49 protein-coding genes, 4 tRNA genes and 4 pseudogenes (1 of these 57 running past the window's edge) are annotated in these 57,671 nt (G+C 46.5%); 26 read left to right on the top strand and 31 right to left on the bottom strand.

Annotated elements, in window-relative coordinates:
- From HMPREF1222_RS11975 to glgX, 6 genes are all read right to left on the bottom strand, one after another.
- Nucleotides 1-355, bottom strand: the start of a protein-coding gene (locus HMPREF1222_RS11975; RefSeq protein ID WP_016519602.1) for a ComFC family protein. 425 nt of this gene lie to the left of the window's left edge; only the first 355 of its 780 coding nucleotides appear in the window; it begins with the start codon at nucleotides 353-355; its stop codon lies off the left edge, out of view.
- A gap of 147 nt (nucleotides 356-502) precedes the next feature.
- On the bottom strand, nucleotides 503-1,246 hold the full coding sequence (locus tag HMPREF1222_RS11970; RefSeq protein ID WP_016519601.1) for a hypothetical protein: 744 nt from the start codon (nucleotides 1,244-1,246) through the stop codon (nucleotides 503-505).
- Nucleotides 1,247-1,283: 37 nt separating this feature from the next.
- The gene (ffh, locus tag HMPREF1222_RS11965) at nucleotides 1,284-2,612 is read right to left on the bottom strand and encodes a signal recognition particle protein (RefSeq protein WP_016519600.1); all 1,329 of its coding nucleotides are present in this window, start codon (nucleotides 2,610-2,612) and stop codon (nucleotides 1,284-1,286) included.
- 152 nt (nucleotides 2,613-2,764) lie between these two features.
- Nucleotides 2,765-3,208, bottom strand: a complete 444-nt coding sequence (gene ndk, locus HMPREF1222_RS11960; protein ID WP_016519599.1) for a nucleoside-diphosphate kinase — start codon at nucleotides 3,206-3,208, stop codon at nucleotides 2,765-2,767.
- A gap of 59 nt (nucleotides 3,209-3,267) precedes the next feature.
- A complete protein-coding gene (locus HMPREF1222_RS11955) occupies nucleotides 3,268-5,721 on the bottom strand; it encodes a glycogen/starch/alpha-glucan phosphorylase (protein ID WP_016519598.1) in 2,454 nt (817 codons plus the stop codon).
- 11 nt (nucleotides 5,722-5,732) lie between these two features.
- Nucleotides 5,733-7,877: a glycogen debranching protein GlgX gene (glgX, locus tag HMPREF1222_RS11950; RefSeq protein ID WP_016519597.1), complete on the bottom strand. Its 2,145-nt coding sequence runs from the start codon at nucleotides 7,875-7,877 to the stop codon at nucleotides 5,733-5,735.
- A gap of 310 nt (nucleotides 7,878-8,187) precedes the next feature.
- Here glgX and HMPREF1222_RS11945 point away from each other — a divergent pair, with 310 nt between their 5' ends.
- From HMPREF1222_RS11945 to holA, 4 genes are read left to right on the top strand one after another with little or no spacing between them, the layout of a single operon-like run.
- The gene (locus HMPREF1222_RS11945) at nucleotides 8,188-9,486 is read left to right on the top strand and encodes a cyclic nucleotide-binding domain-containing protein (RefSeq protein ID WP_038077301.1); all 1,299 of its coding nucleotides are present in this window, start codon (nucleotides 8,188-8,190) and stop codon (nucleotides 9,484-9,486) included.
- Between the two features lie 49 nt (nucleotides 9,487-9,535).
- Complete coding sequence (gene hprK / locus HMPREF1222_RS11940) at nucleotides 9,536-10,525, top strand: HPr(Ser) kinase/phosphatase (protein WP_006188962.1); 990 nt, start codon at nucleotides 9,536-9,538, stop codon at nucleotides 10,523-10,525.
- A gap of 23 nt (nucleotides 10,526-10,548) precedes the next feature.
- Nucleotides 10,549-10,815: an HPr family phosphocarrier protein gene (locus HMPREF1222_RS11935; RefSeq protein WP_038077298.1), complete on the top strand. Its 267-nt coding sequence runs from the start codon at nucleotides 10,549-10,551 to the stop codon at nucleotides 10,813-10,815.
- A gap of 8 nt (nucleotides 10,816-10,823) precedes the next feature.
- Nucleotides 10,824-11,822: a DNA polymerase III subunit delta gene (gene holA / locus HMPREF1222_RS11930; RefSeq protein WP_016519594.1), complete on the top strand. Its 999-nt coding sequence runs from the start codon at nucleotides 10,824-10,826 to the stop codon at nucleotides 11,820-11,822.
- Between the two features lie 173 nt (nucleotides 11,823-11,995).
- On the opposite strand, the gene pgsW is transcribed toward holA, so the two are convergent.
- The 15 genes and pseudogenes from pgsW to ltaE form a co-directional block, all read right to left on the bottom strand.
- Nucleotides 11,996-13,102: a poly-gamma-glutamate system protein gene (gene pgsW / locus HMPREF1222_RS11925; protein WP_016519593.1), complete on the bottom strand. Its 1,107-nt coding sequence runs from the start codon at nucleotides 13,100-13,102 to the stop codon at nucleotides 11,996-11,998.
- Nucleotides 13,099-13,557, bottom strand: coding sequence for a poly-gamma-glutamate biosynthesis protein PgsC (gene pgsC, locus HMPREF1222_RS11920; protein ID WP_016519592.1), 459 nt, complete (start codon nucleotides 13,555-13,557; stop codon nucleotides 13,099-13,101). The genes pgsW and pgsC overlap by 4 nt, the downstream gene beginning before the upstream one ends.
- Entirely contained in the window at nucleotides 13,554-14,690 is a 1,137-nt protein-coding gene (gene pgsB, locus HMPREF1222_RS11915; RefSeq protein WP_016519591.1) for a poly-gamma-glutamate synthase PgsB, read from the bottom strand. Before pgsB ends, pgsC begins: the two co-directional genes overlap by 4 nt.
- Nucleotides 14,691-14,721: 31 nt before the next feature.
- Nucleotides 14,722-15,864 (bottom strand): M14 family metallopeptidase, encoded by a 1,143-nt coding sequence (locus HMPREF1222_RS11910; RefSeq protein WP_016519590.1) that lies wholly within the window; start codon nucleotides 15,862-15,864, stop codon nucleotides 14,722-14,724.
- 170 nt (nucleotides 15,865-16,034) lie between these two features.
- Nucleotides 16,035-17,306 (bottom strand): TRAP transporter large permease subunit, encoded by a 1,272-nt coding sequence (locus HMPREF1222_RS11905; protein WP_016519589.1) that lies wholly within the window; start codon nucleotides 17,304-17,306, stop codon nucleotides 16,035-16,037.
- A 253-nt stretch (nucleotides 17,307-17,559) separates the two neighbouring features.
- The gene (locus HMPREF1222_RS11900) at nucleotides 17,560-18,093 is read right to left on the bottom strand and encodes a DUF6305 family protein (protein ID WP_016519588.1); all 534 of its coding nucleotides are present in this window, start codon (nucleotides 18,091-18,093) and stop codon (nucleotides 17,560-17,562) included.
- 120 nt (nucleotides 18,094-18,213) lie between these two features.
- A pseudogene (gene ggt, locus HMPREF1222_RS13215) lies at nucleotides 18,214-19,821 on the bottom strand (gamma-glutamyltransferase).
- A 271-nt stretch (nucleotides 19,822-20,092) separates the two neighbouring features.
- Complete coding sequence (locus HMPREF1222_RS11890; protein ID WP_006188977.1) at nucleotides 20,093-20,854, bottom strand: alpha/beta hydrolase; 762 nt, start codon at nucleotides 20,852-20,854, stop codon at nucleotides 20,093-20,095.
- Nucleotides 20,855-21,016: 162 nt separating this feature from the next.
- Nucleotides 21,017-21,089, bottom strand: a tRNA-Met gene (locus tag HMPREF1222_RS11885).
- A 65-nt stretch (nucleotides 21,090-21,154) separates the two neighbouring features.
- Nucleotides 21,155-23,383: a PP2C family protein-serine/threonine phosphatase gene (locus tag HMPREF1222_RS11880; protein WP_016519585.1), complete on the bottom strand. Its 2,229-nt coding sequence runs from the start codon at nucleotides 23,381-23,383 to the stop codon at nucleotides 21,155-21,157.
- A gap of 152 nt (nucleotides 23,384-23,535) precedes the next feature.
- Nucleotides 23,536-24,201 carry a CAP domain-containing protein gene (locus HMPREF1222_RS11875; protein WP_006188979.1) on the bottom strand — a complete coding sequence of 222 codons (666 nt, stop codon included), beginning with the start codon at nucleotides 24,199-24,201 and terminating at the stop codon, nucleotides 23,536-23,538.
- 66 nt (nucleotides 24,202-24,267) lie between these two features.
- Nucleotides 24,268-25,104: a hypothetical protein gene (locus HMPREF1222_RS11870; protein ID WP_016519584.1), complete on the bottom strand. Its 837-nt coding sequence runs from the start codon at nucleotides 25,102-25,104 to the stop codon at nucleotides 24,268-24,270.
- Nucleotides 25,079-25,789, bottom strand: coding sequence for a hypothetical protein (locus HMPREF1222_RS11865; protein WP_016519583.1), 711 nt, complete (start codon nucleotides 25,787-25,789; stop codon nucleotides 25,079-25,081). Before HMPREF1222_RS11865 ends, HMPREF1222_RS11870 begins: the two co-directional genes overlap by 26 nt.
- Nucleotides 25,789-26,760 (bottom strand): cation diffusion facilitator family transporter, encoded by a 972-nt coding sequence (locus HMPREF1222_RS11860; protein WP_016519582.1) that lies wholly within the window; start codon nucleotides 26,758-26,760, stop codon nucleotides 25,789-25,791. The genes HMPREF1222_RS11865 and HMPREF1222_RS11860 overlap by 1 nt, the downstream gene beginning before the upstream one ends.
- Entirely contained in the window at nucleotides 26,761-27,795 is a 1,035-nt protein-coding gene (gene ltaE / locus HMPREF1222_RS11855) for a low-specificity L-threonine aldolase (RefSeq protein WP_016519581.1), read from the bottom strand.
- 201 nt (nucleotides 27,796-27,996) lie between these two features.
- On the opposite strand from ltaE, the gene sdaAB reads away from it, so the two are divergent.
- The 7 genes and pseudogenes from sdaAB to csrA all read left to right on the top strand — a co-directional run bounded on the left by sdaAB (nucleotide 27,997) and on the right by csrA (nucleotide 35,053).
- Entirely contained in the window at nucleotides 27,997-28,659 is a 663-nt protein-coding gene (sdaAB, locus tag HMPREF1222_RS11850) for an L-serine ammonia-lyase, iron-sulfur-dependent subunit beta (protein ID WP_006188985.1), read from the top strand.
- Nucleotides 28,660-28,931: 272 nt separating this feature from the next.
- Nucleotides 28,932-29,868: pseudogene (sdaAA, locus tag HMPREF1222_RS11845) on the top strand (L-serine ammonia-lyase, iron-sulfur-dependent, subunit alpha).
- A gap of 636 nt (nucleotides 29,869-30,504) precedes the next feature.
- Complete coding sequence (locus HMPREF1222_RS11835; protein ID WP_006188988.1) at nucleotides 30,505-30,999, top strand: hypothetical protein; 495 nt, start codon at nucleotides 30,505-30,507, stop codon at nucleotides 30,997-30,999.
- Between the two features lie 32 nt (nucleotides 31,000-31,031).
- Nucleotides 31,032-32,909 (top strand): flagellar hook-associated protein FlgK, encoded by a 1,878-nt coding sequence (gene flgK / locus HMPREF1222_RS11830; protein WP_016519579.1) that lies wholly within the window; start codon nucleotides 31,032-31,034, stop codon nucleotides 32,907-32,909.
- A 212-nt stretch (nucleotides 32,910-33,121) separates the two neighbouring features.
- Complete coding sequence (locus tag HMPREF1222_RS11825; RefSeq protein ID WP_006188990.1) at nucleotides 33,122-34,366, top strand: flagellar hook-associated protein 3; 1,245 nt, start codon at nucleotides 33,122-33,124, stop codon at nucleotides 34,364-34,366.
- Between the two features lie 25 nt (nucleotides 34,367-34,391).
- On the top strand, nucleotides 34,392-34,838 hold the full coding sequence (gene fliW, locus HMPREF1222_RS11820; protein WP_006188991.1) for a flagellar assembly protein FliW: 447 nt from the start codon (nucleotides 34,392-34,394) through the stop codon (nucleotides 34,836-34,838).
- On the top strand, nucleotides 34,832-35,053 hold the full coding sequence (gene csrA, locus HMPREF1222_RS11815; RefSeq protein WP_006188992.1) for a carbon storage regulator CsrA: 222 nt from the start codon (nucleotides 34,832-34,834) through the stop codon (nucleotides 35,051-35,053). Before fliW ends, csrA begins: the two co-directional genes overlap by 7 nt.
- 119 nt (nucleotides 35,054-35,172) lie before the next feature.
- Here csrA and HMPREF1222_RS13210 read toward each other — a convergent pair whose 3' ends face one another.
- From HMPREF1222_RS13210 to tsaE, 4 genes are all read right to left on the bottom strand, one after another.
- Nucleotides 35,173-35,811, bottom strand: a complete 639-nt coding sequence (locus HMPREF1222_RS13210; protein WP_244870178.1) for an HD-GYP domain-containing protein — start codon at nucleotides 35,809-35,811, stop codon at nucleotides 35,173-35,175.
- Nucleotides 35,812-35,918: 107 nt separating this feature from the next.
- Nucleotides 35,919-36,203 carry a hypothetical protein gene (locus HMPREF1222_RS13205; protein WP_016519577.1) on the bottom strand — a complete coding sequence of 95 codons (285 nt, stop codon included), beginning with the start codon at nucleotides 36,201-36,203 and terminating at the stop codon, nucleotides 35,919-35,921.
- Between the two features lie 3 nt (nucleotides 36,204-36,206).
- Nucleotides 36,207-36,872, bottom strand: a complete 666-nt coding sequence (gene tsaB / locus HMPREF1222_RS11800; protein ID WP_016519576.1) for a tRNA (adenosine(37)-N6)-threonylcarbamoyltransferase complex dimerization subunit type 1 TsaB — start codon at nucleotides 36,870-36,872, stop codon at nucleotides 36,207-36,209.
- A complete protein-coding gene (gene tsaE, locus HMPREF1222_RS11795; RefSeq protein ID WP_016519575.1) occupies nucleotides 36,869-37,324 on the bottom strand; it encodes a tRNA (adenosine(37)-N6)-threonylcarbamoyltransferase complex ATPase subunit type 1 TsaE in 456 nt (151 codons plus the stop codon). Before tsaE ends, tsaB begins: the two co-directional genes overlap by 4 nt.
- A 318-nt stretch (nucleotides 37,325-37,642) precedes the next feature.
- Between tsaE and HMPREF1222_RS11790 the strand changes: the two genes are divergently transcribed.
- The 9 genes from HMPREF1222_RS11790 (at nucleotide 37,643) to HMPREF1222_RS11750 (ending at nucleotide 44,346) form a co-directional block, all read left to right on the top strand.
- Nucleotides 37,643-38,371: an RluA family pseudouridine synthase gene (locus HMPREF1222_RS11790; protein ID WP_016519574.1), complete on the top strand. Its 729-nt coding sequence runs from the start codon at nucleotides 37,643-37,645 to the stop codon at nucleotides 38,369-38,371.
- Nucleotides 38,368-39,252 (top strand): RsmB/NOP family class I SAM-dependent RNA methyltransferase, encoded by an 885-nt coding sequence (locus HMPREF1222_RS11785; RefSeq protein WP_016519573.1) that lies wholly within the window; start codon nucleotides 38,368-38,370, stop codon nucleotides 39,250-39,252. The genes HMPREF1222_RS11790 and HMPREF1222_RS11785 overlap by 4 nt, the downstream gene beginning before the upstream one ends.
- Nucleotides 39,253-39,369: 117 nt before the next feature.
- On the top strand, nucleotides 39,370-40,029 hold the full coding sequence (gene trmB / locus HMPREF1222_RS11780) for a tRNA (guanosine(46)-N7)-methyltransferase TrmB (RefSeq protein ID WP_051122548.1): 660 nt from the start codon (nucleotides 39,370-39,372) through the stop codon (nucleotides 40,027-40,029).
- Nucleotides 40,030-40,279: 250 nt separating this feature from the next.
- The gene (locus tag HMPREF1222_RS11775; RefSeq protein WP_016519571.1) at nucleotides 40,280-40,633 is read left to right on the top strand and encodes a hypothetical protein; all 354 of its coding nucleotides are present in this window, start codon (nucleotides 40,280-40,282) and stop codon (nucleotides 40,631-40,633) included.
- Between the two features lie 9 nt (nucleotides 40,634-40,642).
- The gene (locus HMPREF1222_RS11770; RefSeq protein WP_006189000.1) at nucleotides 40,643-41,017 is read left to right on the top strand and encodes a chorismate mutase; all 375 of its coding nucleotides are present in this window, start codon (nucleotides 40,643-40,645) and stop codon (nucleotides 41,015-41,017) included.
- A gap of 71 nt (nucleotides 41,018-41,088) precedes the next feature.
- On the top strand, nucleotides 41,089-42,717 hold the full coding sequence (locus tag HMPREF1222_RS11765) for a glycogen synthase (protein ID WP_016519570.1): 1,629 nt from the start codon (nucleotides 41,089-41,091) through the stop codon (nucleotides 42,715-42,717).
- A 91-nt stretch (nucleotides 42,718-42,808) separates the two neighbouring features.
- A complete protein-coding gene (locus tag HMPREF1222_RS11760) occupies nucleotides 42,809-43,192 on the top strand; it encodes a hypothetical protein (RefSeq protein ID WP_016519569.1) in 384 nt (127 codons plus the stop codon).
- Between the two features lie 51 nt (nucleotides 43,193-43,243).
- Entirely contained in the window at nucleotides 43,244-44,173 is a 930-nt protein-coding gene (locus tag HMPREF1222_RS11755) for a 2-oxo acid dehydrogenase subunit E2 (protein WP_006189005.1), read from the top strand.
- 100 nt (nucleotides 44,174-44,273) lie between these two features.
- A tRNA-Phe gene (locus tag HMPREF1222_RS11750) sits at nucleotides 44,274-44,346 on the top strand.
- 391 nt (nucleotides 44,347-44,737) lie between these two features.
- On the opposite strand, the gene HMPREF1222_RS11745 is transcribed toward HMPREF1222_RS11750, so the two are convergent.
- From HMPREF1222_RS11745 to HMPREF1222_RS11735, 3 genes and pseudogenes are all read right to left on the bottom strand, one after another.
- A tRNA-Tyr gene (locus HMPREF1222_RS11745) sits at nucleotides 44,738-44,819 on the bottom strand.
- Nucleotides 44,820-44,828: 9 nt separating this feature from the next.
- Nucleotides 44,829-44,902 (bottom strand) — tRNA-Thr (locus HMPREF1222_RS11740).
- A 225-nt stretch (nucleotides 44,903-45,127) separates the two neighbouring features.
- Nucleotides 45,128-45,603, bottom strand: a pseudogene (locus HMPREF1222_RS11735) (flavodoxin).
- Nucleotides 45,604-46,281: 678 nt separating this feature from the next.
- Here HMPREF1222_RS11735 and HMPREF1222_RS11730 point away from each other — a divergent pair.
- On the top strand, nucleotides 46,282-46,464 hold the full coding sequence (locus HMPREF1222_RS11730; RefSeq protein ID WP_038077291.1) for a hypothetical protein: 183 nt from the start codon (nucleotides 46,282-46,284) through the stop codon (nucleotides 46,462-46,464).
- 85 nt (nucleotides 46,465-46,549) lie between these two features.
- A complete protein-coding gene (locus tag HMPREF1222_RS11725; RefSeq protein ID WP_016519567.1) occupies nucleotides 46,550-49,027 on the top strand; it encodes an ATP-dependent helicase in 2,478 nt (825 codons plus the stop codon).
- Nucleotides 49,028-49,920: 893 nt separating this feature from the next.
- Here the strand turns inward: HMPREF1222_RS11725 and HMPREF1222_RS13365 are convergent.
- From HMPREF1222_RS13365 to HMPREF1222_RS11715, 3 genes and pseudogenes are all read right to left on the bottom strand, one after another.
- Nucleotides 49,921-50,418 carry a methyltransferase family protein gene (locus tag HMPREF1222_RS13365; RefSeq protein WP_342302614.1) on the bottom strand — a complete coding sequence of 166 codons (498 nt, stop codon included), beginning with the start codon at nucleotides 50,416-50,418 and terminating at the stop codon, nucleotides 49,921-49,923.
- A gap of 18 nt (nucleotides 50,419-50,436) precedes the next feature.
- A pseudogene (locus tag HMPREF1222_RS13360) lies at nucleotides 50,437-50,766 on the bottom strand (nitrous oxide-stimulated promoter family protein); the annotation flags it as partial.
- 42 nt (nucleotides 50,767-50,808) lie between these two features.
- Entirely contained in the window at nucleotides 50,809-51,756 is a 948-nt protein-coding gene (locus HMPREF1222_RS11715; protein ID WP_016519564.1) for a mechanosensitive ion channel family protein, read from the bottom strand.
- 168 nt (nucleotides 51,757-51,924) lie between these two features.
- Here HMPREF1222_RS11715 and HMPREF1222_RS11710 point away from each other — a divergent pair, with 168 nt between their 5' ends.
- From HMPREF1222_RS11710 to HMPREF1222_RS12410, 4 genes are all read left to right on the top strand, one after another.
- Nucleotides 51,925-52,632, top strand: a complete 708-nt coding sequence (locus HMPREF1222_RS11710; RefSeq protein ID WP_016519562.1) for an HAD family hydrolase — start codon at nucleotides 51,925-51,927, stop codon at nucleotides 52,630-52,632.
- A gap of 114 nt (nucleotides 52,633-52,746) precedes the next feature.
- The gene (locus tag HMPREF1222_RS11705; protein WP_016519561.1) at nucleotides 52,747-54,459 is read left to right on the top strand and encodes a M3 family oligoendopeptidase; all 1,713 of its coding nucleotides are present in this window, start codon (nucleotides 52,747-52,749) and stop codon (nucleotides 54,457-54,459) included.
- Nucleotides 54,460-54,482: 23 nt separating this feature from the next.
- Nucleotides 54,483-54,776 carry a hypothetical protein gene (locus HMPREF1222_RS11700; RefSeq protein WP_016519560.1) on the top strand — a complete coding sequence of 98 codons (294 nt, stop codon included), beginning with the start codon at nucleotides 54,483-54,485 and terminating at the stop codon, nucleotides 54,774-54,776.
- A gap of 777 nt (nucleotides 54,777-55,553) precedes the next feature.
- The coding region (locus HMPREF1222_RS12410; protein WP_016519558.1) for an InlB B-repeat-containing protein at nucleotides 55,554-57,671 on the top strand (2,118 nt) is incomplete at its 3' end.

Raw genomic sequence — 57,671 nt, 5'->3', positions numbered from 1 at the left:
CCGGCAGCAGTTTTTGACCGAGCCCGATATACGGGAAAAGCGTAAAAATACGATCACACGCCGGTGCTTGCTTTTCTGCCGGTTCATCGCCGGCCGGCCTACAGCGGGTGCAATACCCATGTTCGGAAATAAGGATTTTTCCGCAATGCCTGCAGCGTTTTTGCGCTTCTTCTGCATCTGCCAAAGTTATGGAGCCGATGTACGGCGTAAATTCGGTTCGGATACAATCGGTACACAGTGGCAATCCCGTCTCACTTACACTTCCGCAGAGGAGACAAGTTTGGGGACACAAAAGGCCGCTGTAGAGCCTTCGTGCTATCCGCTTTGCGTGATATAAAGGCCGGATAAGCTTCATATAACCTCCCGGGTCTCTTCTAAAGATTATGATAGATTTTTAGAAGTTACCCTATAACAAGGGATTGGGGACGGCGACAAAATATTCATTTTTGAGACATCCCCTTGTTATAGTCTTATATAGCACGCAAAGAAAAATGGCTTGCTTTTATTGGTTTTCAGCAGAAGATTCTTCGGAATTTACGGTAACACTGTCCGTGTTCTCTGAAATTTGTTCAGTCTCCACGATAGCTTCCTTTTCTTTTCCGGCTTGCTCTGCCGCACGGGCTATGTGTAACTGCTTTTGCCGCGTTGCTTCAAGATCTTCCGTATCATGAAAGAAATCATAAGCTTTTTTTACGTCGTCGTAGCGGAACGGGATGCTGTCGATAAAGTCATCAACAGCCAATTTCCCATCGAGCGTCTCTACGTGGAAGCCTTCAAGCAAGAGGTATTTTTTTCCGTCTTTCAGCAAAAAACTGAAACGCACGTGGTTTGGTTTTTTCCCGTTGACAATTAGCCTGCTTATGGAACCTTCGGATGATGCATAGGCATAGAGGGTTGTTTCGCCGAGGTAACGGATACCGTTATTTCTATCTTGAGAATCGGCCAAATTACTGATAGTGAAGAATTGGTCGAGTATGCCTTTCATTCCATAATTTATGGAAAAATCAAACCGATAGGTATACAGCATCGTATCTACCTTAAAGCTGACAAAGTCGTCTTTCGCTTTAGGCATCACACAGCAATCAATCGCGTACACAACGTCAAAATGACTATTTTCCGTGTTGACCGTGACGTCCGTAACTTTCGATTCCGTATATAGCGCTTTAGCCGGCAGCGTTGTACAGGCTGTAATACAAAATGCGCAAACAACTGCCGGAAGCAAAGCGGTTTTTAATATATTGTTCATAGATATCTCCTTTTAGAAAAATCTATATAAAGGTGCATTACGAGCCCATCAAGCCCATAAGCCGCGCTTGAAGTCCTTTGCTTTTTGCAACCTTCCGCATCGTTTGACGAGTCTTTTCAAACTGTTTTAACAATTTGTTCACTTCGGCGACGGAGGTGCCCGAACCTTTTGCAATGCGTTTGCGGCGGGGCGGCCCGATGATGTGATGGTTTTCCCGCTCTTTGAGCGTCATAGACTGGATAATCGCCTTTTGCCGCTTAAAGCCCGCCTTATCGATATCCTCGGCGGAGATTTGACCGGCAAGCCCCGGCATCATATCAAGCATAGATTCAATCGAACCCATCTTTTCGACATTTTCAAGCTGATCGAGCATATCGGAAAGGGTGAAAGTTTCCGTCGCCATTTTTTTCTGCAAGCGGGCGGCTTCTTCCGCATCGATATTCTCCTGCGCTTTTTCCACGAGCGAAACGATATCGCCCATACCGAGGATCCGCCCGGCAATGCGGTCGGGGTAGAACGGTTCAAAGTCTTCGATTTTTTCACCGACACCGACGTAAAGAATAGGCTTGCCGGTTACGGTTTTTAACGACAGCGCCGCACCGCCTCGCGCATCGGAGTCGAATTTCGTGAGGATAACACCGGTCAGCCCAGCCTGCTCATCAAAGGCTTTTGCGACCTCGGCGGCATTTTGTCCCGTCATTGCATCGGCGACAAGCAGGGTTTCTACCGGATTAACCGCTTTTTTAACCGCGGCAATTTCCTTCATCATCACTTCGTCGATTTGCAGCCGCCCCGCCGTATCGACGATAACGGTATCAAACCCGTTTTTCCGTGCGAATGTAACCGCATTTTGTGCAACCCGTACCGCATCCTTGGTGTCTTCTTTATACACCGGCACGTCGATACGCTCTCCTAAAGAGGAGAGCTGTTCCACAGCGGCGGGACGGACGAGGTCGCAGGCAACGAGCAGCGGCTTACGGCCTTCTTTCTTTAAACGCGCAGCCAGTTTTGCGGCGGAAGTCGTCTTACCGGAGCCTTGTAAACCGAGGAAGAGGATGACCGACTGGGTATCAGGGCCTTTTAATTGAAGGCTTTTCTTTTCATCGCCGAGAAACGAAAGGATTTTATCGTGAACAATCTTAACAAACTGCTGACCGGGATTCACCGATTTTAATACGGTTTCTCCCTTTGCTTCTTCGATTGTTGCGTTGATAAAGCGGCGTACAACACGCAGGTTGACATCCGCTTCGAGCAGCGCAATTTTTATTTCCTCTACCGCTTCTTCAATATTTTTTTCGGTAATGGTAGCCTTGCCGCTTATCTTGCGGACAATACCGCTGAACGTATTGGTAATTTTTTCAAGCATTTTTTAATCCTTAATCGAACATTTAAAGGTAAAAACCTCAGTTTTTTAAAGATGTTCTAAAGATGTTCAAAGTTAATGAGAAAGCTTCTAAAAAATGCAGCGTTTAGAAGCTTTCATTAAGTAACGCTATGGAGTGAACGGGTATCCTCTCGTTAAAACCAGTCCTTATTCCCGTCATTCCAGCTGAAAAATTCTTCCGGCTGAAAGAATAAACCGAGTTCCCGTGCGGCGCTTTCGGCAGAATCCGAAGAATGCACAACGTTGATGTTCGTATGCAGCGCGTAGTCGCCGCGGATGGTGCCCGGTTCCGCATTCAAAACCTTGGTAGCGCCGCAGAGTTTCCGCACAAGCGCAACGGCTTCTTCTCCCTCAAAGGCCATCGCAATTACAGGGCCTGAGGTGATATACTGTACCAGCTCACCAAAAAACGGCTTGTCGGCATGTTCGGCGTAATGTTTTTTCGCAAGCTCCGGACTGATGCGCATCAGCTTCAACGCAGCCAGCTTGAGTCCTTTTTTTTCAAAGCGGCTCAGCACCTCTCCGGCAATCCGCCGCTGCACCACGCCCGGCTTCATCATCACAAATGTTCTTTCCATAATCTATTTTCTCCCGAAAAATAATTGATAAATAATTAAGAATTATGAATTATGCATTCTTAATTATGAATTGGTATTTTTTCCAATTTCCATATATCCCGCACATAATCTTCGATGGTACGGTCTGAACTGAACTTACCCGATCGGGCGATGTTTAGAAGGCACATTTTAGCCCATTTCATCGGGTCGCGGTAACATTCGACAATCCGCTCCTGAGCCGCTGCATAAGCGTCGAAGTCTGCCAGCACGTAATAGACATCAGGCCGCTGGCCTTCTACACCGTAGACCAGCGAATCATACAATTCTCTAAAGCTGTTGTCAAAGGGCGGCGTATAGGTGCCATCGATAAGCTGCGTAAGCGCGCGTGCCAATGCAGGATTGCGGTTTAGATATTCCTGCGGATTATAGCTGTGCTCATGCTCGATCTTTTGAATTTCATCGGCGGTGATACCGAAAATCACGGCATTTTCCGCTCCGACTTCTTCGACAATTTCGATATTGGCACCGTCCAGCGTACCGAGCGTGATAGCTCCGTTCAGCATAAACTTCATATTGCCGGTTCCCGACGCTTCCTTACCCGCAGTGGAAATCTGTTCGGAGATATCCGAGGCGGGGAAAATCTTTTCGGCGGTGGAAACGCAGTAATTAGCCGCAAACACAACCTTTAGTTTTCCTCTAACGCGGTGATCGTTGTTGATGCGGTCAGCGACGGTGTTGATCAGCTTAATGATGAGCTTTGCCCGCCGATAGCCCGACGCCGCTTTTGCGCCGAAGATAAAGGTATGCGGAATAGGATCATACGTCGGGTCTTCGATAATCCGGTTATAGAGCGTCATAACGTGCAGAATGTTTAACAGCTGCCGTTTGTATTCGTGGAGCCGTTTTATCTGTACGTCAAAAATCGAGTTAGGATCGATAACAACTCCCTGCGTCCGCTTGAGGAATTCAGCAAGCCGCTCTTTATTGTGTTTTTTTATCGCGATTAATTCGTTTAATGCTTCCTGATTATCCGCCAGTTTTTCAAGCTGCCGCAGCTGGGTAAGGTCTTTAATCCAGCCGTCGCCGATATGCTTGGTGATAAAGGCTGCAAGCGAAGGGTTCGCGGTTAAAAGCCAGCGGCGCTGCGTAACGCCGTTTGTCTTGTTGTTGAATTTCTGCGGATACAGGTTATACCAGTCGGCGAGTTCTTTGGTTTTAAGGATTTCGGTGTGCAGCGCCGCAACCCCGTTGACGGAGAATGAACCGGCAATAGCGAGCCATGCCATACGGACTTTCCCTTCGCCGATGATGGACATCTTGTTGTGTTTTTTCCAGTCATTGGGATATTTTTCCCGCAGCTCCAGCAGGAAACGGCGGTTTATCTCTTCTACAATTTGATACACGCGCGGCAGCAGCCCTTGGAATATCTCGATCGGCCATTTTTCCAACGCTTCCGCTAAAATCGTATGGTTTGTGTAGGCAAACGTATGGGTAACAATTGCCCACGATTCATCCCAGCCGAGGTGATGCTCGTCCATCAAAAGGCGCATCAGTTCGGGGATCGCTACGACGGGGTGCGTATCGTTCAGCTGAATAACATTGTAACGCGGGAAGTCGGCGAAATTCGTACCGTGTTTATGAATAAACGAACGCATCAAATCCTGTAAACTTGCAGAAGTGAAAAAATACTGCTGCTTGAGGCGCAGCGCCTTTCCCGACGGGCCGGTATCGTTCGGGTACAATACCCGGGAAATATTTTCCGCAGAGTTCTGCTTTGCAACCGCAGCGGTGTATTCCATATTGTTAAAGAGCTGGAGGTCGAATCCATTGGGAGAGGAGGCTTCCCACAGGCGCAGGCGGTTGACGGTTTTGGTGCCGTATCCGATGATCGCCATATCGTAGGGGGTTGCGATAACCTCCTCGGCATTTTCCAACCGATAGCACAGGGTGCCGTCTTCTTGCTGCGTGCATATCGGGGCGCCGCCGAAGCGCACCGTTACCGCTAAATCGTCTCGGCGTATTTCCCACGGATCGCGATAACGCCGCCAATTGTCGGGGTATTCCACTTGATAGCCGTTTTCAATTCGCTGTTCAAACATACCGTACTGGTAGCGGATACCGTAGCCGTGCCCGGGGTAGTCGAGCGTTGCAAGCGAGTCCAAAAAACAGGCGGCGAGCCTACCGAGACCGCCGTTTCCAAGCCCTGCATCGGGTTCTTCATCCTCGATGTCCCGATACGGGGCGGAAAGCTCCGTTAAAAGTTCTTCCATCACGGCGCGCATACCGGTGTTGTTCAGGTTATTCGAAAGCGCTCGCCCCATCAAAAATTCGGCAGAGAAATAATACATCTGCCGTACATCGGGTTGCTCCTGCGCGGCTCTGGTTGCGGATATGTTCGGCTGGATGCTATCCATAACGCTGCTCGCTGCGGCATCATAGAGCTCACGCTTTGTTGCCTCGGATATTTCCTTGCTGAAATTCCGTTTCAACTTGCCTAGAATACTTGCCCGTAAGGTTTCTTTTAATTGAGACATAATCTACCTCGCTATTTCAGAATTAACACGACGGCTGTCGCGGCTAATACAACATATTTTTGCTGATTTTCCGACAGCGGCGCCTGTTCGGGATCGGTAAAATCTTCCCCTGCCGGATAGGATGTATCGATCAGCCGATACCAATGCTTTCCTTGCGGAGGAGGGCATATCGTTGCAGTAACGTCTAAACTACCGCCGTTTAATATGATGTAAAAGCTGTTATCATCGCGTTCGGCTCTCGTTTCCGCCGCGGAACCGTCAAGAAAATACGCTAAAAACGATGAAGGTTGGTTCCAATCGGGGGTATTGCCCTGTGCATCATACCAGCTGATATCTTGCTTACGCCGGTCTCCGGATTGCGTTCCCGTTAAAAATTCCGAACGCAGGAACGCCGGATGCTGTTTGCGCAGGCGGATCAATTTTTTTACAAAGGTCAGTATGTCGGCATTGCTTTGTGTCAGCGACCAATCGAACCAGCTTATCTCGTTGTCTTGGCAGTAGGGGTTGTTGTTTCCCCGTTGTGTCCGCAGTACCTCATCTCCGGCAGTTAGCATCGGAGTTCCCAGCGATAAAATGAGCGTTAGCAGGATGTTTTTTGCTTTTTGCTTCCGTAGGGTTTCGATGCGGGTGTTTTCGGTTTTCCCTTCAAAGCCGTTGTTATAGCTGCAATTAAAATCGGTACCGTCCCGATTGTCCTCTCCGTTCTCTTCGTTGTGTTTTCTATCATAGCTTAATAAATCGTAGAGGGTAAATCCATCGTGGCTGGTAACAAAGTTGATGGAATGGAAAGGCTTGCGTCCGTTGCCGGAGTACAAATCGGCGGAACCGGTTACGCGCGTTGCAAGCTCCCTAGCATGGGAGGAATCGCCGCGCCAAAAGAGGCGCACATCGTCGCGGAAACGGTCATTCCATTCCGCCCACCTGCCGCCGGGAAAATTCCCTACCTGATAGGCGCCGCCCGCGTCCCACGCTTCGGCGATAATCTTTGTTTTTCTCAATATGGGATCTTCGGCAATATGCTCCAGAGTAGGAGGATTGTCCATAAGCCGCCCTTTTTGATCCCTGCCCAAGATGGAGCCGAGATCAAACCGGAATCCGTCAACGTGCATTTCGATAACCCAGTACCGCAGGCAGTCTAAGATAAAGGTCTGCACAATCGGGTGATTGCAGTTGAAGGTATTGCCGCAGCCGGAGTAATTCCGGTAATAGCGGGCGTTATCTTCTAATATATAATAGATGATATTATCCAAACCGCGGAACGAAAGGGTCGGACCGAATTCGCTTCCTTCCGCCGTATGATTAAATACGATGTCCAGAATCACTTCGATACCGTTTTTGTGCAGCTCGCGCACCATCCGTTTAAACTCGAATACAGCCCCTACACCTTCACGGTCGGAAGCATACGACGATTTAGGTGCAAAGAAGGCAATGGTACTGTATCCCCAATAATTTTTTAACAGCGTGCCTGTTCGCGGGTTAATTCTGGTCAGTTCGTTTTCGTTAAATTCCTGAATGGGCAGCAGTTCAATGCTGGTAATACCGAGTTCTTTTAAATACGGGATGGTATCGATAATGCCTTGATAGGTTCCCTTATGTTGCTGAGGCGCATTGGGATGGCACGAAAGTCCTTTTACATGCGCTTCGTAGATGATGCAGTCTTTTAGCGGATAATTGAGCGGATGGTCACCCTGCCAGTCAAAATCGTCTTGAGCTACCGCGATGCATTTGGGAAAATGAGCAGGAGACTGGCGGGTTAAAAACGCAAGGTCTCCGTCTATATGAGGAGGAGGTGTCTGCGCGGAAAAGTTACCGCTAAAAGATTCCGTATTGGCAAGCCCCCGCGAGTATGGGTCGAGCAGATAGTTACCGGCGTTAAAACGCATTCCCTCGTATGGGGCAAAGGGGCCGTCGACGCGGTAAAGATACAAGGCGTTCTTCGGTAGGCCTTTGACAAAAACGTGCCAGATATCCCCTGTTTTATTCGTCTGAAGGTCAAAAGTGTATGAGCAACAAGGCGCGGAATCTTCGGCTTTTTCAAAGATATCCAACGTAACCGAAAAGGCATTACGGGAAAAGATACTGAAATTCACACCGTCGCTATAGACGGCAGCGCCGGCAGGAAGCGGAGAGCCGGGTAAAAACGATAAGGTTTCCATGAATGAATCGCAATGTAGCACGAAAAATAAAATTATGCTATACTCTCTCCCAGCACAGGGTAATCGCACCAGACTGTTTTTTACCACCCCGTGGAATAAAGAGGTTGTTCAAGCAGAGCTGCCAAGGATGGCAGTGGTTCCATGCAGCAGCGATGTTTTGTGCACGCACAAAACTCGCCTTCCACTGTTGTACACGGATGTACAACAGTGGAAGATGGTTCAAATGGTCTCACAGCCTATTTATTCTACGATTTTTATCTGTTCTATCTGGTGCGCTTCCCCTGCTTTTCTAAAATTAAAGGTAAAAGTTATGAAGAAGATTCCGATTGTCAGTACCATTGTAAGCACCGTAGAGGCGATGCAGCAGGCATGTAAGCAGTCAAACTTTAGTATTATTTCGCAGCAATTACAAAGTTATACCGAAGCGCTTGCTGCTTTTCGATATGAGATGCCGGAAATCAAGATTATCGATTTCGGCGATCCGTCTGTTCATGCAGAAAAATGTCTTAAAATCGTAAAAGATGATCCGTGGTTGCTGTTCGGAGGCGTTATTGCAATTACCGATTCGCAGGAGCAAAAAACAACACTGACACAGCGGAAAGAGCCTAACTTTTTATTTGTTTTGACTCGCAAGGAATTTGAACAGTATGTTGCGCAGATTATTAAAATCTTAAATTCCCACGAACATTTTTTAGTCAACCGCGGTATGAGCCATCCAGCCAACGAACTGGAACACGGCAGCTTTACGAGCGAGACCGACCCGTTTGAAATTATGTTCTATGCAAATCTTATTTCTACTTACCTTTATAATACCGACCGCGTTAACGAAGCGGAACGGAGCGCCTTTCAGGGAGCAATGATGGAGCTGCTCCTCAATGCCGTAGAACACGGTAATTGCAATATCAGCTACGATGAAAAAACCGAATGGCTCAAGCAGGGAAAGGATGTGCTTGAACTGATTAGAATAAAGCGGATGGATCCTGCCGTCGGAACAAAAAAAGTTTTGATTACTTATGACATTTCCCCTGAACGTACGCGAATTAGCATCAAAGACGACGGTCCGGGATTTGATTGGCGTTCCGCTCTTGACGCACCTTTTGAGGCGGGCTTACACGGCATGGGTATTAAGATGAGTCAGAGTTTTGTAAAAGAACTCTACTATAATGATGCCGGAAACGAAGTCTCATTTGAAGTTCCCAACCAGAAGGACAGCACAAACCTAACGCCGGCGATTTTGAGGGAACAGGAAACTCTCCATTTTAATCACTTGCAAGTGGTATGCCGTCAAAACGATGAATCGAACAATCTCTTTTATATCCGCTCCGGCCGCTTTGCCGTCTATGTCAACAATACGCTTTTAACGGTGCTGACGCCGGCGGACATTTTTATCGGGGAAATGGCATTCCTCACAAACGATACGAGGTCGGCAACGGTTGTTTCAATCGGAAAGGGAACATTGGTTAAAGTACCTAAGATGAAATTTATGAAACTAATCGAAGCCTACCCCCATTACGGCATCTTTTTGTCGCGTCTGCTTGCCGATCGCCTTGCACGCCAATCACGCGAAAGCGCATCGTTAAAAACAGAACTCAAAGCCTTGAAAGACTGAACCCCACGCGGCATTTACAAAGACCCGCCGGTTCGGTATACTCGCATACATGCTTTCTAAAAGTTTAACGGTGCTTGAATTACTCGATCTCGACTTAACGGAGCACGATGCGCTTCATCTGCATTGCGTGTGCGGGCAGAACGGTTTGACGCGCAGCATTACCGTTGCGGATTTAAACCGCCCGGGACTCGCGCTTTCAGGCTTCTTCGATTCCTTTGCCTGTCAGCGCGTCCAGTTGTTCGGCAGAGGGGAATGCGCCTATTTACAAAAACTTATCGAAAGCAACAACGTCGAAAACATCAAAAAGATGATGACGCACAATATTCCCTGCTGTATTTTCTCTCACAACATCTCTCCCTCTCCGGTATTTTTAGAGCTGGTTCGGCCGACCGGCTGCCCCATATTGCAGACGGATCTTTCCTCCAGCGAGCTTTCCGTGCGGCTGATGCGCGTTTTGTCCAATGTGTTTGCCCCGACGGTGGCAATACACGGCGTTCTGGTAGAAGTATACGGACTCGGTATTCTCATTTTAGGCGATTCGGGGGTCGGTAAGAGTGAAACGGCGCTTGAGCTTGTAGAACGGGGGCATCGGCTGGTTTCCGACGATGTCGTAGAAATCACTTGTATAAACGGAAACAGCTTGATCGGACGGGGCGCCAACAAGATGATCGGGCATCACATGGAAATACGCGGACTCGGCATCATCAACATCATGCAGCTCTACGGAGTCCGGTCGGTCAGAGAGCAAAAACAGATACAGCTGGTGGCTAAGCTGGAAGAATGGGACTCGCATAAAGTGTATGACCGCATCGGTACCGAAGAACTTACCACCGAGATATTGGATGTAAAACTGCCGTTGTTGGAAATACCGGTAAAATCCGGACGGAATATTCCGATTATTTTAGAAACAGCCGCGATGAACGAGCGGCTTAAAAGTATGGGCGTTTATTCCGCGAAGGAATTTAATCAAAATATTCTGCGCTGGATGGAAAGCGATACGAGCCGGGTACCTTATTATTCGGCGGATGATACGTACTGATGTACGTACTAAGGGAAGAAGCTATGGTAACAAAAAAGATTATTGTGCAAAACCGCGCCGGAATCCATGCGCGTCCTTCATCGTTGATTGTACAAACGGCAAATAAATTCCAGTCGAATATTATGTTTGAAAAAGAAAACGTTACCGTCAATGCAAAATCCATTATGGGTGTGATGACGATGGCCGCAGGGTACCAAACCGAACTAACTCTTTCCGCCGACGGCGCCGACGAAGCCGAAGCACTCGCAGCGCTTGAACAGCTTTTTGCCGCAAAATTTGAAGAGGAATAACCGAACGGATGAGTGCTCCTTTATGGCTTTTTACCGGCCCCGAATTGGGCGAGCGGAACGATGCGCTCGAAGCGCTGCGGAAGAATGCGGAAAAAAAATACGGACAGCTCGACAACCATCTCTTTTATGCGGCAGACACCCCCATATCGGTTATTCTGGACGCCGTTCAGAACGGTTCCCTGTTTGCGGAGGCTCGGTTTGCCGTTGTCAGGAACGCGGAAGCAATCAAGAAAAAAGAGGATATCCATGCACTTACGCAATGGGTTGAACAGACACCTGCGGAAGACGGTGCTTTTATAGTACTGATCTCCGATGAAATCGGAATTGATAAAAAAATTGAAGCGCTGGTGCCCAAAGATCACAAAAAGATATTTTGGGAACTGTTTGAAAATAAAAAACAGGAGTGGCTCCGCCGCTTTTTTGCACAGTCCAAGATCAACATCGAGCAAGAAGCTATCGAGGTGCTGCTGGAGCTGGTAGAAAACAACACCGAAGCGCTCAAAACCGCCTGTGCCCATATCAGCCTCTTTTTTGAACCGGGAACAACGCTGACTGCAGAAACCGTTGAGCGCTTGCTTGCGCATAACAAAGAAGAAACGCCATTTACGCTTTTTGATGCGCTGAGCAATGCCAATCTGGAATATGCGCTGAATATCCGTCAAAAGCTGACCCTTTCAAAAGAATCCTCGCCGGTGCAGCTGATTGCGGGGCTTACCTACTGCTTTAGACGGCTGCGCGACTGGCATACCCTTGCGCAAACCGGCGGATTGGATGATTTCAGCTTAAAAAAAGCAGGCTTTACATCGAAGAAAGCAATCGAGCAATACCGCCGCGCAAGCAGGCAATGGAATGAGCAAACCGTACACCGCATTATCTCGCTTTTAAATAAGACCGATATGCAGATCCGCGCAATGGGGCAAGAACTCTCGGGTATTCTGCTCGATGCATGCCTCTACAGCATTATCTGCAATCAAGGACGGGAATTGGCAGCTTATAGCGAAACATAGTTTAGCATTTCCGCTTACTTAAACCCCTTAAAAAATACTCTATTGGAAAACCTCTAAAAACTTAAGTTTTTAGAGGTTTTCCTTAGATTTAATTTGCGATGTTTTATTTTAAGTCATTATAATATAAAGACTTAAATAAAAACTCGTTATCAGCTTTGCTGATGAGGCATCTTCTAAAAATCTAACCGAGTTTTTAGAGATACCCTATTCAGTATCAAAGCGGCGGCAAATAGAGCGAGTATCAGATAATTCCTGAAATGCCCGCCCGTGCGGTAGTATATCGGGGCGGTTCCGATTTCAGGCAGCGTAACGGGATCGAAGGGCAGCTGATAGTACAGGGCAATGCTTTTTATATTGAGTAAGTAGAATACCGGGACACCGGCTTGTAAAAATTTTCCTACCAAGCCGGTTTGTATTGCAGTCCCAACCGGTAAGCGGATTTTTTCCGTGTCGATGCTGTCGGTATACTCCCCCAACGAAAGGAGGTTGCCGCCGATATTGATAAAAGCCTTAACCGCATTGGGTGAAGCCGCTGTAACTGCAGTAGCTGTAGGCGCAGCATTCATATACAACGCATACCGCTCTGCAAGATTTTTTTCAAAATCAGGCTCGTACAAAAAGATAAGCCCGTAACCGTCAAGCCGCTCTTTTATGGGGTCTATAACCTCCGCCTCAAATTCTTTTCCGGTATCTCCTGCGCCTCCTAATGAATAGGCAATGGTTTTGGTCTGTATCAGCTTTTTACCATATAAATGCCGTTCCATATCCAGATAGGTAAAATCTTCTCTGTTGCCTCCATAGGTAGAAGCCCCAACGGAAGTTACCATAACGGCGTTTAATTCCAAGGTATCCGCTACGGCAATAAAGGCAAGGTTCAGCGCCGGAAAAGAGCTGGAACAATTAGCCGCAATGCAGTCTCCCTTTTGCAATCCCGCTTCTTTAAAAAGCCTTACGAGCAGCGCTGCAAAATCGGGATTAACCGTTGTCCGCTTGCTTTCAAGATTGCCGAGCGTCGTGGTAATACCGCTCCACTCCAAACCGATAAGTCCGCTATCCAGCCTATCAACTGCAGGGTCTATTTCAATGCCTCGTCTGTGCATCTCCAGCAGGATTTCTTGCTGCAAACGCTGCATCTTTTCGGCAGCAGCAACCATTTCAGGATAAAAACGGTGCTTGGCGGTAAAGCTTTCCGGTTTTATCCCGTAATAGAGCAGCAAAAAGAGACCTGCCATAAGCACAAGGGCATAGGTTATACTGTTATATGAAAGCGTTTTTTTCATATACCGACCCCCGCTGCAGACAACAGCTCATATACTGCTTTGATCGCCACAGCAACAATAATAAGCGCTGCCGATGTCCGCGGAATACCGTTCCGGTCAAATTCCTGCGCCAAAATGCCGGGAATAATAATCCCGATACTATGAACATTGAGAAAATAGAGCTGATGGACATGCAGAACATGAAGATTAGCATACTGTAGGATCATCTTTATGATAAAGCTGACGATAATGCACACGGCAAACCGCCTCCTGCCGTACAGGATGGTGTACCGGGAAAGGAGTTTCAGCAGCAGTAGGGTTAGAAGACTGATACCGGCTGTTACGCTCAATTTTAGGGGGTCATCTAAGTAGAGGGCAAAATACGCGGGGACAATAAGTCCGCCGGGTGAAATTTCCGTTATTTCGTAAAAGACAATGCTGATGATTACGCCTAGTGTGAGGATGTTTTGTATCATACGCATTCCCTGCCGTTTTTTTCAAAATAGTCGACGAGCTTTTTACCGGATCTGCAAATATTGCCTGCTGCAAATACTACCGCATCGCAGTCGAGCGTATCAAAATAAGATTCATCCGTAAGCATGATAACTTTTGCGCGGTCTACGGTATGCTCCATTAAGCGGTTGTAAAAAAGCTGTTGACTTTCTCCTGAAACAAGGACGGCATCGAAGAGCTGCTGATGCTGTACGGTAAAGCTGACGTACTGTGCCAAGCGGCTCAGCCTATCGGCCCTATTATTGATAAGTAAAAACTTTTTATGCTGCCAATACGGCTTTGTCATACTGTTTTTTAAGATAATCTCCGTGGAACAAGGATCGTTTGCAGCTAAGGTGTTGATAAAAAATACCGTGCTGCCTTTTGCGTTGCGGTATGCAACGACCTTCAAACTCCCCGGATCTTTATAATAGGATTTCATTGCAGGCAGGGCTTTTTGGGTGTCAACGCCGAGATACCGGCAGATTTCGAGTGCAAGGGCAACATTGTCGGGAAAATCGATTTCCCGGTATTGTTCAAGCTGTTCACCGCTTAAAAACGCACGGCTATGCCGACTGGCACACACCTGCCGGAAAAAAGGAAAATACGCTGCATCCGCGGTAAAAAATACAGCGTTTGTAGGGATGGTTTGTGCAAGAGAGTGCGCAATACTATCGAGGCTGGCACCCATCTCATCAAGATGATCTTCCCGGACATTGGTAATTGCGGTAATGTCGGCAGTGAGGATGCGCTGCTCACAGATACGCTGCAGCTCCGGTTTTACCGCCATACACTCTACAACAAGCACCTCAGCATTTTGTCGGACAGCCCAATGTACGGCTTTGATTTGCTCGCGGATATTGGCTTTTCCCTGCCGGTTAATTTCCCGCTCAACTGCATCCACATCTATGATACGGGGAGCGGTACCGGTTGTTTTGGTAAACACCTTGTACCCGCCGCCCCGCAATCCGGCATCCACTAAACGGCACAAAGTTGACTTTCCCCTCGTCCCGTTTATATGGATAAGATATTTTAATTTTTTTCTTTCATGTTTAAGATACCGGTATTCCGCGCAAAGATAGAGAATATAGAGCAGCGAACATATCACGAGTACCATGGAACTTCTCTATCTTTACGCAGGCAGCCGTTTATTTACCGGCGGGCTCTTTTACCTCTTTAAGATAAGCCCCGACACCATTCTGCATTACATCGGCATAGGAAGGCAGACCTTCCAGAATGATCTCTTTCTCCGGCTCATTTTCTCCCATAACTTCAATATGCTGCACAACTCCGGTAAGATGCCGTCCGACACGCTCTTCAATCGGATGCCCGTTTTCATCATACGGAACAAAAAGCCGTCCGATTTTTTGCGCTTTTACATACATCGGGTCTTTTCCGGTAAGTACCAGCGCCACATCGGTTCTGCCCCGAAGCCGTCCCTGCGAGGCGTTCGCCGTTTCCATAAGCACCGCATAGGTATTGGTATAATCCCCCAGTTCTCTGTGGCTCAACCCATGCAGCGTTGCAGGAGACGGTTCAAGCCCGATCTGAATATCCTCAAATTCCATATTCATAACAACCTGAGAAGAAATAGGCATTGCCCGCTCATGTGCGACAATCGCGTTAATAACAGGATACTCGGGAGAGGCTTCGTGCAAGTCGATGGTCATATTGATATTATTTTTCTTAACCATTTCGGTGATGGCGAACGCAACCTTTTCGGTATAGGTTCCGTCGGATCTGCCCGGATATGCACGGTTCAGGTTGCGGGTTTCGTTGCCGGACAGTTTTTGCCCGGAAGCCGCATGAATATACACATCGGGATCCGGCCATTGGTCAAGCGGGTTTGTCGCCCGTGAGCCGAACCTAAACCACCGCTCACCGTACGGCGTCTTAATGGTATAGCGCTGCGGAGAACCTTCCTGCGGGTCGTTATGCGAAAGTGCGCTGGCATTTGCCCGCGGCAGGATATATACGGTACCCTTATCTACTTTTAAGTTTTCGATAAGCAGTACTGTCGTTAAAAAACTGGACGGCTCATTCGGGTGGGTATTACCCAAAATCAGCACACTGCCGCCGGGTTCCTGTCCCTGCAGAATATAGACATCGCTATCCCCCCGTGTACCTTTCAGCGCAGGCAGATAGTCGCTCAGCCGCTGCATGGAAGTAACCCCTTCGCCTTTTACAATCGGCTCCAGCTCCCGTGTTTTAAGAAACTCCCGTCCTGCAAAAAATGCAATGACCAATGCCAGGACGATCATAATAATGCCGCTTGTTCTTGTTCCTTTCATTATCTTCCTCCTATTTTATAAATAAAATTCTGAGAATGAGCGGAATAATAACAAGTGCAGCATTTAATTGCTTTGTTATACTTTTTTCCGTCAATATATTGGCAACTACCATTACCAAAACATATAACAACAGAGCTAAATAGATATACATCATCATAATGTTTTTTCCTTTAATAAATCAATGATCCCAATTCTTTTGAAAAGATAATCATCACAATAGAATACAGGATAATGATCAGTGCAGGGATAATTGCCTTTCTTAATACGGGCGCGTAGTCTTTCATTCCGACAATCTGAGCGGCAAATATACCGGCAAGGGCGGTCGGCGGCATAAGATCACCCAATGCAGCGATAAACGATATTGCAGAACCGGTGATAATTTGATTTTTTGCCAAGAATACCATGAGGAACGGAACCCCGAGCACGGATGACGCACCGAACGAAGAAACGGCGCCGAATAAAGGAATGGTGATTGCCATTGCGATATAGACTAATGACGGCGGCAAACTGAGGCTGTTTACAACAATAAAGCCCCGTACACCGGTGAGGGTGATAATCTGTATGAACATACCGACACCCATCAAAATACCCATAACGGGCAAGCTTTCACTAATTGCATTTTTTGATACGGTAAAGAAATTGATTTTTTTACCGCAAAAAGCCCCGACCACTGCGCTAATCATAAAGATCAGCGGCATACCCAGACCAAAGACATTGGGAAGCACCTTATCCATCGTCATAAGGAAGAGTGCCAAAAGGATTGGAATATACAATCTAAAACCGTATTGATCAATCGCCGAAAAATCTATTTTACTTTTGATAGCATCGTAATCGATTTTTTTTACATGTCTTAGACCTAAGAACAGAACGGAAAAAATTGCAACCGGCACGGTTAACAGCAAGAGGGGAATAGTAAAGCCGACATAAGGCATATCAATTCCGCCGCCGATAATCATTGCCGGAATATTAACCGGCGGAGCAATCATACCGCATAAACCGCCGAGAGCAATGATAGTAGCGGTTTCTACCATCGGAATGCCGATATACATCAAAATCGGTGCAACGATGCTTCCTGCAGTCAATACCGATGCAGTGGAAGAACCGGTTATCATACCGGGAAACATGGAAATAAACATGAGCAGAATTAAAAGCAGCCACGGAATTTTGTGGAAGCGTTTAATAATGGTTGCACTCAGCGCATTTAATGTTCCGATTTCTTGAATAACCTTCATAAAGATCATAGCGGTAGCTATAACTAAAATGGTATCCAGATATCCGAACATCCCTTCAACCAAATGCCGGATAGGAATACCTTTTCCAGCGATCAGCGTGCCTGTTATGGAAGCAAGCACCATTGCCAAACTGACCGGTAATTTAAATGCAAAGCAGGAGATTGCAAAGACTGCAATCATAGCTAAAAATAATATCAATTCGATTGACATAACAGTCCTCTAAGGGGCAATCACATCAGACACTTTTTAGCACCCCGCAGAATAAGGAGACTGTTCAACCAGAATTTCGCTGCTATGCAGCTCAAATGGTTGCCCAACCTCCTTATTCTGCGATTTTATTTATTTATCTGATGTGATTACCCTGCTTCTAATAAATTGTGCGGAATTTTGGAAAAATTCCGCACGGAAGGAAAGCAACCGTTTGAACTATTGCTGATGCGGTTGCCTTTCATATACTCATATACTATTCAAACAGTTTTTTTAACGGCTCAACCGTATTGGTGATTTTAGGAACAGTGTCCATCGGAATCTTTTTTTCGGCAGCGGTTTTGGTAAATAAACCGTCTTTGTTTCCATCATTTACTACGATTAAATAATCGCAATACGGTGCTGCTACTCTTACAAACTTGTCGGAAAGCTCACCTCTCCGTGCTTCTCCGCCGATGTGCATACCGATAATTTTAATATTTTTTGCTTTTGCCGCTTTAATGAGCTTTTCTGCCCGGGCAAGTTCATCCTCTGCCTTTATACCGGCTGCTCCCAATCCCTTGGAACTACCGCCGATGGCAAGAATAAGTGTTTTTTCGTCTTTCAGTCCCGCATCGGTTATCAGTGCATCGAATTTTGCCTCAATACCGGCTTTTTTCAGCAGAGCCTTTACCATCTGCACATCGGCGCTTTGTCCTACCGATGTCAGTGTAACAGGTTTTTCAAATTGCGCGGCAAACAGCGCCAATGCCGATAACAAGAATACTATAGTAATAAAGAATTTCTTCATGTGTCTTATCTCCTAAAAAGTCTAACAGTTGAGCAGCTCTAAAATCCAAGTGAATTTTAGAGCTGCTCTCTTATTTCCGGACTCTACTCAAAACTCGAGCAGATTTTAAGCGCCGCTTCATTAGAATCCGACCGCTTTTCCGTCTCTACGCGGGTCTGCACCGCCTTCAAGCGTTCCGTTAGCCTTATACAGCACGCCCTGCACGGAACCCATACCTCTGTCCCAGTCGGAGGTCTTGTTGACCTTGTGTCCCATTGCTTCAAGCTGCTTAACCGTTTCATCCGGAATACGGGTTTCCACATTGATTTTGTTGGATGTATTATCCCACAAACGCGGAACGTCGATCGCTTCCTGCATTCCCATCTTGTGATCGATTACACGGCTGATTACCTGCGATACGGTGCTGATAATCTTTGTTGCTCCCGGTGAGCCCAATACCATAAAAGGCTTACCGTCTTTTAATACGATTGTCGGAGACATGGAGCTGAGCGGTGTCTTATTAGGGGCAACGGAATTGGGATGCCCTGCACCGAGCACAAAGTCATCCATTTCGTTGTTCATAACAAAGCCGTAGCCGTCCACTACAACGCTGTTTCCGAACAAGCCGTTTACAGTCTTGGTAATTGCAACCATGTTGCCGTCTTTATCGGCGATGGAATAGTGTGTGGTGTCCTCGGATTCATAGAGCCACGGATCATGTGCCTTGCTTTCATGCGACACTTTCATATCTATTTCTTTTGCAATTTCTTTTGCATATTTTTTTGACACAAAGCCTTTCATCGGAACCGGTGTATAGTCGCTGTCGCCCATGTACTTAGCTCTGTCTGCATAAGCAAGTTTATATGCTTCGGAGAACAGGTGGAGATATTCGGGAGAGTTTACTTTCAATGAACCGACATCGAAATTTTCCAGAATATTCAAAATTTCAATAACGATTGCTCCGCCGGAACTGGGAGACGGTGAAGAAATAATTTCATACCCACGGTATGTGCCTTTAACCGGCTGGCGTACCAAGGGTTTGTAATTTGCCAAATCTTCCATTGTCTACAATCCGTCATATTTGTTGAGGGTCTTTACAATGGCTTCGGCAACTTCACCTTTGTAGAATCCGTCTTTTCCGTTCTTAATGATAATATCCAAGGTTTTTGCCATATCAGGATTGGTAAAAATATCGTCTACTTCGTAGGGAAGTCCTTCTTTGTTCAAAAAGATCTTTGCGGATTCAGGATATTTTTCCAGTTTATCGAATTGGGATTTCATGTCGTTGGATAAGGTGGGTGTTACATAAAAGCCGTTTTTTGCAAGATTAGCAGCGGGACGGATAACCTGTTCCCGTGTCATTGTTCCGTAGTTTTCCAGTGCATACAAAAGGCCGGCGACTTCGCCCGGTACTGCTGCAGCTTTTCCGCCTTCCAGCTTTTGGTTTCCGACAACCTTGCCGTCCGTACCGACCGTCCACATTTCCGGCGATGACTTTTGCGGAGCTCTTTCTCTAAAATCGATAAACACGGTTTCCCCTGTTTTTGCAATTCTGATTAGCATAAAACCGCCGCCGCCTAAGCCGGAAGAATTCGGCTCAACAACACCGAGTGCAAAACCTGCTGCAACCGCAGCGTCAATAGCATTACCGCCTTTGCGGAGAATTTCCGCTCCAATTCGGCTGGCTTCAACCTTACTGGTAGACACCACACCGATTTTGCCGGTTGCATTCCGGTCGGTTCTAATCATGTCGCCGTTTTTATCATACGGTTTCCAATTGTCTACACTGCTCTTTCCTGACTGAGCAGAAGCAGAACTCCCTTGAGATGTACTGGTACAAGACCCCAGCATCACCGCAGCCAAAGCCGATACGCACGCAAATAATCGTAAAGCTTTTAGTTGTTTCATCGCGAAGACCTCCTAAAACGTTTGTTTTTTGGCACAAGCCGGTTTTACTGTATGCTAAAGGTTATTATTTTGTCAAGATTACCCTTTTCTAGGCATCCTAAATCATAATCTGCTATCTATTTAAAAAACCGATAATCCGCTGTGCTACCAATTCCCGCTCTACATCATCGGTAACGATATGGCTGCTTTCCTCCAAAATAACATATTCGTTCGGAACCTTCAGCAGCTGGTCGATAAGCTCTTTTTCCTTAAACGGTACCGACTGATCTGCTTTTGACAAAACCGTTATCACTTTGGAACGGATATTCGGGAGCTGCCGGATAGCCATCTTCTGCAGCTTATACAAGTCCGCGGCTTTTCCGACGTAATCATAGTTGCAATAATCCTTAACGCAATCGTAATATTCGGGTTCCTTATAAAAAGTTTTCCCTTCCGTCGGAATGGTCTTTATAAAGTATCTTAAATACGGAGTTAGTTTGATCCGCGAATCGGAGGCCATAAATGCAGGTGCGCAGAGGAAGATTTTTTCCGGCTGAAACTTTGCTGCAAGGAGCGTTGTCAGCACCCCTCCCATCGAAAGCCCCCCGATATATACCGTTTTATATGCTTCGGACAAATCAAGGTATTCGTCGTACACGCGCCGCAGCCAATCCTTCCATGAAGTTGCAAGAAAATCTTCTTTATTTGTGCCGTGCCCGGGAAGGCGCGGAATCGATACGGTATACCCAGCCTTATGCAGCTGCGTACCCAACCAGAGCATTTCCCGCGGGGAGCCCGTATACCCATGTATCAATAGAACGGCTTTTTCGCCGCCTGCAAGAAAATGAGGCTTGGTAAACCGATTTATTTTTGCAGGATTATTGTCGTAGAACATCTGAAACTCCTATCTTTTTGTATGTATGCAAACAATAAACCGTTCACGTCTTTTTGTAAATATAAAGGGCATGGGGCTGTCCGAAAAGTATAAAGATATGGGAAGTTCTAAAAGCGGCAAGTAAAAAAAAGGCACCCCTAAATAAGGGTGCCTTTCTAAATATAGCAGGGAGAGGACTTGAACCTCTGACTTCCGGGTTATGAGCCCGACGAGCTGCCAACTGCTCTACCCTGCGATGTATGTGCATAAAATAAACCACAATCGGGAAAATGTCAAGGGCATCGGATTATTTTTATCCGTTTAAACGGGTACGCGCCGCGCGATGCCGAGAATGGTAAGGTCATCGTATTGAATATCCTCTTTAACCCGTTTGTAGTAAAAATATTCATCGTAAATAGGCTGAGGAACCTTATCTGAAGCGTAGATATCATATTGCAGGAAATATTTGCTCAAGAACGTGTCGATTTTTTTATCTACCTGCACACAGTCGAACGGCTGAGCGGAACTGTCTTTATACATTCTAAAGACTTTCTCTACCGAAATGAGCGCCAAAACAGCCTCTTCAATGGTTCCATTACAAGAAGAAAAATCAAAGTCCATTTGTTCATAGATAAAATCACTCTGCCGTTTTTTAAGCACAAATTTTTTCCGTGCAAAAACAGCCTCGATAATTGCTTCGACTCTATCGTTGCCCAATGTTTCACTATCGATACCCAGCAGATGACTGTCGTTCTCTTTCTCCGTCGAGAGTACAAGATCGGAATCGTCTTTTGATTTTGAAATCGGCACACGGAGCTTCCGCTTGGATTCTTCGATACCGTCCGTATAAAGGAACAAAATATCCCCGCAATTTAGGTGGATTTTTTCTACCGGATATCCTCCGTTTAAGCTTATCATCTCCGAGGAAAAAGCACCGGCAGCAGAGCCCGAACGCAGCGTATAGCTTTTGAGCCGTTTTGCCTGTTTGTCATAAATGTGGACAACATTATCGCCTGCATTGCAAAAATAGGCATCCCCTACACGCATATTGATAATACAAAGGCTGAATGCTGCAAAACGACCGGTAAATCCGTGCGATTCGATAACGTCATTAATCCGCATAACAATGCTGCTAAGGTTATACCCGTCGCGTTTATAATTCCAATTTTGGAAGTAACTTTGGAATAACGTAGCAACCTCGACCATGATGAGAGCGGCAGGCACGCCTTTGCCGGCAACATCGCATTTTATAACGGCATAATGGTAGGAATCCAATTTTCTATAATCAAAATAATCGCCTGAAACGCCATGAGCCCCTTCATAATACCCGAAAAATTCCGAATAGCTGTCGCGGTGACTACCCGTTGTCAGTTTTCTGCCGGAAGAACTGAGATCCAACGGGATAAACATTTTTTGAATCTCTTTACCGACCCGTAAATCTTTAGAAAGAGCGGCAGCGGCAGCCAATCGTTCCGTCATGTCATTAATTGTAGTACCGAGCATTCCGAACTCATCTCTCGACGTAACTTTAACCGATTTACCGGCCAGTTTTTCTTTATCATCGGTATCGCGGATAAGCGCAACATGCGCAGCCAAAAGACCGAGCGGCCGTACAAAGATTGAGCTAAGGAACCAAGCGGTAAAAATGCCCGCAGTCAAGACGACTAATGATATTTCGACAATCAGACGGATAAGGCGGTTTTGCTGTTCACTTATTTTTTCCAACAAGCCTTCCACCGAAACATCCACAAACACGATCCCTTGTACATTTTCTTGAGGATTTTCGGCATTATAATAGAGAATAGGTTCGTAAAATAAATACTCCGTCCTATTCTTTGAAAGATTCTCTATTGAATAGTCGGGGTATGACCCGAATCCTTGATCTGCCAATACAGAAAGCTGCGCTTGCAGTTTTGCTTCCAAATACCTGATGTTTGCCTGAATTTCGGTTTGGCGTTTCAGGACGTACGGATCCCGCCGCTGCATTTCAAGCCCCTGCATTTCAGCGGTGAGCAGTTCAATCGATTCAAGATGCTGATGAACAAGTGCTGTCGCTTCATTATTGATATGCATCAGCTTTTGGAGAATTTCACCGATTCCTTCAGGATGGAACTGAGACACTCCGGGAATATACCGGTTAGTATTGATAAGTTTAGTGATATCCGGATAGTCCGTAGCTAAAACATAGTGAATACCTTCCTGCGACGCATCAGGATTTCTGCCGGTAACGACAACATATTTTGCTTCGGGAAAGGTAACACGGTTCAATAGTAGAAAGTCAAAATCTTCCTGACTGGAATTTAAAAAACGATTTTGAACCCGCAGCTCAAGATTATCAAGCAATATTTTTGTTTGCAGCAGAAGGCTGTTTGAAAGTAAATTTTTATACGGACGGATAATGGCAATTGCAAGGGCAGCGGCAACACTGGTAATAACAACAAGCAAAATAGTAACGATAATTACTATAAATTTTATACGAACACTGCTCCATAAATTTACCACAGGCCTATAGTTTTTTATGTTGTCAAGTATTTTTTTGCCTGATTCCATGTTCGCTCCCGCTAAGATATCCCTGTTTTATTGAATATAACGCTAACATTATATAGCAAATATGTAACTAGCGAAAGAGGTAAGTCATAGAAAATCAGTAAAATTTTAGCAAAAAAACTCTTCAATAGCTGAAAAAAAAGACCTATCGGGCATTAGTGTGAAGTATAACTGCCGGCAAAATCCATTACGGTAACGGCGCCGTATGGAGCATTATCTTTATTATTAAAACCGATGCCGACCTTTTTAAACTCTTTCTTTAGGATATTAATACGATGCCCTCTGCCGGGAACTCCATCGTCGATTAAAAGCTGAGCAACAATTTCCCGTGCCGTAACGCTGCCGTAAGCACAGTTCTCACCACAAAGAATCCCCCACGTTCCGTACCGGCTGATACGGGTAACAAGATTTGACCCATCGCTTCCCGTATGCCCCAGCGTTCCGGTACGCGCCTGATCATCCGCAAGCCATTGAGCCGAGCGGCACAGCCCCGTTTCTAAGGATAAAGGTTCAACAACAGCAGTTTCCTTTAATACGCGTATGCATTCCTGCAAAGGGGCAATACCTTCTTGGGTCAAAAGCCGCACTTTTCCCGGTTCGGCATATATATTCCCGTCGAAGTATTTCAGCCGAGGTTCCAGTACATCAGCCGCATACCGCCGCGGATTTGTCCGTACGAAATTCAGCTCTGCTACAATTTCTTCCGCAAGCTTTCTCGTCTCGCTTATCGGAGTATCAGGCACGACAGGACTACCCGTAGTCGTACACGAAAACAAAGACAGAACCAATGCCATAAGTAAAATAAACAGTTTCTTTTCCATACGCCACACTGTATTCAATTTACCTCAAATAGGCAAGCTTCCGTAACCGCAAATGCACCGTATATTTCAAAAGGTCGAGGGAGTGTATTTTTCATGATATACCCGCTCATATAAAAACCGTTTATCTTCTTCAAAAATATCTTCAAATAAAAAACCGAGAACGGCGCTATTGCTCTTCGGCAGAAAATGACAAAATAAACTGCGCCCTTTACTGTGAATGACACGGTGGGGAAAATGCAGCACAAACCGGAGCGATTGGCGTTTCCCGATCGAAACGGCATAGCGGTCTCTGCATCCGCAGATGAGTATTTTACTGTCTATAAATAACATATACAGTCTGCCGGATGTGTAGGGGGTAAACATCATAACCGTTTGCTGTTCAAACTCATGGAGCCGGTACAAAAAAAGGGGGAAAATATCGTGTGTTAGTGTTCCCTCGACGGCAAATTGTGCGGCGGTTTGATAAGCCGAAGGTAAAAAATCGGTAAAGGCCGGCAGGTGCAGATCGGTATGGATAATCGAATCGAGCGGGAAATGTTCATGTTCCTGTGCGGTAATCGGCGGGTTATCAGGTATATGGATTTCTGCAAAGATACTGTTGGTTTGTTCGTCGGGATCGTATTTGTATGCAGTATCGGGTAAAGATAAATAGCAATTGTCGGTCTGCGCATAAATCGCCGTATAAAAAACGATACTCCGTTTTTTATGGTCAAAAAAAACTGCGGTTTTTTTTCCGATAAATTCGGGAAGCGTTTGAAAATAAAGCTTGCTGTTTTTTATTGTATAGGTTCCGGCCGGCAAAACATAAAAGAGTGCCCCCGACTGCAAAAGAAGCGGCGGTAACTCCTCCAAGAATGTTTCAAAAACATAGTCATACTCAATCCGAGAGAGCGGAATCCTCATATTCTGCCCCCTTAAAATCGAGATAAGAAATCTTCCATGCGTTATCTTCTTTTAAAACACCCAGTTCCAGCATAATAAAAAGCGGCTGTTCATTATCGGAAAAGAAATGAGGTACATCGAATATGTTCTCCGGCTGTTCTGCAATCGTGTTTTCGGCAGCCGTATCTTGCTGTAGAGCCGTAGCTTGATTTTCATCGGGAACCTGTACTGCTGTTGCCGTTTTTACAGCGAGCTGCAACACTACTATTGCACTGCCGTCCTGCTTAAAGGACGGACGACCGTAAAACGCATAAGAAAAATCGGGAAAATGCTCAAACATAAACCGCCCAAAATAAGGTAGAAAAGCTTTTTGTGTGCTAAAAAAAGAGCTGTCAACCGATTTCGCAACAATCGCAGCAGTAACAGTATCGCAAAAGCTGAGCAAATCTTCCGGAATATTCTGATAGTCCAATACACCGAGCTGCGGCAGTGAAGGGAAAATATCGCCGTCATCAATGGTGTCCGCATACGGAATAGGCCGGCCGCCTTCAATAGTGTATGGTTCGGGAACAGGCGGAATAGCTAAATCGTTTAACTCTTCCCATTGAATAGAATTAAAATACGTTTTATTTTGATCCCGCAGGGATTCCGAACAGAGCGGCAATAGTATCAATAGGAAAAAAGCTCCGCACCATTTTTTCCGCACTACTCTGTACCCCCTATATCTTCCAACGATAGTCCATAGCACTCCCCGTCCCTATCGGAGTTATACGGTTCAACATGGATAACAATATCATAAACATTTCCAAGCGTATTCCGTATAACGAGCGATGTTTTTTCGGCAATAATATGAGCTTCGCTTACCGGCATAGAACCGTCTACCTCAATATCCAAATCAATATCCCAAAGGTTTGCCATTTTCCGTATACGTGCACGATGCGGATTTTTAACTCCGGGAATGGTAGCAACGGCGCCGAAAAGCTGTTCATAGAGCTGTTTATTGGTGTTTCCATCCATTAATTCAACATTCAGCTCAATAAAAAGCGTAATAGCCGATTTAATAATCAGGCAAGAAACGAGTAATGCAACAAGCGGGTCAAAATACGGTGCATGAAATAAAAGGGAAATAATAAAGCCGATAAGTACCGACGAAGAAATAACGATATCGTTTACCATATTGCGTGCATTGGTCAGTATCATCAGGCTTCGGGCTTTTTTACCGAGGAGATATTGGTTCAATGCGAGCAGGAGTTTTCCTGCAATGGAGACTGCCGTCACAATTATCGCGATGCGCTGCGGCATCGGAAGCACTTCGCCTTTATATATCTGTATCAACTTATTGATTGATGCAATAAAGAGCTGAATACCTGCAAACATGATGATAAACGCCAATACCATAGACGCAATGGTTTCGGCACGCTGCCGTCCCCACGGATAACGGGAATCCGACGGTTTATTGATGATAAAACTGACGAGTACAGCCATTACTGCAATACCGACATCCGTTGCCGTATCGATGCCGTCTCCCAGTACCGCAAGACTGCCGGTTATAAACCCGACGGTGAGTTTTAGTACGCAAAGCAGTAAGTTACCGCCAAGGGCGATAAAAGAAGCTGTGCGTACAATCTTTGTACGTGTGTCCTGTTGTGCAGCCGTATTTTGATCGGTACGTTCCATTTATGCGTAAAACTCTTTAATCGTATCTGCAATATATTGAATATGTTCTTTTGTTATCCAATAATGCGTTGCCAAGCGGAAATACCCGTCACGATCGCATGGGTTAATTAAGATATTTTTCCCGTGCATATATTCGACAAAAGCTTCCGTATCCAATTGAGCATCTTCTTTATTTTTGAAAAACACAAAGTTAATATCTCTGCGGTCATGCGCAATATCTATTTTATCGATATCGCTTAAGAGTTTTTCGAGCATTCCCGCATTTTGATGGTCGGTATCGAGGCGGTACCGCATCTCTTTTAAAGCGATCAACCCCGCAGCGGCAAGGATTCCTGCCTGACGCAACCCGCCGCCCATAATTTTGCGGTTCCGGCGCGCCTGCTCTATAAATTTACGGCTTCCCGCTAAAATAGAGCCGACCGGTGCGCATAAACCCTTGGAAAGGCAAAACATAACGGAATCTGCATGCTGTGTCAGCTCCTTTGCTTCAATACCTAAAGAAACCGCCGCATTAAAAAGCCGCGCGCCGTCAAGATGAACGGGAATATGGTAGCGGTTTGCGCATCGCCGCACTTGCTCCATCTGCTTAACCGAAAACACTTTTCCATTTGAATGAGCATTTTCCAGGCAAATCAGGCTTGTCTTAGGTTCATGGATATCATTACCGATACGGACACGCTGCTCAATTGCTTCCGGTGAAAGAATAGTGCCCTGCGCATCGATAGTCCGCAGCTGTACCCCTGCGATGATGCTTGCAGCCCCGCTTTCGTGCTGTACAATATGGCATTGATCGTCCAAAATAACCTCACTGCCGCGCGGACTATGCGTAAAGAGCGCCAGCTGGTTTCCGAATACGCCGGAAGGTACAAAGAGAGCCGCTTCTTTTGCGGTAATACTTGCAGCATATTGCTCCAATTCCTTAACGGTAGGATCATCTTCATAGACATCATCCCCAACCGGAGCTTTCGCCATAGCTTCCCGCATTGCATCCGTCGGCCATGTAACGGTATCACTGCGTAAATCAATGTAGTTCATATTATCAAGTTTATCCCATAACCTCTTACGATGCAAGACGGATACAGTGTTCAACGGTATATTACGCTGTACAAAAGTATGCCGTACTTACGCAACATCCCTTTTTTTATTGAATATTCTCGGTTATAATAAAATAGATATATTCCGGCGCAGCGCACCGGGGTATTAAAATCTCCGCACACATAAAAGAGGAATGGCATCATGAATGTATTTGATATAATCGGCCCTATCATGATCGGCCCTTCAAGTTCCCACACTGCCGGCGCAGTACGGATCGGCCTGATGAGCAGACTTTTACTCGGTTCTCCCGCGGTAAAGGCGTATATCAAGCTGCACGGCTCCTTTGCGCAGACGTATAAGGGGCATGGTACAGACCGTGCCCTCGCCGCAGGAATTATGGGAATGCAGACTGACGATGAACGGATTAGAGAAAGCTTGAAAATAGCACAAGAAACCGGACTTGATATTACCTTTGAACCGACTGTTATCCCCGATGCCCATCCGAATACGGCGGAAATCACGTTAACTGCAGCAGACGGAAAAACGGTCTGCGTCCAAGGGGCTTCCGTAGGCGGCGGAAACATCGTAATTACCAAAATAGACGGCAGAGAAGTAAAAATAACCGGCCAATCCCCGACAATTATCGTGGTACACAATGACATACCGGGAATGATCGCCGCCGTAACGGCATTGATGGCGCAATATAAGCTCAATGTCTATAAATTCAACCTTGCGCGGGATAAAAAAGGCGGCACCGCTATCATGACATTACAGATCGACGGGCGCTCGCTTGGAGAAGATCTACACGCCGCTATAGAAAAGATACCCGGCGTTATCAAAGTAATTTTTGTCAGACCGTTCTAAAAAACGGCAACTTATAAAGGAATTCATGGCAACCGCACTAATATTATCTGACGCGGTTGCTTTCCTTTTGCGAGAAATTTTGGAAAAAATTTCTCGCAGTTTATTTTAATAAGGAGGGTAAACGCATCAGACGTGTAGACAAAATGCCGCAGAATCAGTGAGGTAGGGCAACCATTTGAGACGCGAAGCGGCGAAATTCCGGTTGAACGGCCTCAGTGATTCTGCGGGGGGACGTCAAAAATAGTCTGATACGTTTACCCAGGGGGACATATATGTTGAGTTATGAATCGATTAGCGAATTGTATAAAACGGCGGAAGAACAGCATAAGCGTATTAGGGAGATTGTCTTGGAGGATCAAGCAGTACAGCTTGAACAGCCCGAAGAAGCCTTAATCCGGCAGATGGATGAAAACTTAACAGTTATGCTGGAGGCAATTGACAACGGCAGCAAACAGGGAGTGAAATCTACGAGCGGATTAACCGGCGGGGATGCCTATACCCTGAAACAGACAATCGAAGCAGGCAAACACCTCTGCGGCGATTTAATGTCGAATGCTATCCAGATGGCGATGGCGGTCTCCGAAATAAACGCCGCTATGGGGAAAATCGTTGCCGCCCCCACCGCCGGTTCATGCGGGATTCTTCCCGGCGCATTGGGCGCTTTGATAAAGGTACGCGGCATTCCGCGGGAAGAAGTAGTGCTGTCGATGTTTACCGCCGGGTGCTATCGGCATGGTAGTTGCAAATACGGCTTCAATCGCGGGTGCTTCGGGCGGTTGTCAGGCCGAGTGCGGCACCGCGTCCGCTATGGCCGCAGCCTGCATTGTGGAACTCTTAGGCGGCACACCGGAAATGGCAGCGCATGCCGTCGCAATTACGCTCAAGTGCATCTTAGGACTTGTGTGCGACCCCGTCGCCGGTTTAGTGGAAATACCATGTATTAAACGGAATGCTTCCGGAGTAACCCTTGCCTTTACCGCTGCGGAACTGGCACTCGCAGGCATTAAAAGTGCAATTCCCGTCGACGAAACGATAGAATCTCTGAAACGGATCGGCGATGGACTGCCCGCCGCACTCCGCGAAACCGCTCAAGGAGGCTTAGCAATAACCCCGACCGGGCAAGCCCTTGAACACCAAGTATTCGGTACACGGACACCGCTTACAAGTACCCCGTGTAACACCTGCGGATCATGCGGCAGCTGCGGATAACAGAGATTTTAATCTTCGGCTGGTTTCCTCAACACACAATACGATTTATAAAAAAATCATATTGTGCAGGCGTTTTTATTATTTCGAAAAGTTAAAATAAATCTTTCTTCTGCGTGAAATTTTAAACAAAATTTCACGCAGTTTATTCTAAACGACGGCAAAACGCATCAGACAGATAGATCAAATTCCGCAAAATAAAAGAGGCTGCGAGACCATTTGAATCATCTTCAACTGTTGTACATCCGTGTACAACAGTTGAAGGCGAGTTTTGTCCGTGTACAAAACATCGCTGCTGTATGGAACCACTGCCATCCTTGGCAGTTCTGGTTGAACAGCCTCAATTATTTTGCGGGGAATATTCATAAAACGTCTGATGCATTTCCTTCCTTCTGCGTGAAATTTTATCCAAAATTTCACGCAGCTTATTTTAAAAGAGGGAAACGCATCAGATGAATAAAGCAATTGCCACAGAATAATTGAGGTTGCGAGACCATTTGAATCGCAAAGCGATTCAACTCTGGTTGAACGACCTCAATTATTCTGTGGGGGGGTATAAAAACGTCTGATGCGTTTCCCGCTTCTTCTCCTCAAGGTTTTTCTGTAAATTCCGACATTGTATCAGAAGGGGTATCAGAGATGGATAAAATTTCGGCTGCAGAAAAAATCGAACAGATCTTACAGCAGCAAATTACTGTTATAAAAGAAATATATGCATATCAAAAAGAGCTTTCCGACGCCGTGCGGAACCGTTCATGGGAAGGGGTTGAACATTGCGTACTGAAAAGTACGGAGGCTTCCAATGAGTTTTTACGGCTCGATAAGCACTGTTTTTTACTGCTCAATCAGCTTGACCCGTATAACGAAGAGGTGAGTGATTTTTACGGCTATATTGCATTGCTGCCTGCAGAAAACCAAAAAAAGTTGACCCATTTATACCGCAGTCTGCAACAGCAGGTACAGCTATCAAAAATTGCAAACGATACGCTTGACGCTTATGTTACGCATGTACAGACGCTAGTACAAGATATGATGGATGCTGCTGCAATCGGTACACGGACGTCGTTTTATACCCGCACGGGTGCGCCGAGCCAATCGAATTACAGCAGCTTGGTTATCGATACGGTATTTTAGCGGATACTATCCAAGGGGGAGAAGGAAAAAAGATGTCTACATTTGCTTCGATAGAATTGGGAAAACGCAGTTTATTTGCACACCAGCAGTCCATTCAAACTGCCGGTCATAACATATCGAACTCATCCACGGAAGGATATACCCGCCAGCGTGTGCAGCTCGATTCTTACGAGCCGCTCTACCGTCCCGACCTTTCACGGGCGGAAACTCCCGGACAAATCGGACAGGGCGTTGCCGTCAGCTCCATTACCCGCCTGCGCGACGAGCTTTTGGATCAGCGGATTGTCGCCCAAACCGATCAGCAGGGCTATTGGGAAACGCGCGATTCCTACATCTATATGCTGGAACAGCTCTATAACGAACCGGAGGATACCTCGGTACGGACGCGGCTCGATCAGTTTTGGGATTCATGGCAGGAGCTGTCTGTCTATCCCGAATCAACGGCGGCGCGCAGTGCGGTCGCTACCCGCGCAAAAACGTTGACCGATTCCGTACATCATCAGTATCGGGGCTTGCAGGGTATTAGAGACATGATCAACGGCGACATCGAAGCGCGGGTCAAGCAGGTAAATTCTTTTACCCGACAGATTGCCGCGCTCAATGAAGAGATCGTGAAGGTCAAAGCGATGGGAGACAATCCCAACGACTTGATGGATAAGCGCGACGTATTAACCGAAAAGCTCGCCGACCTTATCTCCATCTCCGTAGAGAAGGTGGATGCCGACGAATCCTATATCATCTACTCGGACGGTATGGAGTTGGTGCAAGGACGGACATTCCGCACCTTCGGACTTGAAAGCGGCACCGCAAACGAAGGTTATGCCAATGTCGTTTGGGAAGATTCCGGCAACCTTGCGCACTTTACCGGAGGCAGACTCGCCGCCCTTATCGAACTGCGCGACGGAGATGTCCGTGACGAGATCAAGAAACTCGATACGATGGCGATGAACTTTGTCGATCTGGTGAACGACATCCACCGCAATGCGATGGGCTTAAACGGAAAAACCGGTATCGATTTTTTTAAAGAACAATATTTTATCAATAATACGGTCGGAAATTTTGACCGGAACGGCGACGGCGAATACGATTCTTCGTATATTTTCCGTTTAACCGGCGCATACAGCCTTGACCCGCGTGAACAGATCGGATTGGAAGGGACATTGACGCTTTCCGCAGGAACGGGGACGGTTCAAGTACCTTATGCTTCTACCGATATGGTCGCAGACCTCGTAGACCGCATTAACCGTTCCGGCGCCGAAGTGGTTGCCTATCTCGACCAAAACAACAAACTCGTGCTTAAGGGTACGGCGGCGGAAGATACGGGGAATCCCGACTTTGTTATCAGACACGTAGAGGATTCGGGACGCTTTTTAGCGGGATACGCCGGCGTGCTTACCGGAAGCGGCGCGGAAAACGCCTATGACTGGCAACAGCCCGATGCGGTGAACGTACTGTCGCAAGAAGGCGCCCAGTATGCGGTTTCCCCCATTGCGCACCCCTCCGGTTGGATGGAAATCAATCCGGTTGTCGTAAGCGATTTACAAAATATCGCCGCCGGTTACCCCAGTCCTGAAGGCATCCCCTACCCCGGAGACAACCGCGCCGCCGTCGCTATCGCAAAGATACGGAATACGCCGGTTATGGTGGGCAACACCCGCACCTTCGACGAATTCTTCGCCGAGGCGGTTACCGATATGGGCTTAAAGGGCGAACAGTCCGAGCTTGCGTTAAATACGCAAACCGCTATCGGTAAAGAGCTCCGCGATATGCGCGACTCGATTTCCGGCGTCAACATCGACGAAGAATTGGCGGACATTATTAAATTTCAGCACGGCTACAATGCGACGGCTCGTTTTGTCGCCGCAGTCAACGAGATGCTCGACACCGTGATTAACCGCCTCGGGGTCTAACCCACGGGCAAATGTATCAGGATGATGGGTATAACCCCACAGAATAAATGAGGTTGTTCAACCAGAGTTGAATCGCTTCGCGATTCAAATGGTTGCCCTACCTCATTTATTCTGCGACCATGCTTAGCTTTATCCTAATACATTTGCCCATTTTCCCTAAAAAAATGCATGAAATTTTGGACAAAATTTCATGCAAAAGGAAAGGAGTAAGTATGCAACGGATTAGTTCAAATATGCAGCATTCGGACAGCAGCTATTCGGTGCGGAGACAGGAAAGCAGGCTGCACAAGGTAAACAGTCAACTCAGCACGCAGCGGCGCATCCAGCAGCTCCGCGACGATCCTATCGCTGCCGGACATTCGGTGCGTTATAAATCGTTGCTTACCCGGCTTGACCGCTTTGAAAAAAACGCTAAAACACTTAACGATCAATATAAGGTTGCGGAGGCGCCGATGCAGAGCGCGCTCAGCATTATGCAGCGGCTCCGTGAGCTTTCCGTCGCGGGGGCTACCGGTACCTATACCGATTCGGATCTTAAAAAGATGGCGCCCGAAGTAGATGAGCTGTTATACGAGCTGGTACAAACGGCAAACAGCTTTAGCGCAGACGGCACTCGCCTTTTTGCCGGTACCAAGAGCTTTACCGAACCTTTTGAGGTTGTGATGGGCGACATAGACGGCGCGGGTTCCGCGGTGATTACCAATGTGCGCTATAACGGTTCCATCGATACCAAACAGGTGGAAAGCGATGAGCTTTCGTTTATGGATGCAAATCAGGCAGGAAACCGTGTTTTCTGGGCGGAGCGGCAAACGCTCTTTTCCGCAACCGATGCACGGAACTTTATTGTGCAGCAGGACAGCGCCATCGAGGTAGACGGGGTAACTATCCCGCTCATCGCAGGCGATAACGTCTATGCGATTATGTCAAAGATCAACAGTTCCGGCGCAGCGGTTAAAGCCTCGCTTGATCCGGTTACCAACGGCATGAACATCGAAACCACCGATGCCCGTCAGCTTTGGCTGCGCGATGCCGGAGAGGGAACGGTGTTATCATCGCTGGGACTGGTGAAACCGCAGCAGCGGCCACCGTACAATCTTGCCGATTCCGTGCGTGTGTCGGGCGGTTCGCTTTTTGATGCGGTAATCGCTATGCGCAACGCAATGTATGCGGGCGACCATGAATCGCTCGGCGGCAAAGTGCTCGGCAGCGTGGACGGGGCTATCGAAAACCTCACGGCGCGGCTTGCGGAAAACGGTTCCCGCTATGAGCGCGCGGAAGCGGCGCTCGCCCGCTTGAATATGCAGATACCCAATGTAACGGGGGCGGAATCGCGCGAGGCGGATTTGGATTTGACACAAGCTATTTCCGATCTTAAAATGTATGAGTATACTCATCAGGCATCGTTAAGCACGGTCGGCAATTTATATAAGAATACGCTGCTCAATTACTTGAGATAGCGCACGTGAGAAAGGAAGTTTCGGTATGGAAATAAAAACAAAGGCTTTGGGTACGGTTACGATTGAAGAGGATCAAATCATCACCCTGTCTGAAGGTTTTTACGGATTTAAGAAATATCACCGCTTTGCATTGCTCGATGCAAAGCAAAAGCCCTTTATCTGGGTTCAGTCGCTTGACGATCCGCAGCTTGCATTTATCGCCATCGATCCCTTTATCTTCCGTCCCGATTATGAGCTGGATATCGATGACGCGTTACTTGAGCCGCTCGGCATTGAATCGCCTTCCGACGTACTGGTATTTGCGTTGGTAACCGTTCCGTCGGACGGGTCGGCAATTACGGCCAATTTGCAGGGACCGCTTATCATCAATAAAAAGAATAAGAAAGCAATGCAGCTGGTTATCGGCGGGGAAAAATGGAAGACCAAGCATGATATTGTCGCCGAAATGAAACGCGGAGGTGCGTCATGCTAATTCTTTCCCGAAAAACAAATCAAAAAATCCGCGTCGGCGATTCAATAGAAATTACCGTGATTGAAGTACGGGGAGACCAGGTAAAAATCGGTGTCGAAGCCCCCCGCTCCGTCAAGGTATTCCGCGAAGAAATTTACGACGAAATCCAGCGTGAAAACAAAGCGGCGCTCGCTACCGGCAACATCGACTCCCTTGCTCAGCTTGGGTTAAAGTAGAAAAGCTGCCGGTATCCGTTTAGGAGCAGTGCTTAACAGCAAGAGTTCTTTGAGCTCGATTACTGAAAACACTGTTCTCTAAACATCACTAAAAAACCGTTAAAGCCTATACCGCGCCGTTACACCGCTTCGGAAGCGGCTTCTCCCGAATGCTCCTGTTCATCTTTCAGAGTTTGCCACACCCTATCAAACGCATGGTGAATCTTTTTAAAATGCGTTACCAATAGCGGGTCGAAATGTTTTCCTGCATTATCAAAAATATATTGCACCGTTTCGTCATGAGACAAACTTTCTTTATAAGGACGCTTCATGCGCAGCGCATCATAGACATCGGCTATGGCTACAATTCGCGCGGAAAGAGGGATCATCTCCCCTTCCAGTTTAAACGGATATCCGCTGCCGTCCCACCGTTCGTGATGGCTTAACGTTATTTCCTTTGCCATCGCGATAGGATAGGATGACACAATGAGCGCTCCGTTTATCGTATGTTCCTTCATAACTTCCCATTCAATACCGGTCAGTTTACTCTGTTTTTGTAGAATATAATCGGGCGTACCGATTTTACCTATATCATGAATAGCAGCCAAAAAGGAAATATTATCAACAAAATCCGGTGTAATTTGCGGATATTGATGAAGCGAAAACAGATATTCGGCAAACTCTTGACAATAATAATTGAGCCGTTCTGCATGGTTTCCGGTATCGTTATCTTTCAGCATTGAAGCTTGCAACAAACCGTTCAGCATCAATTTGTACATTCCGGTCTGCTCTGCTGTTACATCTTCAATAATTACCCAATATCCAAGCAGGCAACGGTTTGCCTTGTCAAAAATAGGATGAAATCGCACTCTTGTATACAGCGTTTTTAGCGTGTGTGATTTATGTACCATATTACCGATCCATGACCAACCTTTTTCCGGCGACCGTATACTTTCAAAAAAGGCTTTTTCTCCAATGTGTAATAACCCGAAAATAATGTATACACGCTCTTGGTCATGTGGCGTATAACTAAATTACTGTCAAGAATCATAGTAGGAATGCTTCCCGCATTTGTTAATTCAGCGAGTTCGTGAAAATAAGCCTGCTGTCCTTCTGCTGTCCTCTCGCCTGTAATTCGGGGCTTCTGTCCGGATGATATACTTTTTTCCATAACTTAATCCTTTTCCGCATCGCTCTTCCGAATATACTGAGGCCCCGCATAGTCTGCAGCATTCTTCAGTACATTACCGTACTTTTGCATATACGTTATCATCGAATATGCAAAAGAGAGGGGATCCGCCTCAATAAACCGAAAGCGGATACTACTTTGTGAAATTGCGTCCGTATGTTTGAATGCAGACGTTCCGTAGCCGGTAACCAGCCATTCTTCGTTTTCCGAAAAGTACGGGAGCAAATCTACCGCCGTTTTGTCAAAAGCCTCCGTTACCGGCGCTCCGTTTTTAAAAAGTTGGGCATAAAAGCGTTCTCGTTTTGCGTCTATCACTACGGCAATATTTCCGTTCCACGCCTCATACTGCGATGCGATGCATGGGAGCGTTGGAATGGGGATAAAGCAGCAATTGCCGCTTAGCTGTAATGCTTTTGCCGTCGCAAATCCAAGTCGCAAACCGGTAAAAGAACCCGGCCCTTCGGGCGCTAATACCGTTTCCGTATCGGCAGCAGTAAACCCTGCAGCTGTTACGGCCGCATCGATAAGGGGAAGCAGCCGTTCCGCATGGGATGGACCGTTGCCGGTAAAAGATTGTGTAACCAAACCGTTCGGCCCTTGAGCCGCAACGGAAAGAGTCGAAGAGAGGGTATCTATTGCGAGTATATTCATGGTGCTACCTCATATTCGGTTAAGCTGTCCGTTTGATACGGCCAGTTTATGATAGTAATTGTTCTGCTTGAATCTTCTTCAGCCTTGATATGAATAAGGATGGTACGCGCCGGCAATTCCGACAGGACTTTTTCACTCCATTCGATAATACAAACGCCTTGACCGTACAGCATATCTTCAACGCCGAGGTCTAAAAAATCTTCCGGAGAGTTTAGCCGATATACGTCAACATGATAAAGCGGAAGGCGGCCGTAATATTCCGATATGATAGTGAAGGTTGGACTGGTAACGGCTTCGGAAATATCAAGCCCTTGCGCAATGCCCTTTGTCAGCTGCGTTTTTCCGGCTGCGAGTGTTCCTTGTAATGCAAGAACATCGCCGGCATGAAGCAAACGGCCTAAAGCCCGTCCAAAATTGATAGTCTCGTCTACTGTTTTCGTTCTGTATATCATATCAGCCCTAACTTTTTATTTAGTAACTAAAGAAAACATCTTTCGTAATAGTTACAACTATGAATATACTATTCCGAAATCCGCTCTTTGTATAGGCCGTCAGCAACAGTAAAACAACGGATAGGCGTCCCTAAAAAATAATTTAATATCAATAATTTTGCACCCGATGGGGGGGGGGGGGGGGGGTACTCTATAAAAAAATATACTTTTCATAATATCTTCTCCTCTGAAATTACCATAGCACTCGTATATGGGTTTGTCAAGTATCTTGTATAGGAAGAAAAAAATAACTATAATGTATCTTTATTGTTTTGAATTATGTGTAAAGAAAGTCCCCGTATCTATTTTGAAGATGATTACTGCGCTGTTGTGTATAAGCTAAACGGAGAAAACGCCCAAACGTTTTTTACACCGCTTTTTCCTCATAAACCGTTTATCGCTCCGGTTAATAGGCTGGATACTCCCGTATCGGGGATTATGCTGCTGGCTTTTTCCGCACAAGCACAAACGCTGCTTTCCCAAGCTTTTAAAATCGGTTCGGTAGAAAAAGAATATTGGGCAATATGCGAACGGACTGCGGCAGATACCACCGAGGAGGAGCCGGGTATCCACCGATTGGAGCATTGGCTCGGCTTCCGGAATAAAACGCAAAAGGCCTTTATCGGCGCAAAGCCTACCGGCATATCAAAGCCTGACAAAACCGAAAAACGGAATGATACAGCAACGCTTAAAAAAGCCGTTTTATATTGGACATTGTGCGGAAAAGGCGATCGGTACGATTTTATCCGTATCAGTCCGGAAACGGGGCGCACGCACCAGATTAGGGTACAGATGGCGGCCGCCGGACATCCCATCAAGGGAGACTTAAAATACGGCGCGCGGCGCAGCGAAACGGGGGGCGGCATACGCCTGCATTCCTACAAGCTGTCGTTTATCCATCCGGTTACGCATCAAAACATCACCGTTGAAGCGCCGCCCATGCAGGGAGACAACCTCTGGCAGGCCTGTACGGCAGCCTGTCTTGCAAATACGGAGCGGCGGCCATGAAGCGGGTAAAACAGACAAGCGGCGCAGAGGCCTTCGAAGCGTACTATGCAGCCCTTTTCGGCAACCGCTGGCCGGCACTTCGGGAGGCGCTCCTCAAAGAGACACGGCCGGTTGCTTTTTCAGTGCGCAGCGGAAAGCCGTACTATCTTGACCAGGCGAGTATCTATGCGGCGCAGGCGCTTCCGCCGCTCGACGAGGGCAGCTACTTGGACATGTGCGCCGCTCCGGGCGGTAAGACGCTGGTACTCGCTTCCGGTATGGGGCAGGAAGCGCACATACAAGCAAATGAACTGTCGCGCTCACGCCGTGCACGCCTGCTGACCGTGCTCGCGGAGCACCTGCCGCCGGACATTAGCACCCGCATCGAAGTTACCGGCTATGACGCCGCTACTCTCCCCCGCTACCGGCAGGCCTGCTGCGACCGCATTTTGCTGGATGCACCTTGTTCTTCGGAGCGCCACGTGATAACCGATACGAAATACCTTGCCTGCTGGACACCTGCACGGGTTAAAATGCTGGCACAGCGGCAGTGGGCGCTCCTTTCGGCGGCCTTTCTTTTGCTGAAACCCGGCGGCTTTTTAGTATACGCAACGTGCGCACTTGCCGATGCGGAAAACGACGGCGTCGTACAAAAGCTATTGAAAAAATACGGTAAAGAAGCCGCCATCCATAGCGGTACCGCAGCAACGGAATTTAGCGCGGCAAATTCCGAAACAGCCGGCAAAAACAGCACACCGCTGATGCTCGGCGAAAAAACGCTGTTCGGCTGCCGGTTTTTACCCGATACCTGCGGGGGAGCAGGTCCCTTGTATTTTTCGCTTATAGAAAAAATCAACAACCCCGACGCAAGCGTCGGGGTATTAAACCCTCCGCACGAATAAACCGAGAGAAGGAATAGTATGATAGCAGAGCAAACAGAACACATTGAATCAACCGATGCAGCCGGTACCCCACCGAAGGGGCGCCCCATTAGAACCTTTGTATTGCGGAAAGGACGGATAACCGAAGCCCAAAAAAAGGCTTACGCGGAATATGCGCCGCGCTGGTGCATCCCCTACGGAACGCAACAACTTTCTTTTACGGAACTGTTTGCAAACGATCATCCGGTTATCATCGAAATAGGATTCGGCATGGGCGTTGCAACAGCCGAAATCGCGGCACAGCATCCCGAAATCAACTATATCGGCATTGAAGTTTTTCAAGCGGGGGTTGGGAAGCTTTTGAATGAAATCGAACGGCGCGGCCTTAAAAATATCCGCATTATCGAACATGACGCTATCGAAGTATTGGAAAATATGATCCCCGATGCATCTATTGTAGGATTCCATATTTTTTTCCCGGATCCGTGGCAAAAGAAAAAGCATCATAAGCGGCGACTGCTCCGCCGTCCCAGAACCGACTTGCTGACCAAAAAGATGCAGAAAAACGGCTACCTCTATATGGTAACCGATTGGTACGACTATGCGGAGGACGCCTTTACCGAACTTTCGGCCACCGAAGGGCTGTGCTCAAAATATGAAGGATTCGCCCCGCCGCAATCATGGCGCCCCAAGACCAAATTCGAGCAAAAAGGCCTCAACAAGGCACACCCAATCACCGAACTGATGTTTATCCGACCTGCACACGACAGGGTAAACGCGCATCAGGCCGTTTTTTAGTAGCCCCGCAGAATAAGTGAGTCTATTCAACCAGAGTTGAACCGCTCTGCAGTTCAAATGGTCTCATAGCCTCACTTATTCTGCGCTTTTTATTTACTCTGCCTGATGCGTTTACCCGTCTGCTAGGAAAAGGTGCGAAATTTTAGGAAAAATTTCGCACAAAAAGAATGCACCGCTAAAAATATTTTTAATGCAGTTGCCCTGTCGATACCTTGCATGTTCAAATAGGACAAGTTATACTCTATCATCGATGGCACCTCAAACAGTCCGAAAACAAGTTACTATTCGTTTTTTGCATAGAACAGTGCTCTTTCTCTTTACCGTTCTCATTGCCTTGTTTGTATTATTTGTTTTAGGGAATATTCAAAATTTTTTGGATTCGAGCCAGATTATTATTCTGCAATTTCTTATCGGCGTCGGCGTTTTACTATTTTTGTTCGCCGTTTTTGCATTTTTATTTGAAATCCGCTATACTATCCACTTGAGGAAGCTCTATTACCTCGGTCATTGCATTATCAGTGTTATCGCCTGTATATTCGGGCTGGCAACCGCAATTGCAGCCGCTGTTATTCTTTTGCTTTCAAACGGTCTTAATCCGGCATAAGGAACTACAATGCTCTTTTGGAAAAAATTATACGCCGGGCGAGCTGCCGTATGTGCCCAAAACACACAGGAACACATTAAAACAGCCGTCGTTTCCGCGTATACACGCTTTTTGGAACTCAATAAATTACATGAAAAAGATATCGTCTCCCTGCAATTTTCGGTTACATCCGACATAACGGCGGCAAATCCTGCAACCTTATTGCGCTCCGCCGGTTTTGCTTCTGCAACTGTGCTATTCTGCAGTACGGAACCGAATATAGACCATAGTCCTCGCGGCATCATCCGCTTCCTTTTTTACTACTATGGGAAAAAGAAACCCGAACCGGTTTACTTAAACGGAGCGGAAAAACTTCGGCCTGATCTGTTTAATCACACAGCATGACGGGCAGTTCTCAAAATGAAAGCTTGTAGAGCTTCCCTCACTACATTTTTCTTTAAAGGTATTCATTTTTTATGAGCAGCAAAGAAAAGAACATATCGGTATGGATGGTCAGCCGCGAATATGCCGGTTTTGCAGAAGCCGGTGGTGTAAAAAATGTTGTAAAGTCATTAGCCGAGGCGGCCGCCGAATACGGATGTTCCGTTACGGTATTCTTACCCCGTTACGGTAACAACCCCGAACATCTTGATAACTGTATATGCGAAACTGCGATCCGTGTCGGCGATATAACGTATACGGTACGGTACTTTGAGCTTTTTAGGAAAAACATCCGTTTTATCTTTATCGATTCCGGTATTTTCACCGAAAAAAGAGATATTTATACATATTGTACCGAGGAACTCGACTATTTCAGAAAAAAACTGCATCGCCCCGATCTCAAAAAAGGGGACGGATACATAGACAGCCATGAAATGAACGTATTATTTCAAAAAGCAATCTATTGTTACGGATTACGGCGGCATACCGCTCCGCAGGTACTGCATTGCCATGATGCGCATACAGCTCTCCTTCCGGCATTTATCTCCGCCCGTTTTACGGGAAGACGCCTTTTCCGGCATACACGTGCGCTTATTACCATACATAATGCAGGCGACGGCTATCGGCAAACCCTTTATTCGTTTGAATATGCAGCTCATTTAACCGATCTTCCCCGGAAGGTATTGGAATACGGCAAAATCGATTATACCGTTGAACCGTTCCTTGTCGGCTCAGCTTATGCAGCTTTGACGACGGTTTCGCCGTGGTATGCACAACAGCTGGTTTCTCCAGAACAGTCGCCGTATTCCTACCGTTTTTCGCAAATACTCGCTCAAAAACATATTCATATTACCGGCATTACCAACGGCATCGATTTTGCGGCCTACGACCCCGGAAATACCGATTGTTCGGGACTTCCATTTACATTCGATATACAACAAGAACATTTTGAAGGGAAGTACGCCTGCCGTGCGTTTTTACTCGACATGCTGCAAAAAAGAGCTTGTGCGGAGCCCATGTACGGCGGCATACAGCAGTTCGGGACTATGAATACACAAGAAAGCGGCAAGCCCCTTTATCTGATGTACCACGGCCGGCTCGTTCGGCAAAAAGGAGTCGATGTGCTGCTAAGAGCAATCCCGCATATATTGGAACGTTCCCCTACCCTGCGGTTTATCGTAATGGGGCAAGGGAATCCCGAACTTGAAGCTGAAGCGGTTGAACTTGCCGCCGCGCTGCCCGGAAAATTCGTTTATTGTAAGGGATACAACCGAAAAGCAGCTCGCCTCATCACTGCGGCTGCCGACTTTATTGTTTTACCCAGCTTATTTGAACCCTGCGGTTTGGAAGATCTTATTGCGCAAGTTTACGGTACTATCCCGATTGCCAACGCCCAAGGAGGCTTACAAAAAATCATCGATGGAAAAACAGGCTTCCTATATACAATACCCAACGGCGAAGAACAAAACACCGGTCTCCATATCCGTACTTTGACGGAAGCCGTGCTGAAGCAAGCAGAACGTTTTTTTACGAGCGATAAGACGCATCTTAGCGAAATCCCGTATTTTAAAGATATAATTTTACGGGCATATACCGCACTCCATAAGAAATTTTCATGGAAACATATTTTTGCCGAGCAGTATCTTAAAATCTATTTTCCGTAGATGTAATTTGCACGAATAATTTTTTTTCTTGTTATTGAAAGCCCCTCATTTTATGCCGATATAAAAAGAGAGAAGCGGTAACAAGGGAAAAATGGAAAAAAGAATTATTATCGATTTTTTAAATGATCATTGGGAGGAATTTGCAGCTTTATTAACGGAAGCAGCAGATACAGCCGCCGCCCGTATATTTGTGGAGCATTTTCCCGATGACTTTTATGAATTTGCTGTTTTACTTTCGAAAATACTCTCCACATATCGGACACAATGTCCTGATACCCGATTACCGCCGGCGTCCCACACGGACACAAAGGGGCTATTGGAAAGGGCACAGCAATTCCGGAAAAACGATTCTCCGGATGCAGATGGAAGCCATTCTTCTATCATTGTTAAAAACGGACTTTTTGTGATTCAACCGCAAGAATACACCGAAGCATTGGATACCTCTTTTAAAAAACTGGTCGATTCAGTCCTCTAGCAAAAAATTGCAATTTATGAATAATAAATATCTTTAGTGAGAAATATAAAAATGGCAACACAGAAACCTGAACAAAACCTTAAGAAAACAGTAGGCTCCGCCTCAATTAAACGGCGCTTTGGCGATAGGACCGAAGGCCGACGTATCCGTTCGATAGACCCGATGACGGTTGTAGCTCCTTTTATTATGCCGTCCAGAATCGGTGCCCAAAATTTATTCCAAGACAGTATCAATGTAGCGGCAATTGAGCATTTTGTGCATAAAAAAAGAGCGGAAGGCCTTATCGGTTTCGGAATCATGCACGTAGTAATTGCTGCGTATGTGCGGACAATATCCCAGCGGCCGGGTATTAATCGATTTTTGAGCGGCTTAAGGCTTTATGCCCGGCATAACATAGAAGTTGTGATGGCTATCAAGAAAGAAATGACGCTGGAAGCCGAAGAAACTATGATGAAGTTTTTCTTTGACCGGAGTACAACCGTTACCGATGTGTATACAAAGATGACACACCAAATAGAAGAATACCGCAATACACGAAAAGAGAAAGAAAGCGCTTTTGATAAAATCGCACGACAACTCGGATTTATGCCGAACTTTCAGTTACGGGCGGTGGTCGCCTTTCTGAATTGGCTCGACTTTCATAATTTGCTGCCCGAACGGCTCAGACTGCTTAGTCCATTTCACTGTTCCGTAGTTTTTTCTTCGATGGGCTCGATCGGAATTAAACCGATATTCCACCATTTATATGATTTTGGGAATGCCCCTGTGTTTATCACTTTCAGCGCAATGAGGAGATCGCAAGAAATTGCGCGGGACGGCACCGTTACCAATATACGGAACCTTGACCTCACTGTTACGACCGACGAGCGCATTTGCGACGGATTTTACTATGCATCCGCTTTCCATGAATTGCATAAATACCTTGAAAATCCCGAACTACTTGAGCAACCGCCCGAACAGATTATCTATGACATCGAATAGCCTATTTATTCTGCGGGGAGATTCAAAAACATCCGATACACTTGCACGGAAACGGCTTGACACATATTAAAAAATCGGATATAAACTATTCATTGTTTTTGCCGTTGTAGCTCAGTCGGTAGAGCAAAGGACTGAAAATCCTTGTGTCGACAGTTCGATTCTGTCCGACGGCATTTTCTTATTTTTCTATTGTTTATCGATTTGCCTTTTCTTAACTTTAATTGCTTATTATAAATAACAGCCTCTACCGTTTATTTTTAGTCTTTATCCTTCAATACAAAGCAGGCATATACTTCAATATATATTATATTACTTATATATTATATTACTTTTTCTCCCTCGTATTTTTTCAACATCGTATTCTAAAGGATAAATCGATAAGTTTTAATTTTCAATTTGAAGAGTACTGTATTTTGGAAAGTGCTATATCATGATATTTTGAAAAATTCGTATATTGAGCAATGTAACGATATCAGTTATTCAGCATATAAGAAAAGTAACCAAAAAATGAAAACCGGCGAACCTCAGCTGCTCATTCGCCTCTATTTATTTTGAAATAAAAAATGGGGAGACAAGGATTCGAACCTTGGAAGGCGGAGCCAACAGATTTACAGTCTGCCCCCTTTGACCGCTCGGGAATCTCCCCATATCGATGAGCCAACTTAGGGATTCGAACCCTAGACCCCGAGATTACAAATCACGTGCTCTGGCCAGCTGAGCTAAGTTGGCATAAATATGGAATGTATCATATAGGTTTCTTTATAGTATGTCAAGTATGAAAGCGGATCATTTATCGATATAACATATTTTTGTCTCTGCATTAAGAATAAATAACTAACCGAGCTCCTTTCGCTTCGGAAAGTCATCCTGACGCCGCCCATCTATGCATCATATCATAAGACAAAGAAAGCCTCCTGATGACAATCCGAAAACGCAATATCTTTCGGCCGATATTTAGAACTGTGCAGCCCACCCGGCTAAGGAAGCTTTGTTTTGGCGTCCGTTCAAAAGCTTACCTTCGATAATTTTTGCATTCGGGGCACTTGGCTGCAAATTTTGTACCGCCTTGCCGAAACCGCTCTCTCCTGATGTAGCAAAGAGAACGATTTTTTTTTACCGCTAAAATCATAGCGTTCAAGAAAGGTATTGATAATCGTTAGGGCGATATACCACCAAATCGGAAATCCGATAAAGATCACATCGTAATCGGCAATATGAGCATCGGTGTCCGTAATTGCGGGGCGGGAAGATTTATCGTTCATCTCAACAGAGCTGCGCGATTTTTTATTCATCCAGTCCAAATCGGCATTTGTGTATGGAACTGCCGGCGTAATTTCGTACAAATCCGCCCCCGCAGCTTCCGCCAATGTACGGGCAGCCTGAGCCGTTACTCCCGACGCGCTGAAAAAAGCCACTAATTTCTTAGCCATAGTTACCTCCTGCTGGGTAAACGCATCAGTCTATTTTTTACAACCACGCAAAATCAGGAGACCGTTCAAGCAGAGTTGAACCTCTTCGCAGTTCAAATGCTTGTCCAACCTCCTGATTTTGCGTTTCTTATGTATTCTGTCTGGTACATTTACTCTTCTTTCTAAAACCAATATACAAGTTAAAGTATAGTTTAAGTCAAAGAGGGCGATGCGTTTATATACGGAGGAATCCATATCATCCGCTGTCAAAATTTGTAAACCTATGGTATAATACTTCTCATAGTGCCTGTTATCCAATCATACATATTACAGTTCCCATTTAGCATATTTCCGGTACGGTATCACGTGAATGGACTACCTCTAGCAAACACGCCAATAAACGCATATAATAATCTCTCATATTTTTTCCACGCGGTGTTTCAGTCAGAACACAGCAGCTCAGGAACAATAGTTACCTGCGTTCTGCCGTGAAAAAATATGAGATAATCCAGTGCCGAGTTGGAGGAAGCTCTATATTGCCCGGAAAAGCGGGATCGATTCCCAACTGCAAATCACGCAGAGTATAGTAATGCCAGACTCTGGAAAGAGGCACCACAACAATACGGAATACCTGTTCCGGCAGTCTGCTGCAAAAGCAGCCGATGAGTCGGCGCTTTTGCAGGATGCTTTCTATCCGGTATGCAGCTCCTTAGGGCTCTCGCGTATTCAGGTAGGGAACATTCAATTCGGACGGCAAAGAACTTTGTATTGCTGCAGATACCGGAATGTATACGGCAGGCGCTAAAGAGCGGCGAGCTTCCGCTTCCTATTTTGAAAGGAAATCGGCAGCTACCGGAACCGAAGCGCCGCAGCGTTCCTTAAACAGCGATCCGTCCTTTAACGGTAGGTCAGATTTTGGATCAGCTCAAAGAACTGCTGATCGGGAATTTAGGAAAAAAGTAAATAAATGGAAGAAACGTGCAAATATCTCTCGGTGTTAAATCCTGAACAGCTGGAGGCAGTGTGCCATACCGGTTCCCCGCTGCTGATTCTGGCGGGCGCAGGGTCGGGAAAAACGCGGGTTATTACGACGAAAATTGCGTGGCTCATTGCGGAACAGGGCGTACGCCCCGAATCGATTTTAGCGGTTACCTTTACCAACAAGGCCGCCCGGGAAATGGCGGAGCGGGCACGTGTGCTCGATGAGCGTACTGCACGGTCGGTTATCCGTACTTTTCACTCCTTCGGGGCGTGGATGCTGCGCCGCTATGCCGAATGGGCGGGGCTTTCTCCGAATTTTACGATTTATGATGATGAAGATTCCGTCACGCTGCTGATGAAGGCGCTGCCCCAGCTGAATAAGCAGGAGGCGCAGGGCTTTATGCGGAAAATATCCCGTGCCAAGGACTATTGCCTTTTGCCCGACAGCCCGCAGCTTATCACGATTGACCCTGCGCCGGAGTTTGCAACAATTTACCGTACCTATCAGCAGCGTCTCCGCGAAACCGGGAATGCCGACTTCGGCGACCTTATCATGCTGCCGGTTCGGCTGCTGCAGGAGCATTCCGCCATTGCCCGTCAGCTCCATAACCGCTTTAAGGTGATTTTGGTAGACGAGTATCAGGATTCAAACGATGCGCAATTCCGGCTGCTGCGGGAGCTGACCGGCGAGGACACCTACGTATGTGTTGTCGGCGATGATGATCAGTCCATCTACCGGTTCCGCGGCGCCGAGGTGCAGAATATTCTTACCTTTGACCGCCAATTTCCGCACACAAAGATTATCCGGCTGGTGCGGAACTACCGGTCGTACGAACCGATCCTGCGCGTCGCCGGTTCTATCGTGTCCCGCAACGAGGGAAGGCTCGGTAAAATGCTGATTGCGGAGCGCGGAACAAGCGGACAAAAACCTCATCTCTACTATTTACCCTCTCAGGATGCGGAGGCGGAGCTCTGCGTGCAGCTCGTTAAAAGAGCCGTGCGGGCGGGTGGTTCCTACTCCGATTGGGCAATCCTCTACCGCACCAACGCGCAATCGCTCAGTTTTGAAACAGCCTTTTTGCACGAAAAAATTCCGCACAAGGTTGTCGGCACGCTCAAGTTCTACGAACGCGAAGAAATTAAGGATGCGCTTGCGCTTTTGGCGCTTATCGCCAACGGCCGCGACGAAATCGCATTCCGCCGCATGGTGAATAAACCCGCGCGGGGCATCGGCGAAACCACGCAGAATAAGCTGGTTGCTTATGCCCGCGCCGCGCTTTTAGGAGCAGTATCATCCGCCGATTCACTTGCAAACACAGATACTCTTGTCTTTGCAGGTTCGCCGAAACAGGACGGCGGGGCTACTCAACAGGAGCTTACCCTGTTGCAGACCGATGCCGCTCAAACCTCGCAGCCGAATGATGTACCGCAGATACAGCCTGCTGTCGCTCAAACCCCGCAGCAACAAGCCGACTACATCACCGTGCTGATCGAGGCGGGATCAAAACTTTCAATTTCCAAAAAAGCGAGCACGGCGCTGCGGGAATTTTTGAATACGCTGTACGCGCTCCGCAGCCTCCTTGCCGAATGCAGCGCTGCAGACGAAACCGCCGCACAAGCTAATACCGATACCGATGACATAAACGGCACTTCCGCGGAAACTGATACAGATACGGCAGCAACAGCGAGAGCCGCCGATGCAGCTGCACCCGCTGCGGCAACCGGCTCATCAGCCCGCAGCGCAAAGCTCTTACCGGGGCAGGGGCTCGCAGCATTTGTGCTCACCGTCATCGAGCAAAGCGGTTTAGGCACCTTCCACCGGAACCAAGACGAGGTGATGGGCACGCAGAAAACGGCGAACCTGCAGGAACTTGCCAATACGGCCTCCCTATACCCGTGCTCGGCTGCGGGGCTGACGTCCTTCTTAGAACACATCGAACTTGACCGCAGTCTTGCGGAAACCGATGCCGGTGCCGATGCCGTGCAGCTCATCACCATCCATAATACCAAGGGGCTTGAGTTCCGCAATGTGATTATCACCGGGCTCGAAAACGGTATCTTTCCGCGCAACGATACAATCGGTGAAGATATGGAAGAAGAACGCAGGTTAATGTACGTTGCCTGCACCCGTGCAAAAGATGCGCTGTATATGACCAGCTGCGCTGCGCGGCGGATGTACGGCAAGCTTTCGTTTATGGAGCCGAGCCGATTCTTAGCGGAAATCGACGGAGATTTAGTCGATGTTGCAGGACAGCCCGTAGCGGGTTTTATCTCCCCCGCCGACGAGGAAGCCGCACTGTGGAAGTGCGGGCAACGGCTCTTTCATGACGACTACGGCTACGGCTATATCGTGCAGTCCCGGCAAAGCGGCGGAGAATTGGTTATCACCGTCCAGTTTGAAACCGGCGCCCAAAAACGCTTTTTTCCCGCCTATCAGAAAAGTCAGCTTCTCCGCGTCGACTAGACCTTTTGCAAATATACGGGGCATCTACTGCGTTGCTGCGCACAAATAAATGCTCAACGTACAGCAAGTACGTTTCTGCTTTATTTTTGCTCGCGCCTTGTATCTGCACCGTCTCTTTGCAAAAGCGCTGGAGGTGTGTGCATCTACTGCGTTGCTTAATACGCACGGCATCCGTGCCAACGTTTAAGCGGCAATGCCGCTTAAACTTGCAAGTTTTGCCCCCGGCAAAACGTTGCTTCTGAAAATGCTCAACATATCAGAACGCCCAAGGACGGGCGTGGTTGCACGCAGTAGCGAGATTTGAGCGCCGGTCAAATCTCGTCGTTGAGCAGTGTACACGGAAGTACACTGCTCAACAGCGCCATGGACGGCGGTGGTTCTACGCAGCAGCGTGTTTGCGCAGCAAACACGTAGGGGCTGTCCAAAAACTTCAGTTTTTGGACAGTTTCCTTAGATTTAGATGCGATGTTTAAAATTAAGTCATTACTGTATAGTGACTTAATTTTAAACTCGCGGGGATGTCGAAAAAGTAACCAACTTTTGAGACATCCCCGTGCCTGCGGGTGTTTTTTGTACGCTCCTAGCATCTATACCGTCTCTTTGCAAAAGCGCTGGAAGAGGGCGCATCTACTTCGTGCTGCACAAAAATATTGGGAATACAATAATGCATTTCTTTTAAGAAATTGACTAAAAAGGTCGGCGTTCCGTACTGTACCGGTAGCTGTTAATTTCTTTATATAACAAAGCCCCTAAGCAACGCTATGGGGACTGTACATTCCTTCCTCTGCCGAATGGAACATTTCGGTTTCAAAGTTTATTGCCAACGCTGTCTGTGAGATTCCGCACATACCGGCAGTTTCCGCGAAATATTCATACTATGAGTATAATAGGGATTATTTAGTCTTCCATGGGATAAAACGATTGACCCGTTTGCAATATGCTGCATATTCATTGCCGAATCGTTTGGAAAGCCATTGCTCTTCCGTCAGCTTCATAAATATGGTGAGGTATAACCAAAAGAGCGGCGGTAACATTAATAGATACCAATTCCGACAAAACAACAACGCGCCGGTACAGATAAATAAAAAAGCGGAATAAATCGGGTTACGCACGAGAGCATAAATACCATCGGTTACAAGCTGATTCGATTTTATCTTGGTGTCGATGCGAGAACCGAATACCGCAGCGCACCACAGTACGATACCGCCAACCATACACAAAATTCCTACAATTATAAAAAGGATCGGAAGGATTGCACCATGCACGTTTCCACCGGTAAATATACCAAATGCTACCGATATAATACCGGCAACGGTAAACGCAATCATAATTGCAACACACACCGGACCAACACCGGTTACCGGGAGATGTTCTTGTTCGGTTATTTTCATAGAAGAGCGCTCCTTTTTGCTCCTGATAGTACCGATAAGATGCTGCAAACTTAAAATCGGATGACGAAACAATATACGCGGGCCGCTATAGCGCATGACCGCACGAATTTGCCGCCGCATTTCCGGCTTGTAGCAATGTACGGGACAAACGTTACAAAACGGTTTTTCATGCTTGCCACGGTATCGGCATTGTTCAATTTGTTTATGTGTATATGCCTTTAATGACTCTATGTCCGGTACCGCTGCCTCAATAACTTCCATATCAGACTTTGAAGAATCATACCGATGCGCCGTTGCATAGAGATCGATCATCGAATCAACTAAGCGCACTTCATCTTCTACCGTCATCTTATGCATATCGGTACCTCATTGTTGCGTAATCGGAACAATTTATTCGCACGAAGCGTTTACGACTTCGATGCTCTGCCTTTGGGAATTCGATTGCTCACATTCGGGTACTGTTATCGTTTGGTTCCCTTTTATATGAATGTCGAGCTGTTGGAAAGGTATCTCAATATTTTCTTGCTTAAGCCTTTCATCTATTTCGACAAACAGTGAATTACGTAAATTTACAAAGTCTTCGATTTTTGTCCATGCCATAAGAGTCAAATCAATACTTGAAGTTGAAAAACTTGTCCAAAGAATTGATGGCGCAGGATCATCAATAATAAATGCATTATTTTTTGCAACGGATACAAGTATTTGCTCCAGCTTTCTTAAATCAGTACCGTAAGCGACACCCAATTCCGTCTTAACCCGTCTATACGGAAACTGAGAATAATTTATCAGGTTTGCTTTTATTATCGTCTCATTTGGAATTCTGACGTATTGACTGTCAAATGTTTTTAGGATAACCGACAATAAATTAATCGATTGCACCGTGCCGATAGTTCCTTCAACTTCAATGACGTCGTTTATTCTAAATGCTCGTTCGGTTATAACAAATAATCCGGAAATAATATTCGATATTGAAGTTTGAGCTGCAAAGCCTATTGCGACACCGGCAATTCCCGCAGCACCAAGGAGGGCCCTGATGTCTATCCCCAACCGATGAAAAGCCGTCAGCACCATAACGGCAAAACCTGCGTATCTGATACCTTTATCAATTATATGCTGTATTTGCAATGAACATTTTTTTACCGTGATTTTTTTTACGATAGAATTCAGTATTTTAAAAAAGAGAGAGATAACAGAAAGAATAAAAACAAATTGTATAATACCAAATATTTTTGCCGATATGATTTCGTTATTTTTAAAAGAATCTATAAAAGTGCTTAAGCTATTCATGGGCGACAGTTTAACATAGTTATAAAAAAAAATAAAGACAACGCTCATCATCGTTATTTCACCGGTGCTTTCACGGCATAATCAACGGCAAGAGCACCGGTTTGAAAATCCGAAGCCCGTACTTGATACCGAACATGTTTCGAATCTTCATCCATTATCCTGCCTTCAAAGTCACGTATATGATTCACTTTTACGACTCGATTCTGTATACTCATAATTATGATGAAAGCATGTATTTTTGATTTGGATGGTACATTGACCGATACCGTTCGTACGCTCGCTTATTTTGTCAACGCCGAAACAGCAAAGCACGGATTTCCCCCTGCGCCGGCGGAACAGTTTAAGTATTTTGCGGGAAACGGCGCACGGACATTGATTCATCGGGTATTGGCATATCACGGCGTTACGGATGCAGTGTTGGAAGATATGATTTTACAGGATTACAATGCGGCCTATGATGCCGATTTTTTATACTTGTGTACCTTATATGACGGCATTGCCGAGATGATTACAGCGTTGCGTAATCAAGGTGTCCAGCTGGCGGTTCTTTCGAATAAACCGCAGCCGACTACTCAAAAAATCATCAAAGCTTTTTTTGATGCGGGAACTTTTTCTGTTGTTTTCGGTCAACGGGAAGGCGTTCCGCTTAAGCCTGATCCCACCAGCGTATTTGAGATTTTAGACCTTTTACATCTCAAAAAAGAAGAATGCCTCTACATCGGAGACACTGCCGTAGACATACAGACTGGAAAAAGCGCGGGGTTGACTACCGTCGGTGTACTGTGGGGATTCCGCGACCGTGCCGAATTGGAAGGAGCCGGCGCAACGCATATTATCACAAAGCCGTCGGAGCTGTTGCCGTTTATAACCGGAATATTGAATACTCATAATGCCGGCTCAACTATAGCAGAAATGACAAATAATTAAAAATCCATTTTTTAGACTTGTTGTAATCGCACACAGAATTTCCGATGCTGTCCTAAATACAAGCCTTATGCTATAATCGCTCCGCACAATTTTATCAGAAGCAGAGGAGCATATATGAATACACCGGAAATGAAGCAGTTTACCGACCTTCCCTACACGCGCCCCGATATGGAGGCATTAAAAACGGCATTTAAAAAAGCGGAACAGCAATTTGAAGCGGCACATTCGGCGACAGAGCAAATCGCTCTTATCGATGAAGTACAAAAGCTCAAATCTCACTATCAGACTATGCAGACCCTTGCGGAAATACGGCACAGTATCGACACTCGTGATGCTTTTTATGACGCCGAAAATACGTTTTTTGATGAATCAAATCCGTTTTATATCGAAATGACCAATAGCTTTAACAAAAAGCTGCTTGCATCATCCTTCCGTAAAGAGCTGGAAACAGAACTCGGGACGCATATCTTCGCAATGACCGAACTTGATATGAAGGTGTTTTCTCCCTCTATTATGGAAGATTTAGCGGAAGAAAACAAACTTACCAGCAGTTACGATAAACTGATCGCTTCGGCCGAAATCGAATTTGCAGGAGAGAAACGTACGCTCGCACAGCTGACTCCTTTTATGCAAAACCAAGACCGTGCAACACGGAAAAAAGCGGCAAAAGCCTACTACGGTTTTTTTGCGGGGCACGAAGCAGAATTCGATTCCATCTATGATAATTTAGTCAAAGTGCGTACCCGCATCGCAAAAAAACTCGGATACAAAAACTTCGTGCAGCTCGGATATGACCGGATGGGCAGAACCGACTACAATGCCGAGATGGTTGCTGCCTATCGGAACCAAATCTACCGCGAGATTGTGCCGATAACCGTGAACTTACGAAAACGGCAGGCAAAGCGGTTGGGGTTGGAACGGCTGTACTACTATGATGAACCGCTTGAATATACCACCGGCAATGCGATTCCCCACGGCAATCCCGATTGGATTTTGGCGAATGCTAAAAAGATGTATGCGGAACTTTCTCCCGAAACCGATGAATTTTTTACTTTCATGACCTCACATCAGATGCTCGATGTACTTGCGAAAAAAGGAAAGGCAGCAGGCGGTTATTGTACCACAATTCCCGATTACAAGGCACCGTTTATTTTTGCCAACTTTAACAATACACAGCACGATGTTGAAGTAATGACCCATGAAGCAGGGCACGCATTCCAAGCCTATCAGAGCCGTAATGCCCGTCTGCTGGAATACGTATGGCCGACGTATGAAGCATGCGAAATTCACTCGATGAGTATGGAATTCTTTACATGGCCGTGGATGAATCTGTTTTTTGAAGAGCAAACCGATAAATTCCGCTTTACTCACCTTTCGGGCGCGCTTCTGTTTTTACCCTACGGCGTTACGGTAGACGAGTTTCAACACTGGGTATATGAGCACCCCGAAGCAAGCCCCGCAGAACGAAAAGCCGCATGGCGTACCATTGAAAAAAAATATCTGCCCGAACGAAATTACGACGATAACGATTTCTTAAACCGCGGCGGGTATTGGATGCGCCAAGGACATATCTTCAGTACGCCGTTTTATTATATCGATTACACGCTTGCTCAAGTATGCGCATTGCAATTCTGGGCAAAAAGCCTTTCTAACCGAAAAACGGCATGGGCGGATTACCTTCGCCTCTGTAAAGCAGGCGGCTGCGACTCATTCCTCCGCCTGGTGGAACTGGCAAACCTCAAAAACCCCTTTAAAGAGGGATGTATTGCTTCTGTTGTTCCGGCGTGTACGGGGTGGCTTAATAGCATTAACGACTCTGCCTTTTGAAAATATCCTTTTGCAAATATACGGTGCATCATAAAAAGTGTACACGGACGTGCACTTTTTATGATGCGACAACGCAGATATGCTGCATATTTGCAAAAGAGGATGTAATAAATATCTTAATAGCCGAATACGATTATGCAACCGATATAGCGGTACAACGGGCAGAAGAACGAAAAATTGCATACACTGAAGGTAAATCACTTGGTCTTGCTGAAGGTAGAGTTGAAACAGCACGACGTATGAAACAAGAGAACTACGAAATCTTGTTGATAGAAAAAATAACCGGTCTTAGCAAAGAAGAGATAGACAATCTGTAAGAGAATGCTTGCAATGCAAAAAACCATGCGCTACAATAATTTGTAATCCATAATTCATAATTATGAATTATTTTTCCTCTTGCATTCCCCTGCTTTAGCCCCTATAATATTACCTATGCCGAGCCAAAATACCGCATACCCGCAGTACCAACCGCCTCTCGCTAAAATGCACCCTTTAGTGCCGGGGCAACTGCTTCCTATTAGCCTTTTGAAAATATGCGAAGCAGATGCTAGGAGCCTAGCCGAAATAAAGCGGAAGCGTATCGGGTATACGTTGAGCATTTATTTCGGTGTAGCAACAACGCAGATGCCCGCATATTTTCAAAAGGGGCTTGACACGCGCGTAGTCGGCGGCATAATTCTCACAGCTCACAGCTCACAGCTCACAGCTCACAGCTCACAGCTCACAGCTCACAGCTCACAGCTCACAGCTCACAGCTCACAGCTCACAGCTCACAGCTAGGGGCAGTCAGTGCCCTCATAAACGGGCAACTCTTTTCCACACACATACTTATTTTTCCTCATACTCTTTTGCAGGCAGCAAAAGCAGCATTTTATTTTCTCATCATAGGGACAGCCGGCGGTATCCGCATCTGTCTCTTTTGCGCAGTAGCGCTACGACAGCGTTCTTGCAAATACTTCATCAACAAAGTTTTGTACCGAACCGTGAGCATTGCACGGTTGCATACCTTTTTAGTTGGCACGATGTGTACCGTATTCCGCCAAGGATGGCAGATATGAATATACGATATATTTTTATTAAAAGGAGGAATGAGCATGAAAAGGACTCATTCATGGAACAAGGGCGTACTGCTCTTGAGCCGGTTCGCAGGAGCGCTGCTCCTTGCGGCGTTTGCCGTAAGCTGTAAGCAGAATGTAGATACACCGAAGACGAAAACGTTTTCGGTAACATTTAGTACAAATGCAAAAGAATACGGCACGCTCACCGCAACACTTGATGATAGGCCTTTTACCGGCGGAAACGTAGCAGCGGGTAAAACCGTTACGTTTACGGCACAGGCGAACGCCGGTTATGAAGTAGAGCGGTGGACGGTTAACGGCACTGCGGTAGCGAATAACACAACCGCTTCTTATAGCCACAAGGTAACGGCGAAGGCAGATGTAAAAGTATTCTTTAAGGCAGCGGGGAACACGAAGTATACGGTACGGCATCTGCAGGAAGGGGTTGACGGCACGTATACTAAAGGTGAAGAAGAACCCAAAACGGGAACAACGGGTAAAAACACGGAAGCAACGGCAAAAACATATACAGGTTTTATAACACCGGCTACGGTTGACCAAAAACCGATAGCAGCGGACGGTTCTACCGTTATTGAAATTAAGTATGCAAGAAAAGAAATCACGCTTACATTTAATCTTGCAGGCGGTGCTATCGACGGCAAGAGTGATCCGGTTGTCCGAAAGGGAAAATATGGAGCAGAGGTAAAAGACCTACCCGAACCGTCAAAGCTTAAAAGGACGGGCTATACCTTTAGCGGCTGGAACCCTGAACTGCCTGAAACATTCCCTGCGGAAGATGCGTCTTATACCGCACAGTGGGCAAGGGAAGGTGATTACACCATCACCTACAATCTCAACGATGGAACGGATAACGGCGGAAACCCTGCTTCTTATAATGTAGAAACGGCAACCATCACATTAAAGCCCGCAGGAAGAACAGGCTATAAATTTAAAGGCTGGTACTCAAACGCGGCTTGTACCGGTACTTCTGTTGAGAAAATCGAAAAAGGCAGCACGGGCAACAAAGTGTTTTGGGCAAAGTGGGAGCCGAAGACAGACACGAAGTATACGGTAAAGCACTTCAAAGAGAAGGTAACTGGTGGATATGATGGAGTACAAGCAGAAATAGAAACCTTAGCCGGAACCACGGGTAAAAACACAGCGGCAACGGCAAAAACCTATACAGGGTTTATAACACCAACTGTTGATCAAAAACCGATAGCAGCGGACGGCTCTACCGTCATTGAAATTAAGTATGTAAGAAAAGAAATCACGCTTACGTTCAATCTTGCCGGGGGCAACATTGACGGCAAGAGTGATCCGGTTGTCCGAAAGGGAAAATATGAAGCAACGGTAACAAAGCCTGCCGCTCCGAAAAAGGACGGCTATACGTTTAGCGGCTGGAACCCTGGACTGCCTGAAACGTTCCCTGTGGAAGATGCGACTTATACCGCACAGTGGACAAAGCTGCATTTTGTTACCTTCACAGTAGAGGGTACGCCGCCCAACGGCACACTCACTGCAACACTTGATGGAAAGGCAATAGACACAGGTGCAATGGTAGCAGAAGGGAAAATCGTTGAGTTTACAGCAAACGACAATGATTATGCGGTAGAAAACTGGACCGTAACACCTCCAGCTGCACGTATCGCAGGTGGACAGCCGGGAGAAAGTACCGCAAAAGTTAAAATCACTGCTGCTACAACGGTAAAAGTAACTTTTAGCCCTTATAAAAAAGTTGCTTTTGAGAAATTGGATGAATACCTTAAAACAGCAAACGCTGCATCCGACGGCATATACTACATTGAAGTTACCGATCTTACAGCTTCCGATGTAAAAGGCGTAGATTGGAGTGATCCAAGTCCGCTCGGAATGATCCTGAAAAGTAACGCATCTAAAAAAGTTGCACTTAAATTAGGAGCTATAGCCGGTCTTACGGATATGAGCCACTGCTTTCCCGACTGCAAAAATCTTACGCAAGTGCCGATGATACCGAATGGCGTTACGAATATGCGCTACTGCTTTTTCCGCTGCGAAAATCTTACGCAAGCGCCGGTGATACCGGATAAGGTTACGGATATGAACAGCTGCTTTTACGGCTGCACAAGCCTTACGCAAGCGCCGGTCATACCAAGCAGCGTTACGGATATGCGC

Source organism: Treponema vincentii F0403, assembly GCF_000412995.1.
In the GTDB taxonomy this organism is placed as follows: domain Bacteria; phylum Spirochaetota; class Spirochaetia; order Treponematales; family Treponemataceae; genus Treponema; species Treponema vincentii.
Note: the sequence above shows the minus strand (reverse complement) of the source record. Positions and strands in the feature narration are given on the sequence as shown.

Bases quoted from the DNA above. Each gene is read 5' to 3' on its own strand.
- HMPREF1222_RS11970 (WP_016519601.1), bottom strand. From the start codon at position 1,246: ATGAACAATATATTAAAAACCGCTTTGCTTCCGGCAGTTGTTTGCGCA.
- ffh (WP_016519600.1), bottom strand. From the start codon at position 2,612: ATGCTTGAAAAAATTACCAATACGTTCAGCGGTATTGTCCGCAAGATA.
- ndk (WP_016519599.1), bottom strand. From the start codon at position 3,208: ATGGAAAGAACATTTGTGATGATGAAGCCGGGCGTGGTGCAGCGGCGG.
- HMPREF1222_RS11955 (WP_016519598.1), bottom strand. From the start codon at position 5,721: ATGTCTCAATTAAAAGAAACCTTACGGGCAAGTATTCTAGGCAAGTTG.
- glgX (WP_016519597.1), bottom strand. From the start codon at position 7,877: ATGGAAACCTTATCGTTTTTACCCGGCTCTCCGCTTCCTGCCGGCGCT.
- HMPREF1222_RS11945 (WP_038077301.1), top strand. From the start codon at position 8,188: ATGAAGAAGATTCCGATTGTCAGTACCATTGTAAGCACCGTAGAGGCG.
- hprK (WP_006188962.1), top strand. From the start codon at position 9,536: ATGCTTTCTAAAAGTTTAACGGTGCTTGAATTACTCGATCTCGACTTA.
- HMPREF1222_RS11935 (WP_038077298.1), top strand. From the start codon at position 10,549: ATGGTAACAAAAAAGATTATTGTGCAAAACCGCGCCGGAATCCATGCG.
- holA (WP_016519594.1), top strand. From the start codon at position 10,824: ATGAGTGCTCCTTTATGGCTTTTTACCGGCCCCGAATTGGGCGAGCGG.
- pgsW (WP_016519593.1), bottom strand. From the start codon at position 13,102: ATGAAAAAAACGCTTTCATATAACAGTATAACCTATGCCCTTGTGCTT.
- pgsC (WP_016519592.1), bottom strand. From the start codon at position 13,557: ATGATACAAAACATCCTCACACTAGGCGTAATCATCAGCATTGTCTTT.
- pgsB (WP_016519591.1), bottom strand. From the start codon at position 14,690: ATGGTACTCGTGATATGTTCGCTGCTCTATATTCTCTATCTTTGCGCG.
- HMPREF1222_RS11910 (WP_016519590.1), bottom strand. From the start codon at position 15,864: ATGAAAGGAACAAGAACAAGCGGCATTATTATGATCGTCCTGGCATTG.
- HMPREF1222_RS11905 (WP_016519589.1), bottom strand. From the start codon at position 17,306: ATGTCAATCGAATTGATATTATTTTTAGCTATGATTGCAGTCTTTGCA.
- HMPREF1222_RS11900 (WP_016519588.1), bottom strand. From the start codon at position 18,093: ATGAAGAAATTCTTTATTACTATAGTATTCTTGTTATCGGCATTGGCG.
- HMPREF1222_RS11890 (WP_006188977.1), bottom strand. From the start codon at position 20,854: ATGTTCTACGACAATAATCCTGCAAAAATAAATCGGTTTACCAAGCCT.
- HMPREF1222_RS11880 (WP_016519585.1), bottom strand. From the start codon at position 23,383: ATGGAATCAGGCAAAAAAATACTTGACAACATAAAAAACTATAGGCCT.
- HMPREF1222_RS11875 (WP_006188979.1), bottom strand. From the start codon at position 24,201: ATGGAAAAGAAACTGTTTATTTTACTTATGGCATTGGTTCTGTCTTTG.
- HMPREF1222_RS11870 (WP_016519584.1), bottom strand. From the start codon at position 25,104: ATGAGGATTCCGCTCTCTCGGATTGAGTATGACTATGTTTTTGAAACA.
- HMPREF1222_RS11860 (WP_016519582.1), bottom strand. From the start codon at position 26,760: ATGGAACGTACCGATCAAAATACGGCTGCACAACAGGACACACGTACA.
- ltaE (WP_016519581.1), bottom strand. From the start codon at position 27,795: ATGAACTACATTGATTTACGCAGTGATACCGTTACATGGCCGACGGAT.
- sdaAB (WP_006188985.1), top strand. From the start codon at position 27,997: ATGAATGTATTTGATATAATCGGCCCTATCATGATCGGCCCTTCAAGT.
- HMPREF1222_RS11835 (WP_006188988.1), top strand. From the start codon at position 30,505: ATGGATAAAATTTCGGCTGCAGAAAAAATCGAACAGATCTTACAGCAG.
- flgK (WP_016519579.1), top strand. From the start codon at position 31,032: ATGTCTACATTTGCTTCGATAGAATTGGGAAAACGCAGTTTATTTGCA.
- HMPREF1222_RS11825 (WP_006188990.1), top strand. From the start codon at position 33,122: ATGCAACGGATTAGTTCAAATATGCAGCATTCGGACAGCAGCTATTCG.
- fliW (WP_006188991.1), top strand. From the start codon at position 34,392: ATGGAAATAAAAACAAAGGCTTTGGGTACGGTTACGATTGAAGAGGAT.
- csrA (WP_006188992.1), top strand. From the start codon at position 34,832: ATGCTAATTCTTTCCCGAAAAACAAATCAAAAAATCCGCGTCGGCGAT.
- HMPREF1222_RS13210 (WP_244870178.1), bottom strand. From the start codon at position 35,811: ATGTACAAATTGATGCTGAACGGTTTGTTGCAAGCTTCAATGCTGAAA.
- HMPREF1222_RS13205 (WP_016519577.1), bottom strand. From the start codon at position 36,203: ATGGAAAAAAGTATATCATCCGGACAGAAGCCCCGAATTACAGGCGAG.
- tsaB (WP_016519576.1), bottom strand. From the start codon at position 36,872: ATGAATATACTCGCAATAGATACCCTCTCTTCGACTCTTTCCGTTGCG.
- tsaE (WP_016519575.1), bottom strand. From the start codon at position 37,324: ATGATATACAGAACGAAAACAGTAGACGAGACTATCAATTTTGGACGG.
- HMPREF1222_RS11790 (WP_016519574.1), top strand. From the start codon at position 37,643: ATGTGTAAAGAAAGTCCCCGTATCTATTTTGAAGATGATTACTGCGCT.
- HMPREF1222_RS11785 (WP_016519573.1), top strand. From the start codon at position 38,368: ATGAAGCGGGTAAAACAGACAAGCGGCGCAGAGGCCTTCGAAGCGTAC.
- HMPREF1222_RS11775 (WP_016519571.1), top strand. From the start codon at position 40,280: ATGGCACCTCAAACAGTCCGAAAACAAGTTACTATTCGTTTTTTGCAT.
- HMPREF1222_RS11770 (WP_006189000.1), top strand. From the start codon at position 40,643: ATGCTCTTTTGGAAAAAATTATACGCCGGGCGAGCTGCCGTATGTGCC.
- HMPREF1222_RS11765 (WP_016519570.1), top strand. From the start codon at position 41,089: ATGAGCAGCAAAGAAAAGAACATATCGGTATGGATGGTCAGCCGCGAA.
- HMPREF1222_RS11760 (WP_016519569.1), top strand. From the start codon at position 42,809: ATGGAAAAAAGAATTATTATCGATTTTTTAAATGATCATTGGGAGGAA.
- HMPREF1222_RS11755 (WP_006189005.1), top strand. From the start codon at position 43,244: ATGGCAACACAGAAACCTGAACAAAACCTTAAGAAAACAGTAGGCTCC.
- HMPREF1222_RS11730 (WP_038077291.1), top strand. From the start codon at position 46,282: ATGCAGCTCCTTAGGGCTCTCGCGTATTCAGGTAGGGAACATTCAATT.
- HMPREF1222_RS11725 (WP_016519567.1), top strand. From the start codon at position 46,550: ATGGAAGAAACGTGCAAATATCTCTCGGTGTTAAATCCTGAACAGCTG.
- HMPREF1222_RS13365 (WP_342302614.1), bottom strand. From the start codon at position 50,418: ATGAAAATAACCGAACAAGAACATCTCCCGGTAACCGGTGTTGGTCCG.
- HMPREF1222_RS11715 (WP_016519564.1), bottom strand. From the start codon at position 51,756: ATGATGAGCGTTGTCTTTATTTTTTTTTATAACTATGTTAAACTGTCG.
- HMPREF1222_RS11710 (WP_016519562.1), top strand. From the start codon at position 51,925: ATGATGAAAGCATGTATTTTTGATTTGGATGGTACATTGACCGATACC.
- HMPREF1222_RS11705 (WP_016519561.1), top strand. From the start codon at position 52,747: ATGAATACACCGGAAATGAAGCAGTTTACCGACCTTCCCTACACGCGC.